44 protein-coding genes (2 of these 44 only partly in view) are annotated in these 57671 nt (G+C 68.5%); 20 read left to right on the forward strand and 24 right to left on the reverse strand.

Annotation, left to right across the window (positions count from 1 at the left end; translation table 11 throughout):
• The 3 genes in view from AC1MEQ_RS09070 to AC1MEQ_RS09080 are tightly spaced (at most 50 nt apart) and all read right to left on the reverse strand, a layout consistent with a single transcriptional unit that may run on beyond the window.
• Window positions 1-506 carry the 5' portion of an acyl-CoA thioesterase gene (locus tag AC1MEQ_RS09070; RefSeq protein WP_479795907.1) on the reverse strand. The gene continues 448 nt to the left of window position 1, outside the view, so 506 of the gene's 954 nt are visible here — the first part of the coding sequence; the start codon lies at window positions 504-506; the stop codon falls past the left edge of the window.
• Window positions 507-556: 50 nt separating this feature from the next.
• A complete protein-coding gene (locus AC1MEQ_RS09075) occupies window positions 557-2128 on the reverse strand; it encodes an AbgT family transporter (protein ID WP_479795910.1) in 1572 nt (523 codons plus the stop codon).
• Entirely contained in the window at window positions 2125-3387 is a 1263-nt protein-coding gene (locus AC1MEQ_RS09080) for a M20 metallopeptidase family protein (protein WP_479795911.1), read from the reverse strand. Before AC1MEQ_RS09080 ends, AC1MEQ_RS09075 begins: the two co-directional genes overlap by 4 nt.
• Before the next feature lie 132 nt (window positions 3388-3519).
• Between AC1MEQ_RS09080 and AC1MEQ_RS09085 the strand changes: the two genes are divergently transcribed.
• The gene (locus AC1MEQ_RS09085; protein WP_479795912.1) at window positions 3520-4506 is read left to right on the forward strand and encodes an Lrp/AsnC family transcriptional regulator; all 987 of its coding nucleotides are present in this window, start codon (window positions 3520-3522) and stop codon (window positions 4504-4506) included.
• Window positions 4507-4531: 25 nt separating this feature from the next.
• On the opposite strand, the gene AC1MEQ_RS09090 is transcribed toward AC1MEQ_RS09085, so the two are convergent.
• The gene (locus AC1MEQ_RS09090) at window positions 4532-5350 is read right to left on the reverse strand and encodes an SDR family oxidoreductase (protein ID WP_479795913.1); all 819 of its coding nucleotides are present in this window, start codon (window positions 5348-5350) and stop codon (window positions 4532-4534) included.
• 13 nt (window positions 5351-5363) lie between these two features.
• Entirely contained in the window at window positions 5364-6962 is a 1599-nt protein-coding gene (locus AC1MEQ_RS09095; protein WP_479795914.1) for a succinic semialdehyde dehydrogenase, read from the reverse strand.
• Window positions 6963-7032: 70 nt separating this feature from the next.
• On the opposite strand from AC1MEQ_RS09095, the gene AC1MEQ_RS09100 reads away from it, so the two are divergent.
• Window positions 7033-7617: a TetR/AcrR family transcriptional regulator gene (locus AC1MEQ_RS09100; protein WP_479795915.1), complete on the forward strand. Its 585-nt coding sequence runs from the start codon at window positions 7033-7035 to the stop codon at window positions 7615-7617.
• A gap of 23 nt (window positions 7618-7640) precedes the next feature.
• Here the strand turns inward: AC1MEQ_RS09100 and AC1MEQ_RS09105 are convergent, their stop codons facing one another.
• On the reverse strand, window positions 7641-8552 hold the full coding sequence (locus tag AC1MEQ_RS09105; RefSeq protein WP_479795916.1) for a LysR family transcriptional regulator: 912 nt from the start codon (window positions 8550-8552) through the stop codon (window positions 7641-7643).
• 274 nt (window positions 8553-8826) lie between these two features.
• On the opposite strand from AC1MEQ_RS09105, the gene AC1MEQ_RS09110 reads away from it, so the two are divergent.
• The 4 genes from AC1MEQ_RS09110 to AC1MEQ_RS09125 all read left to right on the forward strand — a co-directional run bounded on the left by AC1MEQ_RS09110 (window position 8827) and on the right by AC1MEQ_RS09125 (window position 14246).
• Window positions 8827-11154, forward strand: coding sequence for a PrpF domain-containing protein (locus AC1MEQ_RS09110; protein ID WP_479795917.1), 2328 nt, complete (start codon window positions 8827-8829; stop codon window positions 11152-11154).
• Between the two features lie 9 nt (window positions 11155-11163).
• A complete protein-coding gene (locus AC1MEQ_RS09115) occupies window positions 11164-13371 on the forward strand; it encodes a tripartite tricarboxylate transporter permease (RefSeq protein ID WP_479795918.1) in 2208 nt (735 codons plus the stop codon).
• Between the two features lie 29 nt (window positions 13372-13400).
• Window positions 13401-13781: a universal stress protein gene (locus AC1MEQ_RS09120; RefSeq protein ID WP_479795920.1), complete on the forward strand. Its 381-nt coding sequence runs from the start codon at window positions 13401-13403 to the stop codon at window positions 13779-13781.
• A 135-nt stretch (window positions 13782-13916) separates the two neighbouring features.
• On the forward strand, window positions 13917-14246 hold the full coding sequence (locus tag AC1MEQ_RS09125) for a tripartite tricarboxylate transporter permease (RefSeq protein ID WP_479795922.1): 330 nt from the start codon (window positions 13917-13919) through the stop codon (window positions 14244-14246).
• Window positions 14247-14306: 60 nt separating this feature from the next.
• On the opposite strand, the gene lhgO is transcribed toward AC1MEQ_RS09125, so the two are convergent.
• The 3 genes from lhgO to AC1MEQ_RS09140 form a co-directional block, all read right to left on the reverse strand.
• Window positions 14307-15512 (reverse strand): L-2-hydroxyglutarate oxidase, encoded by a 1206-nt coding sequence (gene lhgO, locus AC1MEQ_RS09130; protein ID WP_479795925.1) that lies wholly within the window; start codon window positions 15510-15512, stop codon window positions 14307-14309.
• A gap of 59 nt (window positions 15513-15571) precedes the next feature.
• The gene (locus AC1MEQ_RS09135; protein WP_479795927.1) at window positions 15572-16084 is read right to left on the reverse strand and encodes a DinB family protein; all 513 of its coding nucleotides are present in this window, start codon (window positions 16082-16084) and stop codon (window positions 15572-15574) included.
• A 72-nt stretch (window positions 16085-16156) separates the two neighbouring features.
• A complete protein-coding gene (locus AC1MEQ_RS09140) occupies window positions 16157-16639 on the reverse strand; it encodes an SRPBCC family protein (protein ID WP_479795929.1) in 483 nt (160 codons plus the stop codon).
• A gap of 171 nt (window positions 16640-16810) precedes the next feature.
• Between AC1MEQ_RS09140 and AC1MEQ_RS09145 the strand changes: the two genes are divergently transcribed.
• The 6 genes from AC1MEQ_RS09145 (at window position 16811) to AC1MEQ_RS09170 (ending at window position 30508) form a co-directional block, all read left to right on the forward strand.
• Window positions 16811-17080, forward strand: a complete 270-nt coding sequence (locus tag AC1MEQ_RS09145) for a hypothetical protein (RefSeq protein ID WP_479795932.1) — start codon at window positions 16811-16813, stop codon at window positions 17078-17080.
• A gap of 128 nt (window positions 17081-17208) precedes the next feature.
• A complete protein-coding gene (locus AC1MEQ_RS09150) occupies window positions 17209-27675 on the forward strand; it encodes an amino acid adenylation domain-containing protein (protein ID WP_479795934.1) in 10467 nt (3488 codons plus the stop codon).
• 34 nt (window positions 27676-27709) lie between these two features.
• Complete coding sequence (locus AC1MEQ_RS09155) at window positions 27710-27922, forward strand: MbtH family protein (protein WP_417217939.1); 213 nt, start codon at window positions 27710-27712, stop codon at window positions 27920-27922.
• Entirely contained in the window at window positions 27919-28974 is a 1056-nt protein-coding gene (locus tag AC1MEQ_RS09160) for an ATP-binding cassette domain-containing protein (RefSeq protein ID WP_479795936.1), read from the forward strand. The genes AC1MEQ_RS09155 and AC1MEQ_RS09160 overlap by 4 nt, the downstream gene beginning before the upstream one ends.
• Window positions 28974-29771, forward strand: coding sequence for an ABC transporter permease (locus AC1MEQ_RS09165; RefSeq protein ID WP_479795938.1), 798 nt, complete (start codon window positions 28974-28976; stop codon window positions 29769-29771). Before AC1MEQ_RS09160 ends, AC1MEQ_RS09165 begins: the two co-directional genes overlap by 1 nt.
• Before the next feature lie 5 nt (window positions 29772-29776).
• The gene (locus AC1MEQ_RS09170) at window positions 29777-30508 is read left to right on the forward strand and encodes a 4'-phosphopantetheinyl transferase family protein (protein ID WP_479795940.1); all 732 of its coding nucleotides are present in this window, start codon (window positions 29777-29779) and stop codon (window positions 30506-30508) included.
• Here AC1MEQ_RS09170 and AC1MEQ_RS09175 read toward each other — a convergent pair.
• From AC1MEQ_RS09175 to AC1MEQ_RS09190, 4 genes are all read right to left on the reverse strand, one after another.
• Window positions 30505-32211 (reverse strand): ABC transporter ATP-binding protein, encoded by a 1707-nt coding sequence (locus tag AC1MEQ_RS09175; protein WP_479795942.1) that lies wholly within the window; start codon window positions 32209-32211, stop codon window positions 30505-30507. The two genes, AC1MEQ_RS09170 and AC1MEQ_RS09175, sit on opposite strands and share 4 nt — an antisense overlap.
• Window positions 32208-33200, reverse strand: coding sequence for an ABC transporter permease (locus tag AC1MEQ_RS09180; protein ID WP_479795944.1), 993 nt, complete (start codon window positions 33198-33200; stop codon window positions 32208-32210). The genes AC1MEQ_RS09175 and AC1MEQ_RS09180 overlap by 4 nt, the downstream gene beginning before the upstream one ends.
• Window positions 33193-34119 carry an ABC transporter permease gene (locus tag AC1MEQ_RS09185; protein WP_479795946.1) on the reverse strand — a complete coding sequence of 309 codons (927 nt, stop codon included), beginning with the start codon at window positions 34117-34119 and terminating at the stop codon, window positions 33193-33195. The genes AC1MEQ_RS09180 and AC1MEQ_RS09185 overlap by 8 nt, the downstream gene beginning before the upstream one ends.
• A 147-nt stretch (window positions 34120-34266) precedes the next feature.
• Window positions 34267-35904 (reverse strand): peptide ABC transporter substrate-binding protein, encoded by a 1638-nt coding sequence (locus AC1MEQ_RS09190; protein WP_479795947.1) that lies wholly within the window; start codon window positions 35902-35904, stop codon window positions 34267-34269.
• A 270-nt stretch (window positions 35905-36174) separates the two neighbouring features.
• On the opposite strand from AC1MEQ_RS09190, the gene AC1MEQ_RS09195 reads away from it, so the two are divergent.
• Window positions 36175-36633, forward strand: a complete 459-nt coding sequence (locus AC1MEQ_RS09195; RefSeq protein ID WP_479795949.1) for a DoxX family protein — start codon at window positions 36175-36177, stop codon at window positions 36631-36633.
• A 94-nt stretch (window positions 36634-36727) separates the two neighbouring features.
• On the forward strand, window positions 36728-37171 hold the full coding sequence (locus tag AC1MEQ_RS09200) for a hypothetical protein (protein ID WP_479795951.1): 444 nt from the start codon (window positions 36728-36730) through the stop codon (window positions 37169-37171).
• Window positions 37172-37248: 77 nt separating this feature from the next.
• Here the strand turns inward: AC1MEQ_RS09200 and AC1MEQ_RS09205 are convergent, their stop codons facing one another.
• The 5 genes from AC1MEQ_RS09205 to AC1MEQ_RS09225 all read right to left on the reverse strand — a co-directional run bounded on the left by AC1MEQ_RS09205 (window position 37249) and on the right by AC1MEQ_RS09225 (window position 44713).
• Entirely contained in the window at window positions 37249-38532 is a 1284-nt protein-coding gene (locus AC1MEQ_RS09205; protein ID WP_479796097.1) for an IS1634 family transposase, read from the reverse strand.
• A gap of 1020 nt (window positions 38533-39552) precedes the next feature.
• Window positions 39553-40914 (reverse strand): MFS transporter, encoded by a 1362-nt coding sequence (locus AC1MEQ_RS09210; RefSeq protein ID WP_479795953.1) that lies wholly within the window; start codon window positions 40912-40914, stop codon window positions 39553-39555.
• Complete coding sequence (locus AC1MEQ_RS09215) at window positions 40911-42143, reverse strand: M20 metallopeptidase family protein (protein ID WP_479795955.1); 1233 nt, start codon at window positions 42141-42143, stop codon at window positions 40911-40913. The genes AC1MEQ_RS09210 and AC1MEQ_RS09215 overlap by 4 nt, the downstream gene beginning before the upstream one ends.
• A gap of 94 nt (window positions 42144-42237) precedes the next feature.
• Window positions 42238-42975, reverse strand: a complete 738-nt coding sequence (locus AC1MEQ_RS09220) for a FadR/GntR family transcriptional regulator (RefSeq protein ID WP_479795957.1) — start codon at window positions 42973-42975, stop codon at window positions 42238-42240.
• 43 nt (window positions 42976-43018) lie between these two features.
• The gene (locus AC1MEQ_RS09225) at window positions 43019-44713 is read right to left on the reverse strand and encodes an L-lactate permease (protein WP_479795959.1); all 1695 of its coding nucleotides are present in this window, start codon (window positions 44711-44713) and stop codon (window positions 43019-43021) included.
• A 246-nt stretch (window positions 44714-44959) separates the two neighbouring features.
• Here AC1MEQ_RS09225 and AC1MEQ_RS09230 point away from each other — a divergent pair, with 246 nt between their 5' ends.
• From AC1MEQ_RS09230 to AC1MEQ_RS09250, 5 genes are read left to right on the forward strand one after another with little or no spacing between them, the layout of a single operon-like run.
• On the forward strand, window positions 44960-45760 hold the full coding sequence (locus AC1MEQ_RS09230) for a (Fe-S)-binding protein (RefSeq protein WP_479795961.1): 801 nt from the start codon (window positions 44960-44962) through the stop codon (window positions 45758-45760).
• Window positions 45757-47286, forward strand: a complete 1530-nt coding sequence (locus AC1MEQ_RS09235; RefSeq protein WP_479795963.1) for a LutB/LldF family L-lactate oxidation iron-sulfur protein — start codon at window positions 45757-45759, stop codon at window positions 47284-47286. Before AC1MEQ_RS09230 ends, AC1MEQ_RS09235 begins: the two co-directional genes overlap by 4 nt.
• Window positions 47286-47921 carry a LutC/YkgG family protein gene (locus tag AC1MEQ_RS09240; protein ID WP_479795965.1) on the forward strand — a complete coding sequence of 212 codons (636 nt, stop codon included), beginning with the start codon at window positions 47286-47288 and terminating at the stop codon, window positions 47919-47921. The genes AC1MEQ_RS09235 and AC1MEQ_RS09240 overlap by 1 nt, the downstream gene beginning before the upstream one ends.
• Before the next feature lie 12 nt (window positions 47922-47933).
• Window positions 47934-48851, forward strand: a complete 918-nt coding sequence (locus tag AC1MEQ_RS09245; RefSeq protein ID WP_479795967.1) for a macrolide 2'-phosphotransferase — start codon at window positions 47934-47936, stop codon at window positions 48849-48851.
• A gap of 17 nt (window positions 48852-48868) precedes the next feature.
• Window positions 48869-49300 (forward strand): VOC family protein, encoded by a 432-nt coding sequence (locus tag AC1MEQ_RS09250; RefSeq protein WP_479795969.1) that lies wholly within the window; start codon window positions 48869-48871, stop codon window positions 49298-49300.
• A gap of 14 nt (window positions 49301-49314) precedes the next feature.
• Here the strand turns inward: AC1MEQ_RS09250 and AC1MEQ_RS09255 are convergent, their stop codons facing one another.
• Complete coding sequence (locus AC1MEQ_RS09255; protein WP_479795971.1) at window positions 49315-50976, reverse strand: sialidase family protein; 1662 nt, start codon at window positions 50974-50976, stop codon at window positions 49315-49317.
• Between the two features lie 221 nt (window positions 50977-51197).
• Window positions 51198-51896, reverse strand: a complete 699-nt coding sequence (locus AC1MEQ_RS09260; RefSeq protein ID WP_479795973.1) for a helix-turn-helix transcriptional regulator — start codon at window positions 51894-51896, stop codon at window positions 51198-51200.
• 92 nt (window positions 51897-51988) lie between these two features.
• Here AC1MEQ_RS09260 and AC1MEQ_RS09265 point away from each other — a divergent pair, with 92 nt between their 5' ends.
• On the forward strand, window positions 51989-52435 hold the full coding sequence (locus tag AC1MEQ_RS09265; RefSeq protein WP_479795975.1) for a hypothetical protein: 447 nt from the start codon (window positions 51989-51991) through the stop codon (window positions 52433-52435).
• Between the two features lie 291 nt (window positions 52436-52726).
• On the opposite strand, the gene AC1MEQ_RS09270 is transcribed toward AC1MEQ_RS09265, so the two are convergent.
• The 4 genes from AC1MEQ_RS09270 to AC1MEQ_RS09285 all read right to left on the reverse strand — a co-directional run.
• Window positions 52727-54541: a gamma-glutamyltransferase family protein gene (locus tag AC1MEQ_RS09270; RefSeq protein WP_479795977.1), complete on the reverse strand. Its 1815-nt coding sequence runs from the start codon at window positions 54539-54541 to the stop codon at window positions 52727-52729.
• Window positions 54542-54842: 301 nt separating this feature from the next.
• Window positions 54843-55538, reverse strand: a complete 696-nt coding sequence (locus AC1MEQ_RS09275; protein ID WP_479795979.1) for a response regulator — start codon at window positions 55536-55538, stop codon at window positions 54843-54845.
• Window positions 55535-56695: a sensor histidine kinase gene (locus AC1MEQ_RS09280; protein ID WP_479795981.1), complete on the reverse strand. Its 1161-nt coding sequence runs from the start codon at window positions 56693-56695 to the stop codon at window positions 55535-55537. Before AC1MEQ_RS09280 ends, AC1MEQ_RS09275 begins: the two co-directional genes overlap by 4 nt.
• Before the next feature lie 934 nt (window positions 56696-57629).
• A protein-coding gene (locus tag AC1MEQ_RS09285; RefSeq protein ID WP_479795983.1) for an MFS transporter crosses the window boundary here: on the reverse strand, window positions 57630-57671 show its final stretch. Its footprint extends 1371 nt past the window's final position; the window shows 42 of its 1413 coding nt (coding positions 1372-1413); the start codon falls outside the window, past its right edge — the gene reads right to left on this strand; its stop codon occupies window positions 57630-57632.

Here is a 57671-nt window from a genome sequence, read left to right on the forward strand (position 1 = left end):
AACCTGAACCGTTGCCTCGGCGTCGTCCCCGCGTCCGTGTACTCCTGGGCGCGCATGAGGTCGCGGATGCCCGACCGGGCCACGATGCGTTCGGCCGCACCCCGGGAGAGCTGCTCCGACTCGGGGTCGGAGGGCCGCCACGGGGGCACCGGCGTGGGACGGCGTTGCTCGTCCATTGCGACGAAGGCCAGGATGCAGTCCATCGCCGGGCGGAAGACCCGCTCCCGGATGTCGGCCGCATCGACGGTGACCACGACCTGCATGCTGCTGCGTCCGGTGTGGACGATGCGTGCGGTGACCTCTATCAGGTCGCCGTTGCGGATCGGCCGGGTGAAGTGCACGTTCCCGACGTAGGCGGTGACGCAATAGCCGCCGCTGTAGCCCACGGCGCAGGCGTACCCGGCCTTGTCGATCCACTCGAGCACCCGCCCGGCCTGGACGGTGACACCGTCTTCGGACACATCGGTCGGTGCGGCGAGGAAGCGCAGCGTCATCACGTCGTTCATGAGGACATGCTATCGATGCGTTCCCCCGCCAGGCTTACCCGGGCCCGGGGCTAACGCTCCAGGAAGATCCCGTTTCCCGGCCCCAACGGCAGGTCCAGGAAGAAGAACACGCTCAGGACGCCGACCCACGCGACCCAGAAGGGGATGACGAACGGCAGCATGCGCGCCATCAAGGTGCCCAGCCCCGCCTGGGGTTCATATTTGCGCAGCATCGTCAGCAGCACGATCATGTACGGGTTCAACGGCGTGATCACCTGGGTCGCCGAGTCCCCGACCCGGAAGGCCGCCTGGATGAAGGCCGGCTCGTATCCCAGCAGCACGAAGAGCGGGACGAAGACCGAGGCCATCAGCGTCCACATGGCCGACCCCGAAATGATGAAGAGGTTCAGCACCGAGGCCAGCATGATGAAGGCGATGATCGCCGGATACCCGGTGAGTCCGATCGATTCCAGCCCACCAGCCCCGGCGACCGCGATCCACTGGCCGATGCCCGACCAGTTGAATAGGGCGATGAACTGCCCCAGGATGAACGCCAGCACCAGGAATCCGGTCATGTCGCGGACCGCCTCGCCCATCACCCTCGGCACGTCCTTGCCGTGGCGGATGGTGCCGACCAACCGCCCGTAGACGAGGCCCGGGACCGTGAACATGCAGAACACGATGAAGACAATGGATTGCAGCAGTGGCGACTTGGGCAGGAAGCCACCGTCCTCGTTGCGCCACGGAGACCCCGGAACCAGGGCGGCGACCACCATCAGCACCGCCAGCACGACGCCGGAAAGCATGGCCATTTTCAGGGCCCGCGATTCGCTGCTGGTCAGATCGGGGTCCAGGGTCCCGAACTCCTCGACCTCGCCGGTTTCGGCGTCCCGCTGTTCCGTGGGCACCCCCTGGCGGGTCAGCCGCGGTTCCAGGATCCGGTCGATGATGAATCCGGCCAGGAGCATGAGGATGAAGGAGGAGACGATGTTGAAGAAGAGGTTCGAGACCGGTGTGACCACGGCGCCGGCGTTGGGCATCGACGCGGTGACCGCCGTCGTGATCCCCGAGAACAGTGCGTCCAGGCTGGTGACCAGGAAGTTGGTTGAGTAGCCCGCGCCGGCGGCGGCGAACCCACCCATCAGCCCGGCCACGGGATGGCGTCCGGCGGCCTTGAACACGAGGGCTGCCAGCGGTGGGATGACGACGAAGGCGGCATCGGCCATGATGGACCCGGTCACCCCGACGACCCCGACGGCGTAGGGCAGGGCCCATCGGGGTGCAGAGCCGAAGCCCTTGCGGATCAGGGCGGCCAGGAGACCCGACTTTTCCGCGACCCCCACGGCCAGCAGGATCGGCAATACGGTGGCCAGGGGCGGGAACCCCAGGTAGTTGGTGCCGATGTTGGTGGTCAGCCAGGTCAGGCCCTCGGCGGTGAACAGGCCCTTGATGGCGGTGACCTCGTCACTGCCGGGAAGCTGGACGCTGACGTGGGCCCACGACATGGCGGTCGAGGCCACCGCCGTGAGGGCGAAGAGGATCAGGAAGAGCATGAAGGGGTCCGGCAGCTTGTTGCCGATCCGTTCGATGCCGGAGAGGAACCGGTCCATTCCCCCGGGGCGCTTGGTGGTCAGCGTGCTCACTTCGTGCCCGCCCCTTCGACGATCTGCCCGCGGGATTCCGTGGCGAGCTGCTGCAAGCGGGACTCGGCCAGCTGCGCATAGAGTGCAGCACCGTCGGCCAGCACCCCGTCGTCGTACATCGCATAGGGGGAATGGTTGAACTCGACGGCGTCCAGATCGGCCCCGGGGGCCGCCGCTCCGAGGCCGACGAAGGCCCCCGGGACATGCTGGAGCACCCGGGAGAAGTCCTCGGAGGCGGCCAGCGGTTGTTTCATGCTGATCATCCGCCCCCGCCCAAACAGTTCACTGGCTGTCGCGTCCACGAAACGGGCCTCGGCGTCGTTGTTGATGGTCGCCGGATAGCGTGGACGGAATTCGACGTCGGCATCCAAGCCATGGGCGCGGGCGATTCCCCCCAGCAGTTGGGGCGCGAGTTCCTGGAGGCGCTCTCGGGACGCCGCGGAGAAAGTGCGGACGCTGGCCTCGAAGTAGGCCGAGTCGGGGATGACGTTTGACGCCGTCCCGGCGCGGAGCAGTCCGACCGTGATGACGACGGGGTCGAAGATGTCGAACTGCCGGGTCACCGCAACCTGGAGGGCCGAGATCATCTCGGTGACCACGGCGATGGGGTCCTTGGCCTTGTAGGGGGCCGACCCGTGGCCGCCGGTGCCCCGGACGGTGACGATGAGCGTGTCGGAGGCCGACATCATGATGCCGGGGCGCGTCACGAAGGTCCCGTGGTCGACGAGCCCGGAGAACACGTGCATGCCGAAGGCTGCGTCGGCCCGCCGGCCGGCCAGGTCGAGGATGCCCTCATCGATCATGTGCCCTGCACCGTTGAGGCCTTCCTCACCGGGCTGGAACATGAAGACGACGTCACCGGGGAGCCGGTCCCGGCGCGCGGCCAACAAATGGGCGGCGCCGGTGAGCATGGCGGTGTGCAGGTCATGCCCGCAGGCGTGCATGGCCCCCTCGACCCTGGAGGCATAGGGCACGTCGGCGCGTTCCTGCACGGGCAGGCCGTCCATGTCCCCGCGCAGCAGCACGACCGGGCGGTCGCGATCCTTCGGCTCCTGCTGGTTTCCGGTCCCCCGGAGCACGGCGCCGATCGACGTCAGTCCGCGACCCAGCGTGGTCTCGAGGGGGAGGTCGTCCAGTGCGGTCAGAACCCTGTCCTGGGTACGGGGCAGGTCGAGTCCGATTTCAGGTTCCTGGTGCAGCGCATGGCGCAGCCGGACCAGCTCCGGCTTCATCTGGGTGGCGGTCTCGAGGTACGTCATGCAGCAGTCCTTACGTGAGGTGGATCTCAGTCCGGACGAGCGTATGTGTTGGCTGTAGATTGGATCCGAAATCACTGGAAAACTGCACGCAGGCAGCGTTCTGGAAACGAATACTGCACGGGAGGCCATATCGTGGACGTCACCGAAGACGACCTGGAACTCATCCACGCCCTGCAGATCGCCCCGCGCGTGAGCTGGAGCGATGCAGCGAGGATCCTCGATTCCCACCCCACGACGCTGGCCTCGCGGTGGCAACGGCTGCGGTCCGCGGGCCTGTCCTGGGTGACCGCCAATACGATCAGCACCTCCATGGAATCGACGCTGTCGTTCTTCGATCTCGAGTGCACCCTGGCCGGGCGCGATGAGGTCATCCGCTCCCTCTGCGCGATGCGCGAAGTCGTCTCGGTGCTCGAATCGGCCCGCAATCGGGACCTGATGCTCATCGTCCAGACCGAGTCGCTCGCGGCGCTCGGCAGCCGGGTGGTGCCGCAGATCGCCGGCATTCCGGGGGTCACCAAGTACGAGGCTTCCATCTGCTCCCGCGTCCATTCCGAGGGCCACGTCTGGCGTCTGGACGCCTTGAACCGGAAGCAACGGGCGGCGTTCCAGGCACTCGTCCCATCCACATCCACCCAAACCCGCCCGTTGACACCCGCCGACGAACAGCTGGTGCAGTGCCTGATCCGGGACGGGCGGGCCAGCGCCACCGATATTGCCCGGGACCTGGGGGTCCACCCCACCACGGTCAGCCGGCGCCTGAACCGCTTGCTGGCCAGCAATGTGCTGTCCTTCAGGTGCGAACTGGCCCAACAGGATTCGGCCTTCCCGGTCAGCTGCCAGTGGTTCGCCCGCGTCCCACCCGGCCAGCACGAGCGGGCTGCTGAGGTGCTCCGATCGTTCCCGAACCTCCGGTTGTGCGCCTCCACCACCGGCACCACCAACTTCACCTTCGTCCTCTGGCTGCGGTCCGTGGCGGAGGTGATGGAGGTCGAGCTGGCCCTCACGCAGAAGATCCCCGACATCCGGTTCGCCGAAAGCACCGTGGCCCTGGCCTACCCCAAGCGGGTGGGCTGGCTGCTGGATGAGGCCGGCCGGGCGACCCGCGGCGTGGTGGCCTGAACCCGGCAGGCGACGGCGTCCCCCGTCAGTGTTTGGCGACGTTCCCGGCCCGGCCCACGAAGTGGTCCATGGTGTTGTTCACGCCGAGGAAGTTGGCCAGCTTGTCGAAGACCGGTACCGGCAGCACGCGGGCCGGCGACAGGGCGTGGACCGCCCGCGGCATGATCAGCTGCTTCTTCCCGGCCTCGATGGAGTCCAGCACCCGATTCGCCACGTAGTCCTGCTTGAGGATCGGCAGCAGCAGTGGGAACTTCGTGGCCACGCCCTCGAACATGCCGGTGTCGATGTAGTACGGGCAGACCGCCAGCGAGTTCACCCCCGTGGAGTCCTTGGCCATTTCAACGCGCAGTGATTCGGCGAACCCCAACGCCGCGAACTTGCTCGCCGAATAGTCGGTCTGCTTCGCCACCCCCACCAGGCCGGCGGCGCTGGACACGGTGACGACGGTGCCGTGGCGACGTTCGATCATGCCGCCCAGGAACGCCTTGGTCACCCAGTACAGGGCCAGCACGTTGATCCGGAAGGTCCGCTCGATGGCCTCGTCGGGGGCGTCCATGAGCCGCTTGCCGGTGACGACGCCGGCGTTGTTGACCACGACGTCGACGGGGCCGGTTTCCGCGGCGGCGGTCTGGACGGCTGCACGGTCGGAGACGTCGACGGCGTACGATTCGGCGCTCGCGCCGGTGGCCCGGATCTCGTCCCGGACGGAGTCGCCGGCCGCTGCGTTGAGGTCCCAGATGACGATCCGGGCCCCGCGCCGTGCGGCACCGAGCGCCATGAGGCGCCCGATGCCGCTGCCGGCGCCGGTGATCAGGACGGTTTCATTCTTCAGGGGGTGGCGCATGGTTTCTCCTGGTTCAGCTGAAGCGGTTGAGGATGCGGACGCCAGCGGACAGGACCTGCGACCACCGTTCGTGTCCCAGCCCGGGAGGGCCGCCCACCGGGACGAGTCGTTGGGCCGCGGTGGTCTGCGGCTCGGTGTATTTCCGGAAGCCCTCGGCCCCGTGGCGGCGCCCCATCCCCGAGGCCTTCATCCCGCCCATGGACGATGCGTGGGAGGCCCACGCCGCGGCGTAGCCCTCGTTGATGTTCACGGTCCCGGCCTGCAGGCGGCGGGCCACGGCCGGCCCCCGGCGCCGGGACCAGACGCTGGCATTGAGCCCGTATTCGGTGTCGTTGGCTGCGGTGATGGCCTCCTCGTCCGAGTCGACGCAATACACGCTGACCACCGGTCCGAACGTCTCCTCCCGTGCGACCGCCATCCCGGGCCGGACGTCTGTCAGGACGGTCGGCTCGTGGAAGTAGGGGCCGAGGTCGGGACGCGCCTTGCCGCCGGTGAGCACCGTGGCCCCTAGTTCGACGGCGTCGAGGACGTGGGCCGATACCTTCTGGAGCTGGTCGGGGCCGGCCAACGACCCCATGTCCGGGTCCCATCCGAGTCCGGGTGCCAGGCGCATGGCCCGTACGTGTTCCAGGAAGGCCGGGACGAACGCGTCCCAGGCGTCGCGGTGGACGTAGATCCGCTCGATGCTGATGCAGAGCTGGCCGGAGTTGGAGAAGCAGGCGTTGACGGCGCCGGCCGCAGCCCGTTGGGTGTCGGCATCCGCGAGGACCAGCATCGGGTTCTTGCCACCGAGTTCGGCGGAGAACCCGATCAGCTGCGCCGCGCACGCCTCGGCAACGGCCCGGCCCGTTTCGGTGGACCCGGTGAACATCATGAAGTCGGACCGCTCGATCATGGCCGGGCCGATCCTGGATCCGGCGCCCAGCACGATCTGCATCAGGTCGTCGGGGAGCCCCGCCCGGCGTAGCAGTTCCAACGCGTACAGGGCCGTGTGCGGCGTCTGGGAATCCGGCTTGAGGACGACGGCGTTGCCCGCCAACAAGGCGGGAATCGCATCCCCCGCCGGGAGGGTGAACGGGTAGTTCCACGGGGTGATGATGCCAACGACCCCGCGGGGAACGAAGCGCTCGTGGGTGCGGGTCAGGACCGGGAAGGCTCCGGGCCGACGTCGTTCGCGCAGATGCCCCGGCCCGCTATGGGCAGCATAGCTGGCCCACCGCGAGACGTCGGCGACCTCCTCGAAGGCGCTCAACCTGGCCTTTCCGGTTTCATGCTGGATGACGTCGAGCAAGGCCGAGCGCTCGTCGAGGACGAGTTCGGCGAACCGCCGGAAGACCCCCACCCGGTCGGACATCGGCCGTGCGGCCCAGTCCCGTTGCGCCGCACGGGCCGCACGGAACGCCGCGTCGACGTCCTCGTCGCTGGACAGCGGCAGGCTACCGACGACCGTGTCGTCGAAGGGGCTGCGAATGGTCGTCAAACCGAGCCCGCCGGACGAGGCGACCAGCGCGGCCAGCCGGCCCCCAAGGTGACCGGCTCCGTCTTGGTCCCGGAGATCCGCGGAATCAACTGCGGGATTCGTCCCGTTGGTCATGGGTGTGATGGAGGCCATAATCCTATATTGAACTAAGGTTCGATATGACGCAACCACCATGCACCATCCCAGCCGATACTGTGGGTCCATGGTGGGAATCAAGAAGCCAGAGGGCGAGCGTCGCAGCGACATCGTCAGGGCCGCCAAATCGGTGGCGCTGCACGGCGGCGTCGAGTCGGTGACGGTGAGGACAGTGGCGGCCGAGGCCGGCCTGTCGATCGGCCTGGTCTACTTCTACTACGACTCCAAGGAAGGTCTCCTCCATGCACTGCTGACACGTTTGCTGGAGACCACCTTGGACGGGCCTCCCCCGGGATTCGGCGACAACTTGCGACCATCCGACGCCCTCAACGCGATGATGGCGGAAGAACTTGAGGGACTGCAGACCCAGCGTGGCGAAGTCGACCTCATCTTCCAGTTCTATTTTGCGCGTCACGCCGACGAGTTCCGGGGCCCCATCAACACGGCACTCGATGCATACGCGGCCCGCATGGAACCGATTGCCGCGCGGGTCTCCGACGCCGCAGGTGTGGAGCCGGAAGCCCTGCGCTCGGTGCTTGCATCACTGATCTACGGCGCGGCCATGGACGTCGTTCGTCGACCAGAGGAGTTCAGCGCGGCCCGGCTACTCGGCGTGGTCGCCGGGCTCGCGGCGAGCGTTTCCCGCCACTGAGCCGGCCCTGACCAGCGGGGTTGTCAACGGCCCCAGGACCAATCCTTGCCCGTTTCGACGAGCAGCCGCTGGAATGCGACCTCGGCGGGCGCGCGGACCCGATCGTGACGCTGTGCCAACACGACCCGCCGTGCAGGCACGCTGTGCCCCAGGCGCAGGATGCGCACTCCGGGATGCTGGTTGACCACGGCACTTTGCGGTGCCAAGGCGATCCCCAGCCCCACACTGACCATCGCCTGGGCCTCTTGGTAGTCATTGGCCTGGAAGGAGATCCCGGGGGAGAAACCGGCGGCACGACAGGACCGCTCCAACACCTCGGCCACCGGATGCTCATTGGCCCGCACGATCCATTGCTCGTCGGCCAGCTCCCCCATCCTGACATCCTCGCGCCCAGCTAGGGCATGCTCGGTTCCCACAACCAGCACGGTGGGCTCCTCGAAGACCGGAGTCAGTTCGAACACCGAAGCATCCAACGGGTGCCAGTCGTACTCCCAGAGCAGGCAGAGACCCACCTCTCCCCTGGACAACAGGCCGATCAACCCATCAATGCGGCTACTGCGGACATCAAGTTCGATCGCAGGATATTCACGCCGGAAGCTGCTGATCACCAGCGGCAGAAACGACCCTCCCAGCGTTGGGAACGTGCCGATGCTCAAGCTGCCGCGCTTCAGGCCGGCAATCTGGTCCAGATCGGCGATGGCGGCGTCCATCCTGCTCAGAATGGATCTGGCATGTTCTGCCAGAACGTGGCCGGCATCGGTCGGAACCATGCCACGCGAGCGTCGCTGCAGTAGTGGTTGCCCCACTTCCTCCTCCAGCTTTCGCAATTGCTGGGACACCGCCGACGGCGTGTAGAACAACTCATCGGCGGCAGCGGTCACGGACCCCGCCTCCACGACTTTCAGCAGAACCTGAAGTCTTTTGATATCCAGCACGTCGCCTCCCTTTAGCAATGCTTCAACCTATTGAAGTTCGAAGTTTTTGGCTACATGGCCACAAAGACCCACGGCCGGGCAACCCTGACAGTGTCCGAGAATTCCGCACCGGTCCGCGAGTACATCACCGTCGATTCGGTGGTTGAAGCAAGGCTACAGCGTAGGCCAGTTTTTGTAACTGGTATTACATTCACTAGACGCCCATGATCGAAGTCGACCCGGAACGTGCGCTGCGTCATACCTAGCCATCGTTCCCACAACTTTGTAGATTTGGGTGAGTACGATTCCAACCATCAGAGCCGCGTGGATGCGTGGCGGCACCAGCAAATGCTGGGTATTCGAGCGCGAGGCGCTGTCCGTACCCGGCTACACCGTCGACGACGCGCTGCTGCGCCTCTTCGGCAGCCCCGACCCGCGGCAGGTCGACGGTGTTGGAGGCGCTACCTCCACTACGAGCAAGGCAGTTATTGTGTCCCCTTCCAGTCGACCCGGAATCGATGTCGACTACACCTTCGCGCAGGTCGGCATCGATGACGCAACGGTGGATTGGGGCAGCAATTGCGGCAATTGTTCGGCCGTCGTCGCCCCCTATGCAGTGGATGCCGGCTGGGTCTCGCCAACTGGAGACGAGACCCTGGTCAGGATCCATAACACGAACTCGGATCAGGTCATCGTCGAACGCATCGCCACACCGAATGGACGGTGGGTAGCGACCGAGGACACGATGATCCCCGGAGTCCCCTTCCCGGGAACCGCCGTAGGACTCGGTTTTGTGAATCCGGCGGGCCGCAGCACCGGGTCATTGTTCCCGACCGGGCGAACCACGGATCGGCTCGCCGTCGACGGCGAAGTCGTGACGGCAACGCTCATCGACGCGGGCGCACCGCTGGTAGTCATCACGTCCCACACCGCTCGACTCGGCGGCATGGGCTTCGCCGACTGGCCCGTCGAGGCGCTCCCCGAGCTGGAGCGCCTGGAAGGCATACGCCGGTCCGCTGCCGTGGCCATGGGGCTCGCGTCCACCACATCGGAAGCCGCCCGCGCCATCCCGAAGATGGCCATCGTCTCCCCGCTGCCGGCTTCGGACGACGCCGATCTCAACGTCATGATGCTGTCGATGGGCCGTCCCCACCCGGCGTTGGCCATCACGGGGAGCATCGGCTTGACCCTGGCAGCAGCCAACGCAGGAACCGTTGTCGCCGATGCCCTCGTCACTCCGATCGATTCCGGAGTCCGCTTCAACACGCCCGCCGGCGTCATCGAAACGTGGCGTCGGTCCCTCGACGGCGACGACGTGGTGGGTGCCACCCGTACCGCCCGCCTCCTCGCCACCGCCGAACTTCCCCTACCCCCACTCAGCGGCACCGTAGCCGCACCGTTTGACTCCAGGGAGGGCACCATGCCAGCCGATTCCACCATCGAACCGCAGAACGACAATCCAAGAGATGGCGGCCTGGCACCGCTGGACGAATGGGCCGAACCGCCGCAGCACTCCCGCCGAACAGTGCTCACGGCCGTCGGACTTTTCGCCATCCTGGGGCTCGGCACATCGGTGGCTGGCGGAAGCCTGCTCAATCCTCCGGCAACGACCGAAGACGGGGACTTCGCCGGCGAGACCCTCAAGGTCGTCATCCCCCTGGCCGAAGGCGGCGGAACCGACACATGGGCCCGTTTCATCGGCACCGAGCTGGTCCACTTCATCCCGGGCGTTCCGGGATTCGCGCCCACCAACGAATCGGGCGGCGAAGGCATCACCGGGAGCAACCACTTCAAGAGTTCGGCGGAGAAGGACGGTACCGAACTCCTGGTATCGACGGCCACGACCGTCGTCCCCTGGGTTCTCGGCCGCGAGGCCGTACGCTATTCGTTCGATTCCCTGACACCCATCCTGGTGAACGGGACCGGAGGTGTGATCTACGCCCGCAAGAGTGCCGGCGTGAACTCACTCAAGGATCTCATTGGCCGCAAGAAGCCACTGGTGTTCGGCGGGATCACCGCCACGGGACTCGATTTGACCACGCTGGTTGCCTTCGACCTGCTCGAAGCCGAAACCAGTGCAACCTTCGGGTTCGAGGGCCGGGGCCCGGTCAATCTAGCCCTCCAGCGGGGAGAAGTCGACATCGACTACACGACGACGTCGGCGTACGCATCTGCCGTCGAGGGCATCGCGGAAGAGGGAAAAGCTGTGGTCCTGATGTCCTTCGGCCAGCTGGATGCCTCCGGCGAGGTTGTCAGGGACCCGAACTTTCCCGACGTGCCGACGGTGGCGGAAGCCTACGAAAAACTCCACGGCAAGGCACCGGAAGGCCCCAAGTTCGAGGCCTACAAGACCCTGCTCGGGTTGACATACACCTACCAGAAGGGGCTGTGGGCTCCGGCCGACGCACCCGAGAAGGCCGTTGAGCTGCTCCGCTCATCGGCACACCGCCTCGCCGGTGACAAGGCCTTCAATAAGAAGGCCGACAAGATCCTCGGCGGCTACCCCATCACCGCCGACGCATCCATCGGCGAACGTGTCACCAAGGCGTACACCGTCACCGAAGCCACCAAGGCCTATGTTCTCGACCTGCTCAAGAACACCTACGACATCGAAGTCCACTAAGGAACCGCCATGCTTGATTCAGCAATGGCCGCACTGGCCTCACTCTCAGACCCATCCCTGTTGCTCATGCTCCTCGTCGGCGTCGTTGCCGGCCTGGTCATGGGCCTGATCCCCGGGCTCGGCGGCACCGGAGCCGTCGCCATCCTCCTGCCCATCACCTTCGGCATGGACCCCGCCCCTGCGCTGGCCCTGCTGATCGGCGCCCTCGCCGTCGTCCACACGTCGGATACGGTTTCCGCAGTCCTGCTCGGTGCCCCGGGCTCGGCTTCGGCGTCGGTCACCATGCTCGACGGATACTCCATGGCTCGCAAGGGACAGGCCAAACGGGCGTTGAGTCTCGCGTTCCTGTCCTCCATGGCTGGAGGAATCATCGGCGCCGTTGGCCTGACGTTGGCCATCCCGCTGGCCCGCCCGCTGGTGCTCTCCTTCGCCAGCCCGGAGTTGTTCATGCTGACGGTCCTCGGCGTTTCCCTGGCAGCGGTGTTGTCCCGCGGAAACGTCGTCAAGGGCCTCATCGCCGGACTGCTCGGACTCATGCTTGGCATGGTCGGCACCTCCCCCACCACGGCCGAAGAGCGCTTCACCTTCGGCAGTTTGTTCCTCGGCGACGGCTTGTCTCTCGTCGCCGTGGCCTTGGGAATCTTCGGCCTGGCCGAAATCGCCTCCCGCGCCAGCCAACGCCGAGGCGATAACCAGCAGGTCAAGGTCACGGGCGGCTGGGGCGCGGGCATCCGCGAATGGCTCACCCACTGGAGCCAGGTCCTGCGCGGTTCGCTGATCGGCATCTGGGCCGGCGTCCTGCCGGGCGTTGGGGCCACGGCTGGCACCTGGCTGGCCTACGGCCAGGCCGTCGCGACCGCCAAGGACAAGCGCGAGTTCGGCAAGGGCGACCCGCGGGGAATCGTCGGCCCGGAGAGCGCAAACAACTCCGTCGAGGCCGGAGACCTGATCCCCACCTTGCTCTTCGGCATTCCCGGAGGCGTCCCCTCTGCCATGCTGCTCGGCATGCTGCTGACGTACGGCATCCAGCCCGGTCCCAGCATCATCACCGATCACCTGGACCTGATGTATCTCATCGTATGGTCGTTCGCCATCGCCTCGGTCCTGGGCGCGCTGTTATGCTTCCTGACTGTCCGTCCGTTGTCGTCCTTGACGAAGGTGCCCTTCGCCGTCCTCGCGGCCGGCCTGGTTGCCATCATGCTGCTCGGTTCCTACCAGGACGGCGGACAGCTGGGCGACTTGTGGGTCATGGTCCTGCTGGGCGTCGTCGGCTGGGTCCTGAAGTCGACCGGCTTCCCCCGGGCACCGTTTCTCATCGGTTTCGTGCTGGCCATCCCGCTCGAGCGCTACTACTTCCTGACGGATAGCCTCTACGACGGTTTTGAGTGGATGCTCCGTCCGGGAACCATGGTCTTCCTCGCGATTCTGGTGGTGCCGATCCTCTGGAACATCTTCAAATGGGTCCGGGCCCGTCGCCGCCTCGACCGGGACGACGATCCAAAGGACGAAAACCCGATCGATGCCGAGTCGCCGCTCAAGAACTCGCGGTGGTCCTTGGGAACGGCCGTCGTGATCACCACGATCTTCGCCCTGTCTCTGCTGGCCTCGGCGACTTTCTCCCCGGAGGCACGGCTGGTTCCACAACTGGTCGGCTGGGCGGGCCTCCTGATCGGATTCGCCCTGACCACCCAGGAGCTCCTGAATCGTCGTCGCTCGCTTCACGCGCCCGCGATCGCCACTGCCTCCGTGGAGGTGGCCAGTCCGGCCCTGGTGACGACCAGTTCGTCCCACAGCCACGGCGCCGGCGCGATCGCGCCGTCGCATGCGGCGAGCGCAGGCCCGGCTTTCGGCAGTTCCGGTCATCATGCTCCGGGGGCCGGAGGTCACAGCGCGGGAACCGATGCCGATCGGACCGCCGGCTTCGGGGCCGCAGACGCGAAACCGCGCACACGGAGGCGCTACGGCCCGGGGTGGACCGAAGAGGCGGGCTTCGCCTTCAGGACCTTCCTGTGGATGTGCGGGTTCCTGGTCCTGACGGCCCTCGTGGGATACATGGCAGCGGTCATGATCTTCGTGCCCTCCTTCCTCCTGATCGTTGCCCGGGCCAAGACGAAGACGGTCATCATCTACACGGCTGTCCTGTGGATCGTCCTGCTGGCGCTTCCCTCGCTGTTGCCCATCGATCTTCCGCCTGGCCTGCTCGGCCGGTGGATCTGACCGCCATTCCAGTCCTGAAAGGACAACACATGACCATTCTGGCCTGCTATACAGATACCGACCACGGCCGAGCCGCAGTACTCCGCGGAGCGGCGGAAGCCGATCGTCTCGACTCCGACCTGCTCATCGCCAACATCGACACCGACAGGTCCCCCATGGACCTTGCCCTCTTGGGCATTGATGAGAACAGCTTTTCCGCCCGGGGACGATCCGTCGGACACCTTCCACCATCGGAAGCGGTGCACGACGCCGCCGATCTGGTTCTCCAGGCGGAACAGGACCGTGACATCGAGTTGATCGTCCTGGGGCTGCGGCGCCGTTCCCGCGTGGGAAAGCTCCTCTTGGGAAGCCATGCTCAGCGGATCCTCATCGACGCCGCAGGACCGGTCCTCACAGTCAAGGCGCGTTAGACAGGCGGCAGCGGCAGGCGGCAGAGCAACCCCGCCGCTGCCGCCGAGGTGGAAGTGCCCGTCCGGAACATCCGGACGGGCACTTCCGTTGTTCGCCAACGGTTCGGAAAATCGTCGCGTGGCCGACGAGGTCCCATGGGCGTCTATGCGATCAGTTCCTCGCTGGTCGATCTGTGGATCCTCTTGGCGATCGGACTTCTGGGTTTCCTGATGCGCCGCTATAAGCTCCCCCTGGCACCGGTGTTGATCGCGGTGATCCCCGGCCCGTTGGCGGAAACCGAGCTGCGACGCGCACTCACGGTTTCCGAAGGCGACCTGGGGATCCTGGTCGACAGCCCGGTCACGCTCACCCTCTATGGACTGCTGGCCATCGCGTTGGTCATCACGATGATCCAGCACTTGCGGCATCGGGCCAACGCCAAGAAGAACGCGCCAACCCTCGACAACGACATGGTCGGGGCCTAATAGGAGCCGCAACAGCAAAGACGGGTCGGTCCTCGCCAAATGCGAGGGCCGACCCGTCTTTCATGGTCTCGGCGGAACGCCCAGGTGGTGTTCGAGCACGTGTTCGGCGATCGCCATCGCCGAGGTGGCCGCCGGGGACGGCGCGTTGCGCAGCAGCGTGACGGCGCCGACCTGGTCGACCGCGAAGTCGTCGACCAGCGATCCGTCCTTGTCCCAGGCCTGGGCCCGCACGCCGGCGGCTGTCTTGGCGGCCAGGTCGGAGGGGCGCAGCTCGGGGACGAAGCGCCGCGCCTGCTGGAAGTAGAGCGGCTTGATGAGCGATGCGGAGATCTCGCGGACGCCCATCAGCCAGTGCTGGCGGGCCAGCGCCGGGGCCCCGGGCCAGCGCAGGGACTCGAGGGTGTCCCGCACCGAGATCCTCCCCCACCCGTAGCCCTCCCGGGCCAGGGCGGGCACCGCGTTGGGGCCGACATGGACGTCGTCGTAGACACCCCGGGTGAAGTGGACGCCGAGGAAGGGGAAGCGTGGATCGGGCACCGGGTAGATCATGCCCTTGACCAGGTCCTGCCGGCCGGGCGCCATCGACCAGTACTCGCCGCGGAAGGGCAGGATCTTCGGTGACGGCGACGCCCCGACCATGCGGGCGATGACGTCGGATTGGAGCCCGGCGCAGACGATGAGCCGGTCGAAGACGTGGGTTGCCGCGGTCGTCGAGACCGTCACCGACCCGGTCGCCGGCGCGACGGCGGTGACCTCCTGGCCGAGCAGGATCGTGCCTCCCGCCCGGCGGACCTCGTCGGCCATGGCCTCGGTGATGGCGGCGTAGTCCACGACGGCGGTGTGGGGCGAGTGGACGGCGGCGACGCCGGCGACATGGGGTTCGATCTCGCGCATCTGCGACGCCGTCAGCCGACGGAGCCCGGGGACGCGGTTTTCGCGGGAGCGCTTCTCAATGTCGTCGAGGCGCGGGAGTTCGTCCTCGGTGACGGCCACGACGAGCTTGCCGAGTTCGCGATAGGGCAGGTTCCGGTCCTGGCAGAAGTCCCGGGTCAGGTTCCGGCCGCGGGCACACAGCGTGGCCTTCAGGGAGCCGGGCTGGTAGTACAGGCCGGCGTGCACGACGCCGGAATTGTGGCCCGTCTGGTGGGCGGCGACCCGGTGTTCCTTCTCGATGACGGTCACGTCCGCGTCCCCGGTGGCCGCCAGGGCGCGGGCGATGGCGATGCCCACGATGCCGCCGCCGATGATGCCGATCCGTTCAACCATGCCGCTCCCCTTCGTCGCCCGCCGTGGGCCCTGCCCGATTCTTGCACGGCACACGCCATTCACACCCCGGTAACGCCGTCGATCTTCTCGCGCAGGATGTCCGCATGTCCGCAGTGCCGGGCGTACTCGGCGATCATGTGCTGGTAGATCCAGCGCAGGCTCACCTCCGCGCCCATGAACGGCGCGGTGTCCGCGAGCCGGCGGGTCGCGCAGTTCGTGCGCGCCGCGGAGACTTCGCGTTCCCACGCCTCGACGACCACCGCAAAGGAGGTACCGGGATCGACATCGAATCCGCCGTCGTGCCCCTCGGGTGTCCTGCCGCCCGGGTGGATGGACGGAAGATCCTCCCCGGCGAGGACGCGGCGGAACCAGTTCCGTTCGACTTCCGCCAGGTGCTGCACCAATCCCTGCAGGCTCAAGGCCGAGGGTCCTGCCGGGGTGCTGCGCAGCGACTCGTCGTCGACCCCCTGGCAGATGAGCAGCAGGGTCGAGCGGTAGTAGTCGAGCCACCCGTCGGCGGTGTCGCGTTCGGAGGCGTTCAGGGGCGGCATGGAGCGGTGGGGCATCGTCATGGACCCATGCTGCCATCCGCATCCGACTCTCTGGCCGCCGGGTTCGGTTCGACCCACGGCACGGCGCCGGCATCAGCCGCGACGGTTCCCCAGGAATGCGCGCAGCCCGCGTTCGCCGCGCCGCATCACCGCGGCGTGCGCGGCGGCGAACACGGGGCGGGCCACCGGGGACAGGAGGAGCATCCACCGGCGCGTGGGGCGGACCCGCCAGTGGATGTGCACCGCCGTCCGGCCGGCGTCCACCGCCACCAGGACGACCCGCCCGATCCCCGACAGGTCTCCCCCGGCGTCGAACTCGATGAAGTGCGGCGCCTGGACGCGGGTGGGCTGGATCGACAGGTGCAGGGTGTAGCCGGGCCCGGCGCGGAACGCGACGCGGGCGGTGCTGCCGACCAGCCCATCGCCGACCGCAGGCTCGGTGACCGCTGCATCGGCGGTGCACTGCGGCCACCAGTCGGGCCAGCTCATCCGCGGATCGGCCATGACCTCCCAGACCTGCTGGACGGGGGCGCACAGACTCCACCGGGTGTGCAGGTCGTACCGGGAAGAAGCCATGCCCCAGTGTTTCGGATGGGACCGGTCCGGGCAACCAGGGCCTCCCGGTGGAGGTGAGACCCGTCACCCTGGACCGTGGAATCCAATCCGCGGTCTTCCCCCGCTGCGAACCCCCGGCGTTGTGGTCCGGGGAGAAACCCCGGACAACCCACCCACGCAGGAGGAACCACCGTGAAGAAGCACACCGGGAACATCGCCCAGCGCATCGCCGGCCTCGGCACCATCGGGGCACTCGCCGTCGGCGTGGCCGTGGCCGCCGCACCCGCCGCCCAGGCCGCGGAGCCCGCACCGACCTCATCGGCCCTGATCCAGGGCCCCCTCATCGACGGACCGCTGATCGAGGGCGGCCTCCTGGGCGGCGACGTCGCCTCCGGGGACCTGCTCAACGGGTCGCTGAACCAGAACCTGCGCGACACCCTGCAGTTCGGCCAGTTCCAGTAACCACCGGACCGAGTCCAGCAGCCCACATCCCCGCGGCGCCACCCGCCGCGGGGTGGGTGGGCGCCCCGTGACGCCCGCGGCCGCGACCGGCCGGCGCGGCCAGCTCCCGACGCAAGGATCGTTTCCCCATGCCTGAATCCACCACGCCCGCCTCGCTGCCGCTGACTCCCGCCCAACGCGGCATCTGGTACGCCCAGGTCCTGGACCCGGAAAACCCGCGTTTCCAGATCGCCCAGTACGCACAGATCGACGGCGAACTGGATCCGGGGTTGTTGGGCACCGCCGTGGAACGGGTCGTGGCCGGCACCGACGCGCTGAACATGCGCTTCACCGAGGTCGCCGACGGACCCGTGCAGGTCCCCGCCGACCAGCAGGCCCGGCTGCGGGTGACCGATCTGCGCGATTCCGGGAACGACGCCGAGGCGCACGCCCACACGCTCATGGACGAGGACCTGGCCCGGCCCCGTGCCGTGGACGGCGACGCGCTGCTGCACCTCGAGCTGTTCCGGGTGGCCGATGACCGCCACCTGTTCTACCAGCGCGTGCACCACCTGATGCTCGACGGATACTCGGCGGTGCTGGTCCTGCAGCGGATCGCCGCCGGCTACTCCGCGCTCCTCGACGGGCCCATCCCGGCCGGCGGGCCGGACACCGCGGACGACACCGGGAACACCGCGTCGCTGGCGGACCTCATACAGCACGAGGCGGACTATGAGGGTTCGGACGCCCAGGCCGCGGACCGCGGCTACTGGCAGGACTTTTTGGCGCGCACCGACGGCGGCCACCCGCTGGCCGGCTACCCCGACGGCACGGCGGCATCGATCGTCCGCCACGCCGAGACCCTGCCCGGCAACCTCGCAACCCAACTCGGCCGCACGGGGACCGCACCGGCGATGCTGGTCGCCTCGCTGGCGCTGTACCTGCACAAGATGACCGGGGAACGCACGGTGTCGATCGGCCTGCCGGTCACCGCCCGCCGCGGCAGGATCGCCACCTCGGTGCCCTCCATGACCTCCAACGTGGTCCCCGTCGCCGTCGAGGTCCACCCGGGGGCGACGGTGCGTGAGGTCGTCGCCGACGCCGGACGGGCGCTGCGCTCGGCGCTGATCCACCAGCGCTACCGCCTCGGCGCGCACGACTCCGGCCCGCGCTACCTCGGCCCGTCCCTGAACATCCTCCCCGTCGTCGACGGTCTGGCCTTCGGTGCATCCGAGGCGTCGATGGGCATCCTCTCCACGGGCCCGATCGACGACCTCTCGATCGTCGTCCACGGCCTCCCCCGGGACGCCACCGCGTCCGGAAACGGCGACGCCGCCACCGCCACCTTGTCCCTGCAGGGCAACGCCGATTTGTACGACGGCGATGCCCTGCGCGCGCACGCGGCGCGGCTGCTGCGCGTGGTCACCGCCATGGCCACGGATCCGGACGCCCAGGTCTCGAGGATCGATGCCCTCGGCGACGCCGAACACCGCATCCTGCTCGATACCGGTACCGCCGAGAGCCGCACCCTGCCCCAGGGAACCGTCGTCGAGCAGTTCGCGGCCAGCGTGGCCGACCGCGGCGACGCCGTCGCGGTCGTGGCCCAGGACGGGGAGCTGACCTTCACCGAACTGGACCGCGCCTCCAACCGGCTGGCACACTACCTGCGGCGCTTCGGCGCCGGACCGGGCGCCCTGGTGGCCGTGCACCTGGAGCGCTCCACCGACCTGGCCGTGTCCCTGCTGGCCGTGCTGAAATCGGGGGCGGCCTACGTCCCCGTGGACCCCGACTACCCGGCGGCCCGTGTCGATGCCATGCTGCACGCCGCCGAACCGGCGGTCACGCTGACGTCAGCCGGACTCGCCGCCCGCCCGGGCGATCCCCTGCCCGGCCACACCATCGCCGTGGATTCACCCCTGGTCGCGTCGGTGCTGGCCACGAAACCGGAGACCGCGCCGGCGCCGTCGCCGGGCCCGGACGACCTGGCGTACGTGATCTTCACGTCCGGCTCGACGGGCACCCCCAAGGGGGTCGCGGTCGAGCACCGGTCGCTGACCAACCTGTTCCTGGCCCACCGCGAGTCGCTCTTCGAGCCCGCATCCCGCAGGCTGGGCCGGGCCCTGCGCGTGGCACACACCGCCGGCATCTCCTTCGACGCGTCCTGGGATCCGATGTTGTGGCTGCTCGCCGGACACGAGTTGCACATCGTGGACAACCTGACCCGCAGGGATCCGCAGGCGCTGTCCGCCTTCATCGACTCGACCGGCATCGACGCCATCGAGACGACCCCCTCGTTCGTCCACGCGTTGATCGAGCACGGCCTCCTCGAGGCCCCGGCACCGGACGTCATCGCCCTGGGCGGTGAGGCGGTCGACGCCGAGCTGTGGTCCACGCTGGCCGCGCACCCCGACGTGCACGCCTTCAACTTCTATGGCCCCACCGAAACCACGGTCGACAGCCTGACGGCCCCGATCCATTCCACCGACGATCCGCACCTGGGCGCCCCCGTCGCCAACACCCGACGGTACGTCCTGGACTCGGGCCTCACCCCGGTGCCGCCGGGCGCCGTCGGCGAGCTCTACCTCGCCGGCACCAACGTCGCCCGCGGCTACCTCGGCCGCCCCGAACTCAGCTCCGAGCGCTTCGTCGCCGACCCCTACGGCCTGCCCGGCGAGCGCATGTACCGCACCGGCGACGTTGTGCGCCGCTCGGCGGACCGCGGGATCGAATTCCTGGGCCGCTCCGACGACCAGATCAAGATCCGCGGCTTCCGCGTCGAGCTGCCCGAAATCGAGGCCTCCCTGCGCGCCCAGCCCGGCGTCAGCGGCGCCGCCGTCATCGCCACCAGGAACAAGGCGGGATTCGACCGGCTGTCCGCCTACGCCACGGGCCACGGCATCGCCGGCCCCGAACTGCGAGACGCCCTGCGCACCAGCCTGCCCGACTACATGGTGCCCGCGTCCATCGACGTGCTCGATTCGATCCCGTTGACCGTGAACGGCAAGCTCGACAAGCGCGCCCTGCCCGCGCCCACCGACCACCGCGTGGCCACCCGGCCGCGCACCGACGCCGAATGCGCCGTCGCGACAGCCTTCGCCGAGGTCCTGGACCTCGAGGAGGTCGGGGCGGAGGACGACTTCTTCGAACTCGGCGGGCACTCGCTGCTGGCCACCCGCCTGCTCGCCGAGCTCACCGACCGGCTCGGCACCGCGCCGTCGTTGCGCGAGGTCTTCCAGCATCCGACGGTCGCCGGCCTGGCCGCACGCTGTGAGACCACCACGACCGGTGCCCCGGCCCTGGCCCCGCACCCGCGGCCGGACCGGCTGCCCCTCTCCGCCGGACAGGCCCGGCTCTGGTTCATCAACCAGCTGGACCCCGCCGACGGCAGCTACAACATCCCCGTGGTGCTGCGCCTGCGCGGGCCGCTCGACGCCACGGCCCTGGGCCGGGCGGTCAACGACGTGGTGGCCCGCCACGAGGTCCTGCGCACCATCTACCCACACCACGAGTACGACGCCGATGCCCCCTTCGCCGGCACCACCACCGGCCCGGCCCAGCGGGTGCTTCCCATCGACCACGCCCGGGTGGACGTGCCCCGGGTCCTGGCGACGGAGGCCACCGCAACGGCGGCCATCGCCGCCGCAGCGGCCCGCGGCTTCGACCTCACCACCGACCTCCCGCTGCGTGCCGCGCTTTTCGGCCTCGACGCCGACTCCCACATCCTGCTGCTGAGCATCCACCACATCGCCGCCGACGGCTGGTCCATGGCCCCGCTCGCCGCGGACCTCTCACGGGCCTACAACGCCCGGCTGGCCGGAAACGAACCCGACGACGCCCCGCTGGACATCCAGTACGCCGACTACACGCTGTGGCAGCAGGAGCTGCTGGGCGAGGCCGCGGATCCCGCGAGCGCGCTGGCCGAGCAGCTCGCCTTCTGGACCAGTGAACTCGACGACGCGCCGGCGCAACTGCGCCTGCCCGGTGCGGTGGCCACCGACGTGGCCACCACGGCGGCAACCGCCACCGTCGGGCAGGAACCCGTGCACATCGATGCCGCGACGGCCGCGCTCCTCCGGGGGCTGGGCCGGGACCACCGCGCCAGCCTGTTCATGGTGCTGCAGGCCGGCTTCGCCGCGCTGCTGTCCCGGATGGGAGCCGGCGACGACCTGCCGATCGGCACGCCGGTCGCCGGGCGGACCGGCCCGGCCCTGGAACGGCTCGTGGGCTTCTTCGTCAACACCGTGGTCCTGCGCACCCGGACCGGCGGCAACCCGACGGCGGCAGACCTCATCGAACGCGTCCGGGACACCAACCTGCGCGCCTACGCACACCAGGACGCGCCCTTCGACGCCGTCGTCGAGGCCATCCGGCCGGACCGCATCGAGGGCGTCAACCCGCTCTTCCAGGTCATGCTGACCCTCCAGACCGGGTCCGGTCCCGCGATCACGATGGACGGGTTGAACGTGGCCGCCGAGCCGAACCCCGAATCCGGCGGCTCGAAATTCGACCTGCTGCTGGATCTGGCCGAGGGCTCCGGGGCCGACGAGGCCACCGGCGGGGCACTGGCCGGCGGGCTCTCCTTCGACCCGCGGCGGATCGACGCATCCATCGCCCGGGCGCTGGCGCGGCGCTTCGAGCAACTCATCGCCGCCATGGCCCAGGCGCCGGATACCGCGCTGCACGATCTGCCCCTCTTCCTCCCCGGCGAGCTGGAGGACCTCGAGTTGCAGTCATCCGGTGCCGCCATCACCAACGGGCCCCCCACCCTCCCCGGGGCCTTCGCCGCGACGGCCACCGCCCATCCCACGGCGACGGCCGCCAGCGACCCGGAGCGCACCCTGGACTTCGCGGGACTCACCGCACACGTGGACGCCCTGGCACGCGGACTCGCCGCCGCCGGCGTGCGCCCCGGCGACCGGGTCGCCTCCATCCTCCCGCGCACCGTCGACGTCCCCGCCCTGGCCCTGGCCGTGCTGGGCACCGGGGCCGTCCTGGTCCCCCTCGACGCGACCTACCCGGCGGGGCGCATCGCCAGCATCCTGAAGGACAGCGCCCCGGCAGTCATCGTGGGCACCACCGATGCCACCCGAGAAGACGGCGCCACCGGTGCACCGTCGTCGTGCAGGTGCCTGACGATCCGGGAGCTGCTGGACGCCGGCCGGGGCACCGACTTCCCGATCCACGCCGTGGGGCCGGAGGACCCGGCCTACATCGTCTACACCTCGGGATCGACCGGGACGCCGAAGGGCGTGATGGTCCAGCATGGGCCCCTCGCCAACCTCTTCGCCCACCATTCGGCGACCCTCTTCGCGGATACCGCACCGCTGGGCGCGACGGTCGGGCACATCGCCGGGCTGGGCTTCGACGCCGCCTGGGACCCGATGCTGTGGATGGCCGCCGGCGCCCACCTGGTCATGGTGCCCGACGACGTGCGCGCCAATGCCGAGGAACTCGTGCAACTGGTCGCCGACCGGGGCATCACCGTCCTGGAAACCACCCCGTCCTACGCCCGCCAGCTGCTCTCGATGGGGCTGGCCGCCCACACCGGCGGCCCCCCGCTGGGCCTGGCACTCGGTGGCGAACAGGTCCCGCAGGAGCTGTGGGACGACCTCGCCGAACGCCCCGGCCTGGTGGCGCACAACCTGTATGGGCCCACCGAGTTCGCCGTGGATTCGATCACCACCCGGATCCGGGGCGGGGCCGTGTCCATCGGCCGCCCCGCGGCCAACATCCGCGCCCGCGTCCTGGACCCGATGCTGCGCCCGGTCCCGGCCGGCGTCGTCGGCGAGCTCTACCTGTCCGGGGCCGGATCGGCCGCAGGATACGTGAACCGCCCCCGCGAGACCTCGGCCTCCTTCGTGGCCGACCCCTGGCTCGACGGTGCCCGCATGTACCGCACCGGCGACCTGGTGCGCGGCAACGCCGACGGCACCCTGGCCTTCGTCGAACGCGCCGACAGCCAGGTCAAGATCCGGGGTTTCCGGATCGAACCCGGGGAGATCGAACGGGTCCTCGCGAGCTGCCCGGGCGTCACCCAGGCCGCCGTCGTGGCCGACGCCGACCGGGGCCGGATCACCGCATACGTGGTGGGTTCCGGCGACCGGGACACGTGGCGCCACCATGCCGCCCGCCACCTTCCCTCCTACATGGTCCCGGGCTTCTGGGTCGGGCTGGAGGACATCCCGCTGACCTCCCACGGCAAGCTGGACCGGGCGGCCCTGCCCGAACCGGCGGCCGCACCACACGCCGGGCGTGCCCCGGCGACGGAGACCGAACGGCAGGTCTGCGCCGCCTTCGCCGAGGTCCTCGGTGTCGACGAGGTGCCCCTGGACGGCAACTTCTTCGAACTCGGCGGACACTCCCTGCTGGCGGTGTCCCTCGCCGCGGCGCTACGCACCGCCTGCGGCATCGAGATGCCCCTGCGCACGCTCTTCGAGGCCCCCACCCCCGCGGGCATCCTCGAACGGATGGCGCCCGTCGGCGCGGCCTCCAACGCGAGGGCAGATGCGCGTCCCGAGGGCCACCAGCCCGTCCAGCGTCCCCTCGAATGGCTGGCCACCGCCGGGGAACGCCCCGAGCGGCTGCCGCTCTCCTGGGCGCAACGGCGCATGTTCTTCCTGAACCAGCTCGATCCCGGCAACGCCGAATACAACATCTCCCTGGCCGTCCGGCTGACCGGTGCCCTGGACCTCGACGCGCTCGAGGCGGCCTTGGCCGATGTGGTGCAGCGCCACGAGATCCTGCGCACCGTCTACTCCGATGACGGAGCCGACCCCAGCCAGCGGGTGCTCGCTGCCGTCGCAACCTGCGACATCCTGCGCCGTGAACGCGCGGAATCCGCCGGCAAGCTGCGCGGTGCCCTGGCCCGTGGGGCGCGCACCGGATTCGACCTGCGCACCGACCTGCCGCTGCGCGCGAACCTGATCGAGACCGGGAGCGCGGAGCACGTGCTGCATCTGGTCATCCACCACATCGCCTCCGACGGGGCGTCGCTGCAGCCGCTGGCCCGCGACATCTCCACCGCCTATGCCGCGCGGCTCGGTGGCTCCGGCCCCGAGTGGGCCGACCTCGACCTGCAGTACGCCGACTATGCCCTCTGGCAGCGCGATGCCGGCCAGGACGGCGAGGACCTCGCAGAACGGCTCCAGGGCTGGGCCGATGACCTCGCGGGAGCCCCCGACGAGCTCGAACTGCCCACCGACGGGCACCGGGCCGCCGAAGCCCGCCAGCCCGCGGCACAGGCACGCTTCACCCTCGATGCCGCGACCACCACCGAGCTGTCCCGGCTGGCCGCCCGGCACAACGCCAGCCTGTTCATGGCGCTGCACGCGGTCCTGGGCGGCTACCTGACGCGGCTCGGAGCCGGCGAACGGATCGTCATCGGCTCACCCACCGCCGGCCGGCCGGATCCCGAACTCGAGCAGATCGTCGGATTCTTCGTGAACACCCTGCCGATTGCCGTCGACCACTCCTCGCGCCCCGGCCTCGATACGGCGATCTCCCTGGCCCGCGCCGCCGTACTCGACGCGTTCGACCGGGACACCGTGCCCTTCGAACGGCTGGTGGAGGCCGTGAACCCGCCGCGCGAACTCGGGCGCCACCCGTTGTTCCAGACGATGCTCACCTACGAGGCGGAACCGCCGGCGTCGCTCGTGCTGCCCGGGCTCGACGTGTCCATCGAGGACGAGGACGGATCCGGATCGGCCAAGTTCGACCTCTCCTTCACCTTCAGCCGGCGTGACGACGGTTCCCTGGCCGGGACGCTCGAATACAACTCCTCGTTGTTCAGCCGCCACGCCATCGACCGGCTGACGGGCCAACTACGCCGCTTCGCGGACGCGGCCGCCCGCCGGCCGGGAACAGCGCTGGACGAGCTGGCACTACTCGACGCCGCGGAGGAGTCTGCACTGCAGGCCGCCACCGCGACGCCTGCGCCGCCGGAAGCCGGCGCCACCTGGCGCGGCATCCTCGACGATCTCGACGAGACGATCGCCCGGCACGGCGGACACACCGCCGTCGTCTCCTCCGGGAGCCGCCTGTCGTTCGCGGACCTCGACGCCGCTGCCGGCCGGATCGCCGCCGCGCTCGCCGCCGCGGGTGCCGGGGCCGGCGACGTGGTCTCGCTGCTGCTGCCCCGTGATGAACGGCAGCCGCTCGCCGTCGTGGGCACGCTGCGCACCGGGGCCGCCGCCAACCCCATCGACGCCGACTACCCCGACGGACGGATCGCCGACATCCTCGCCGATGCCGTCCCCGCCGTCGTGCTCACGTCCAGGACCCTGGGGGAACGGGCCCGGGCGGCACTGGCCGACGCCGGATCCGCCGCCGCCCTGCTGTTCGTCGAGGACCTGGCGGCCCAGACCTCCGGCCGGGAGGAAACCGTGGCGCCCGGGACCCGCGGCGCCGGGGCCTTCCCGCAACCCACCCCGGAGGACCTTGCCTACGTGCTCTTCACCTCGGGCTCGACCGGGCGTCCCAAGGGCGTCGAGGTCAGCCATGGCGCCTTGGCGAACCTGCTGCGCAGCCACCGCACGACGCTCTTCCCCACCTCCGCGCCGACCGAGGCGGAGCCGCGCCTCCGGGTCGCCCATACCACCGGGCTCGGCTTCGACGCAGCCTGGGATCCGTTCCTGTGGCTGGTCGCCGGACACGAACTCCACCTCATCGGAGCCGACACCCGGCGCGATCCGCAGGCGCTGGCCGACTACCTCGACCGGGAAGGCATCGGCGCCTGGGAGACCACCCCCTCCCATGTGCGCCTGCTGCTGACCCAGCCGGGGTTCCAACGCCTGCTCGAACGCTCGGGGACCGACGCCAGCCCGCGCCTGCACCTGGCGCTGGGCGGGGAGGCGTTCGACGCCGACCTCTGGGAGCGTCTCGCCGCCCACGACGGCGTGGTCGCCCACAACCTCTACGGCCCCACCGAGGCCACCGTGGACGCCCTGGTGGCCCGCGTGCACCCCGACGCCGCACCCCACCTCGGCCGGCCCGTCGCGGGGACCGGGGCCCAGGTCCTGGATGCACGGTTGCGCCACGTCCCGCCGGGTGCCACCGGCGAGCTGTACCTCACCGGCGCCGGTCTGGCCCGTGGCTACCGCGGTCGCACGGCGCTGACCGCCGAACGCTTCGTCGCCGATCCCCACGGGGACGCGGGCACGCGGATGTACCGCACGGGCGACCTGGTCACCCGCCAGGCCGACGGCACGATCGTCTTCCGCGGCCGCAACGACGACCAGGTCAAGATCCGCGGCCAACGTGTCGAACCCGGCGAGATCGCCAGGACCCTGCGTGCCGTCGATGGTGTCGCCCAGGCGCTTGTGGTCGCCGACGGTGCCCCGCCCACCCAGCGCCTCGTGGCCTACGTCGTCGCCGATGACGAGCGGCCGGAGGATGCCGGGTTCGTCGACGCCCTGCGCCGCGGGGCCGCCTCGACGCTGCCCGCCTACATGGTCCCCGCGGTGTTCGTGCAGGTCCCGGGGATCCCGTTGACCCCCCACGGGAAACCTGACCTGCGCCGGCTGCCCGAGGCCCCGGCCTCCGCCTCCGCCGGCGGACGTCCCCCGCGCACGCCGCTCGAGGCCGCCGTTGCCTCGATCTTCGCCGACGTCCTGGGCACCGAACGGGTCGGGGTCGACGAATCGTTCTTCGACCTCGGCGGGCACTCGTTCGTGGCGCAGGAGCTCATCACCCGGGTCAACGACGCGCTCGGCTCCGATCTCGCCGTCCAGACCCTCTTCCGTGCCCCCACCGTCGAGGCCCTGGTCCACGAGGCCGGCCGCGGCGCCGGGGAATCGGTGGCCGATAGCCTGCGTCCGCTGCTGCCCCTGCGCACCAGCGGCAACCTCGACCCCCTGTTCGCGGTCCATCCCGCCAGCGGCGTCGCCTGGGGCTATTCGGCCATGCTGCGGCACCTGGATCCCGAGCGCCCGCTCTACGGACTGCAGCTGCCCGGCATGGCCCCCGATGCCGACGGCCCCCTGGCCGCCGAAACGCTGACCGGGCTGGTGGACGACTACATCGCCGAGATCCGCACCGTCCAGGCGCACGGGCCCTACCACCTGCTGGGCTGGTCCTTCGGTGGCAACGTGGTCCAGCGGCTGGCGGCCCGCCTGCAGGAACTGGGCGAGGAGGTCTCCCTGTTGGCGATCCTGGACGCCTACCCCAGCCGCCAGGGCGGGAATGCCGGCGTTGCCAAAGGCGGCCCGGGGGCGCTGCTGGCCAACTTCCTGGACGCGGTGGGCCACCCGGTGCCCGACGACGGCACCGAACTCACCGGCGAGCGCGCACTGGAGGTGCTGCGGGAGAACGGCAATCCGCTCGGGGCGGTGCCGATGGCATCCCTTCAGGCCATGATGGCCAACTTCGAGCGGCTCGCGCAGTTGATCCGCGAGGCCCCCGTCCTGCCCTTCGACGGGGACCTGAACTTCTTCACCGCCACGCATGACGTCCCGGAGGACCGGCCGCACGCCGACGACTGGGAACCGTATGTCACCGGGAACATCGTTGATACGGAAGTTCCCGAACGGCACTCCCAGCTGCTGAGTGATCGTGCCCTTAGTCACATCATGCCGGTTTTGACAAACCTTCTGGCCACCCGTCCCGAAGACCACCGGTAAGGAAGAAACGCCCTGCAGTTCCAAGGAGAGTGACATGGTCAACCCATTCGACGACGAGTCAGCACAGTTCCGCGTCCTGGTGAACGAACGCCAGCAACATTCGCTGTGGCCCTCGTTTGCCGACGTGCCCGAGGGCTGGGTGGTCATGCACGGACCGGACGCCCGCGAGACCTGCCTGGACTACGTCGAGCGCAACTGGGCCGATATCACCCCGCGTCATGCCGGTGACCTGGCCGCCTCGCAGTGATACGCCTCGAGGCAGTCAGCCAGACCTACGGCTCCTTCCGCGCCCTCGACGATCTCAGCCTCTCGGCGGGGCCGGGCGAGGTGCTGGGGCTGCTGGGGCCCAACGGCTCGGGCAAGACGACCGCCGTCAAGGTCATCTCCACACTGCTCAGCCCGGACTCCGGTGTGGTGACGGTCAACGGCCACAATGCCGCCACCGCCCCCGATGCCGTCCGCCGCTCCATCGGCCTGTCCGGCCAGTACGCCGCCGTTGACGAAAAGCTCACCGGCTACGAGAACCTCCACATGGTGGGCCGGCTCTACGGGCTGTCCCGCCGCGACGCCGCCACCCGGGCCCGCGAACTGCTGGAACACTTCCGGCTGGAGGCGGTCGCCGGCAAACGGGCAGGGCAATACTCCGGCGGGATGCGCCGGCGCCTGGATCTGGCCGGCGCCCTCGTGGCCCGGCCACCCGTCGTCGTGCTCGACGAGCCCACCACTGGTCTGGACCCGCGCGGCCGCATGGACACCTGGAGCGCCGTCCGCTCGCTGTCCGCCGACGGCACGTGCGTCCTGTTGACCACCCAATACCTGGAGGAGGCCGACCAGTTGGCCGACAACATCGCCGTCCTGGACGCCGGACGCGTCATCGCCGAGGGCACCGCCCAGGAACTGAAGGACCGCGCCGGCTCGGCGCGCATCGACCTCGTTCCCGCCGACAGCACCGATGGCGAGCGCGCCGCGCGGGTGCTCGAACACGCCAGCGGGAACACCGAGGCCGCCGTGCTCGAGGCCGGCGGCAACCGCTGGGGAGTCCCCGCACCACGCGGCGAGGCGACCCTGGCTGCGGCCCTGGATGAGCTCGCCGCGGCGGGAATCGCCGTCGCCGAGATCTCGCTGCGCCGCCCCACCCTCGACGACGTCTTCCTCCGCCTCACCGGCACGAACACCTCCAGCGAGGCGCCCACGGACACCGTGGACGGGAACGACGACGAGGCCGGCGCGGGCGACGCGGTTTCGGAGCCCGTGGAAGCCGCGGTCGGCGGCCCGGGCCGACAGGCGGTGGGCAACTGATGTCGGTCCTCGTCTCCGCAGGCGTCGACAGCGCGGTCATCGCCCGTCGCAACCTGCTCAATTCCTGGCGTACGCCCGGCGCCCTCATCACCGGGATCGTCCAACCGATCATCTTCGTGCTGCTGCTGGCCTTCGTGTTCGGCGGACGGCTCGGCGGCGACGCCTACCGCGAGTTCCTCATCGGCGGAATTCTCGCGCAGACGCTGACCTTCAACTCCTCCTTCACCGCCGTCTACCTGGCCAAGGACCTGCAGCTGGGGCTGATCGACAGGTTCCGTTCGCTGCCCATGTCGCGGGTGGCGGTGATCCTGGGACGCACGACGGCGGACCTGGCCACCAGCGTCATGTCGATGGCCGTCATCCTGGTCTGCGGGCTGGCCATCGGGTGGCGCGTGGAGTCCGGGCCCTGGCCGGCGCTCGGCGCTGCCGCCCTGCTGCTGGCCTTCACGTTCGCCGTGTCGTGGATCGGGGCCGTGATCGCCCTGACCGCCCGCAGCGTCGAGGTCGCCCAGAGCCTGGGGCTGATCTGGCTGTTCCCGGTCACGTTCATCTCCGGGGCCTTCGTGCCGTTGTCTTCCCTGCCTGGAGTGCTGCGTACCATCGCCGAATGGAACCCGGTCACCGCGGTCGCCACCGCAGTGCGCGAGCTCTTCGGCAACGGCCTGCCCCCGGGATTCGACATGGGCGACAGCTGGCCGTTGCTGCACCCGGTCGCCTACGCGCTGTTCAGCTGCGTCGCCATCATCCTCGTCTTCGCGCCCCTGGCGGTGTGGCAGTACCGCCGGATCGGGCGCTGATACCGATGCCCTCCGGCTCCGCACCACCGGCGATCCTCCACACGGTCGCCGACGTCGGGGCGTTCACTGCGGCTGCCGCCGAACGCGGGGGCCTGCACCGGTTCGTCTCCGACACCGATCTGGCCTCCGCGCGACGACATGCCGCCCCCGAGGACGGTGCGCGGGCGCTGGCCGCCCGCGCCCTGGCGCGCCTGCTCAGCGCGCGGGTACTCGGCCTGCCGCCGATCAAGGCCGCCGGTCTCGGCTCGCACGCTGCGGCGTGCCGCTCCTGCGGTGGAACACATGGGAAACCCGGTTTGGAGGGGGTGGGCGTCAACTGGTCACGCTCGGGGGCTGCGGTCATGGCCGCCGCCGCGGTGCCCGCTGCCGGGCAGCTCGGCGTGGACATCGAGCGCGTTCCCGGGCTTCTCTTCGACGGCTTCGATGCGCACTGCCTGTCGCCGGTTGAACGCTCGTCGCTTCCCCCGCGCGACATCGAAGGCCGCATGCGGCTGTGGGTCGCGAAGGAGGCATTGCTCAAGGCCTGCGGATACGGACTGTCCATTCCCCCGGCAGCCGTCCGCACCTCCGGGGTACCGAGCATCGACCCGGAAACGGCGAACGGGGCCGGCACCGGTGCGCTGGACGGTTTGTCCGTGCACGAGGTGCCGGCCCCGGGGGGCTACGTTGCGGCCGTTTCCTGCCGCAGCGGTTTTCAGGTGCGGGCAGTGGAACCGCACCTCCTGTTTTCCCTTTAGGCGACCGCCGGCGGAAGCATCAGCCCGGCACCGGGGATCGCGTCCAGCAGCGAACGCGTGTACTCGGTCTGCGGGGCATCGAACACGTCGTCGGTGGTGCCGGTCTCCACCAGCTTCCCCTTCTCCATGACGCACACGTGGTCCGCGATCTGGCGCACTACTGCCAGATCGTGCGTGATGAACAGGTAGCTGAGCCCCAGCTCCGACTGGAGATCCGCGAGCAGGTTGAGCACCTGGGCCTGCACGAGCACGTCCAGTGCCGACACCGCCTCGTCGCAGATCACCACCTCGGGATCCAACGCGAGCGCCCGGGCGATGGCCACGCGCTGGCGCTGGCCGCCGGAGAGCTCGTTCGGGAACCGCTGCATCATCGATGCCGGCAAGGCGACCTGGTCCAGCAGGGCCCTGACCTTCTTCTCGCGCTCCTTCGCATTGCCGATGCGGTGGACGCGCAGCGGCTCCTCGATCGTGCGGAAGATGTTGTACATCGGGTCCAGCGAGCCAAAGGGGTCCTGGAAGATCGGCTGCACCCGGCGACGGAACGCGAACATCTCCTTGCGGGACAGCGAAGTGAGGTCGACGCCGTCGAACAGGATGCTTCCCTCGGAAGCGTCCTCCAGTCCCAAAACGATCTTCGCCACGGTGGACTTGCCCGAACCGGATTCGCCCACCACCGCCGTCGTGGTGCCGCGCTTGATGCTGAAGGACACATCGTCCACGGCCCGGAACTCGGTCGACTTGCCCAGTGCGCCGCGGATCTTGTAGTTCTTCACCAGGTTGCGGACCTCGATGACATCGTCGCGCGCCGCCGGTTGCTCGGTGGCCAGCACCTCCTCCGACTCCAGCCCGCGGTCCTTGGCCGACTCGATCCGGCGCGAAGCCAGCGAGGGGGCCGAAGACACCAGCCGCTGCGTGTACGGATGGCGCGGGTTGGTCAGCAGTTCCACGGCGGGGCCCGCCTCGACGACCTGGCCCTTGTACATCACCACCACCTTGTGCGCGCGTTCCGCTGCCAGACCGAGGTCGTGCGTGATCAGCAGCACCGCGGTGCCCAGATCAGTGGTCATGGTGTCCAGGTGGTCCAGGATCTGGCGTTGGACGGTGACGTCCAGGGCCGACGTCGGCTCATCGGCGATGAGCAGCCGCGGACGGCAGGACAGCCCGATCGCGATCAGGGCACGTTGGCGCATGCCACCGGAGAACTCGTGCGGATACTGGTTGGCCCGTTCCTCCGCCCGTGGCAGTCCGGCCTCGGTCAGGACCTTGGCCACATCCTTTTTCTGGTACGGCAAGCCGTTGGCGCGCAGCGTCTCCTTCACCTGGAAGCCGATGTTCCATACCGGGTTCAGGTTGGACATCGGGTCCTGCGGCACCATGCCGATGGACGAACCCCGCAGTTCGATCATCCGCTTCTCCGAGGCGTGGGTGATGTCCTCGCCGTCGAAGAGCATGGTTCCGCCGGCGACCCGGCCGTTGCGCGGCAAGAGGCCGATGGCCGCCAGTGCGGTCGTGGACTTGCCCGACCCGGACTCGCCGACGATCGCCACGGTTTCCCCGGGCAGGATGGTCAGGTTGGCCTTGCGGACCGCCTCGACCTCGCCGTTGCCGGTCTTGAAGCTGATCGCGAGGTCGCGCAGCTCCAGCAGCGGGCGGGGCATGGAGGCTTCGTCAGTGGTTTCCTTGATCATGGTTTCACCGTTCATCGTTTGCGCGCCTTCGGGTCCAGGGCGTCCTGCAACGCGTCACCGAGCATGATGAAGCTCAGCACCGTCAGCGACAGCGCCAGTGCCGGCCAGAACAGGGCCATCGGGTTCGAACGCAGCGAGCTCTTGGCCGAGAAGATGTCGTTACCCCAGGACATGACGTCCGGTGGCAGCCCGATGCCCAGGTAGGACAGCGTTGACTCGGCCACAATGAAGACGCCCAGCGAGATCGTCGCGATCACGATGACCGGTGCCAACGAGTTCGGGATGACGTGGCGGATCAGCGCACCGGCCCGGCTGACGCCCAGCGAACGCGCCGCGATGACGAAGTCGGCTTCGCGCACCTCGATGACCGCCGCGCGGGTGATGCGTGCGATCTGCGGCCAGCCGAAGGCAGCCAGGATCAGCACGATGGTCCACACGTTGCGGTTCTCGCGGAAGAACGGGATCTGCACGACGACGATCGCGCCGAGGATGAGCGGCAGCGCGAAGAAGATGTCGCCCAGGCGTGCCAGCACTGCGTCGACCCAGCCGCCGAAGAATCCGGAAACCGCGCCGATGGTGCCGCCGAACACCACGATGGACAGCGTGGCAAACAGGCCGATGGTGAGCGAGGACTGGGTCCCGTACATCACCCGTGCCAGGATGTCGCAGCCCTGCTGGGTGAAGCCCAACGGGTGGCCCGGGGCCGGCCCGCCATCGGAGTTGGCCAACATGCATTGCGCGTTGGGTTCCTCGTTGGTGAACAAACCCGGGAACAGCGCCACGAAGATCACCGCGATGATCAGGAACGCGCTGATGAGGAACAGCGGCTGCGTGCGCAGGTTGCGCCACGCTTCCAGCCACAGCGAAACCGGAGCCGCCGTGGAGACGGCACTGTCCGTGGCCTGGACCGGGGTGTCCGCGGGGTCGGCCACAAAATGCTCGATGGGGTACTTGGAGATCTTGGCGCCACGAATGGTGGGCGAGTTTTTGGTGTTCTCAGGCATATCGGATCCTCGGGTCGAGCCACGCGTACAACAGGTCAACCAGCAGGTTCGCCAGGACGAAGACCACGATCAGTACGGTGACGATCGAAACGACAACGGGGGCCTCCCCGTTCAGGACGGCGCGGTAGAGCGTGTTGCCGACGCCGTTGACGTTGAAGATTCCCTCGGTGACGATGGCTCCACCCATCAGGGCGCCGAGGTCGGCACCCAGGAACGTCACCACGGGAATCATGGAGTTGCGCAGCACGTGCACCACGACGACGCGGCGGCTGCTCAGTCCCTTGGCGGTGGCCGTGCGGACATAGTCGGCGCCGGAGTTCTCGATGACGGCCGTGCGGGTCAGCCGCAGCACATAGGCGAAGGAGACCAACCCGAGCACGAGGGCCGGGAGGATCAATTCGGTGAACGTGGCGTCGCCGCTGACGGTTGGGTTGGCCCACTCGAGCTTGACGCCCACCACGAACTGCATGAGGAAACCAAGCACGAAGATCGGCACGGCGATGACGACGAGGGAGAAGACCAAAACGGTCGAGTCGAAGATCTTGCCCTTCTTGAGTCCGGCAATGAGGCCGATGACGATGCCGAAGACGGCCTCGAAGACGAGAGCCATGATGGCCAACCGGGCCGTTGTGGGGAAGACCCGGGCCAGGATTTCGGTGATCGGCTGGCCGGCGAAGTTGGTTCCCAAGTCAAGGGTGAAAATGCCCTTGAGGTAGAGGAAATACTGGACCCAGAAGGGCTGGTCCAGGTTGTACTGTTCGCGCAGGGCGGCCTCGACGGCGGGGGTGCAGCCCTTTTCGCCGCAGATGGCTGCCGTGGCGTCTCCGGGAAGGGAGAACACCAGGAAGTAGATCAGCAGTGTGGCACCCAGGAAAACCGGGATCAACTGCAGGAAACGACGGAGCAGGAACCTGGCCATCAGGCCCCACCCACTCGGGGGGATCGCGCCCGTTCGGGGCACACGGAAAATAGCATCAACTTAACCTTTGGGATGTGGCAGGACCGCGGGGCCCGCTCCCGGGATGGGGAGCGGGCCCCGCAGAGGGCTTGGAATGACCAGGGGCCCTTACTTGCCGGTGATCGCGTAGTACAGCGGCACGCCGTTCCAACCGAATTCCACGTTGGTGACGTTGGTGCTCCAGCCGCCCTGGGCGACCTGGTACCACAGCGGGATGGCCGGAAGGTCGGCCAGGAGCATCTCCTGGGCCTTGTTCATGGCCTTGTTGCCTTCTTCCACCGTCGCGGCGGAGAGGCCCTTGTTCACGGCTGCATCGAACTTCTTGTTCGCGTAGACCGCGTCATTGGAACCTGCCCCGGTCGTGTAGATCGGGCCCAGGAAGTTGGCCAGCGACGGGTAGTCGGCCTGCCAGCCGGCACGCACGGCCCCGGTCAGCTTGTGATCGGTGGCGTCCGTGCGGACCTCCTTGAAGGTGGCGTACGGCTTGCCCGAGACCTCGATGCCGAGGTTGTTCTTGATGTTGTTGACCACGGCCTGGACCCACGTCTTGTGGTCGCCCTTGTCGGCGTTGTAGGCGATGGTCAGCTTTTCACTCTTGTCGTAGGCCTCGATCTCATCGGCCTTCTTCCAGAGTTCCTTCGCCTTCTCCGGGTTGTAGGCGAGGTTCTCGCTGCCCGGAATGGAGTCCGAGTAGCCGTCCAGGACCGGGGCGGTGAATTCCTTGGCCGGGGTGCGGCCGCCGTTGAAGATGACCTGGGTGATCTCTTCGCGGTTGATGGCCATGGAAAGTGCCTGGCGGCGCAGCTTGCCGGCTTCGCCCTGGAAGTTGTCCAGGTAGTACGGGATCGCGATCGTCTGGTTGCCGGCATACGGGGACTCGATCGACCGGTCGCCCAGGTCGTTCTTGAAGTTCTTGATGTCGGACGTCGGGATGGTCTTGAGGACATCCAGGTTGTCGGAGATCAGGTCCTGGTAGGCGGTGGTGTCGTTCTGGTAGATCTTGAACGTCACACCGGCATTCTGGGCCTTGCGCGGACCCTCGTAGCCCTCGTTCGGGACCAGCTTGATCTGCTGCTGGTGCTGCCAGGCGTCTTCGCCATCGAACTTGTAGGGCCCGTTGCCGACCGGGTGCTCGCCATACTTCTTGGGATCCTTCAGGGCCTCTGCCGGCATCGGGTAGAAGGCGCTGTAGCCCAGACGCAGCTTGAAGTCGGACTCGGGCTGCTTGAGCTTCACGGTGAAGGTCTTGTCGTCCACGACCTTCAGGCCGGACATCTTCTCCACCGTGGAACCCTCGGCGGCGGCCTCATCGTAGCCTTCGATGCTCTCGAAGAAGTAGCTGCTCAACTGTGCATTCTTCGCGGCGGCACCGTAGTTCCAGGCATCGACGAAGGAGCTGGCCGTGACCGGGTCACCGTTGGTGAACTTCTGGCCGTCCTTGAGCGTGATGGTGTAGTTCTGCGAGTCCTTGGTCTCGATCGACTCGGCCACCTCGTTCTGGGGCTTGCCCTCGGCGTCATAGCTGATCAGCCCGGTGAAGATGAGGTCCAGGATGGCGCCGCCGCCGACCTCGTTGGTGTTGGTGGGAATCAGCGGGTTCTGGGGCTCGGAACCATCGACGACGATGACCCGGCTGGTGTCTCCGGCACCGTCGGCGGCCTTGTCGCCACCGCCGCCGCAGGCGCTCAGGCTCAACGCAACAACGGCTGCGATGCCCAGGATCTTGGAAGCGCGCGAATAACGCATACTTTCTCCTTGTGATGCCGGCGGCGGGAGGTCTTCCGGACACCGCAACGGCTGTTTGTTGTTAGATTCAAGTGTTGTGAAGCACTTGCTAGCCAATATCGTAGGGCATCCAGCGCACCCGATGTGACGCGGGACATCATGCAGGGTGGCCCAATGCACATGCCGAAACCGGTTGGATCCGCGTCATGACGCCGATCCGGCGTTGACAAGAAATACACAGAACTTTTTGCCTCCAAGTGCGCGTGCAGGTCGATCTGCTAAGTTTCGGCCATGACCGGCAAACGGCGCCACCAACCACAGACCCCCCTCCCGCCGGCCCGCCGGATCGCCAGCAGGCTACTGGGGGCATTCCTGGTCTTCGCCGGGGCCAGTCATCTCAGCTTCGCGCGGACGGAATTCGCCCAGCTCGTTCCCGATTGGGTCCCCTGGGACAAGGACGACGTCGTCGTGCAGTCCGGCATCGTCGAAGCGGCCCTGGGCACCGGCCTGCTCACCCTTCCGGCTTGTCGGGCCCGGCTGGGAATGGCCATCGCCGCACTATTCATTGCGGTCTTCCCCGGGAACCTCGACCAGTTCATGCACCGTAAGGCCTCTTTTGGCCTCGATAGCGACTCCGGCCGCCTGGTCCGCCTGGCCCTCCAGCCACTGCTTGTCCTGTGGGCCCTTTGGTCCACGGGCGCCTGGCGCGAACTACGGTCATCACGTTCGCGACACCGGAACGCCCGCTGAAGCCCACCCCGACGCGACGTGCTGACAGTCCGACGCGCGCGCCGTAGGCTCGGCCATAAACGCATCAGCGACACACCACGGAGGGAAACCCGCCATGTCCGGATCAGATGACCACGACGGCCCAGACGCGGCACACCAGATCCCCGCGGGCGTCACGCCGGCAACCGTGGAGGCACTTGGCAAGCTCTCGGAGGCGCTGGAGCTGACCGAGGACGCCCGGGGCAGCCTCTACAACTTCCACCGCAAAACCGGAGCCGCAGACCTGGCCCTCGGCGAGGCCGTGGAGATGCTCCGTGCCGCCGGGCACGCGGGCATCGCCAACCGACTCGAATCCGATCTCGTGGGACGCAACGTGATCGAGCATCGGTGGACGTTCCAGATCGTTGAGGATTACGACGACGGCTACTACTCCGAATTCCGGTCACTGGAAAACAAGGCCCGGCAGGAACTTGCCGAGGGCAAACGGCACCTGTTCGAGGCGCAGATGAAGGAAGATCGCCGCACCCACGGTCGACGCCACCACGAGCCGAGACCCTAGCCTGAAGTTACGTTTGTCAGAACGCCAGGATCCCCGGATTGTCGGGGATCCTGGCGTTTTTGGTTCTGGGTGTCTGGCTACTTTCTGTGGTGTTGGGCGTGGTGGTCGATGAGGTCCATGGCCTTTTGCTGGCGGGGTGTGGGTAGGGAGAGTAGTTCGAAGGTCGTCTTGGTGCCGGGCACGTTGGTGGTGTTCCGGGTCCGTGTTGCCATGTGGGCCAGGAGGTCCTGGTAGCTGGTGGCGGTGGTTCCGTCGTCGAGTTTGCCGGTGCTGGCCTTGCGTGCCGCGGCTGCGGAGCGCTGGACCTTCGCGACGGGTTCCTCGGGTACGGGCCGGTTCTCGTCGGTGAATGTCAGTGGTGCCCAGGCGGTGCGCAGGTGCCAGGTGAGGTGGGCTGCGAGCATGCAGAGGAAGACGTGGGCGCGGGTGCGGTTCTCGGTGTGGTGGCGGATGGGGCGGATGCCCAGGTCCCGGGTTTTGAGGGTCTTGAAGACCTTTTCCACGTTGGCCAGGGACTTGTAGGTCCGCACCGTTTCGGGGGCGTCCATGTCCGTGGCGGGGACGTTGGTTCGGATGACGTAGATCCCGTCCAGGTCCGCTTCGCGCTTGATGGATTCGGTGTTGCGTACGTAGGTGAACTTCTCGTCGGTGATGCCCAGGTCGAAGTGCTTGGCCATGTTGTATTTGCCGACGGTCTTGCCGACCTTGACGCCGATCTTCCCTGCCGTGGTGAGCCGGCCTGCCGCCACGGCTTTCTTGATGGTTTCGAGTTGTTCCTCGGTGGCTTCGAGCAGGCTGGTGCGTTTGTGGGCGCGTTTTGCTGCCAGGGCGGGGTTGCGGCAGGCGATGAGGCGTTCGCCGGGGTACTTCGGGTGGCTGATCTCGGCGAGGTTCTGTTCATCGAACAGGCTCATCTGCAGGGGCCCGTCGTCCTCGGCGAGCTTCTGGATGTCGGTGTTGCGCAGGGCGGTGACCCAGCTGAACCGGGTGTCCTTTTTCAGGTCCTGGACCCGGGCGTTGGTGATCATTCCGCGGTCCCCGACCATGACCAGGTCCTGGACTCCGGAGAGGTCGTGGATCTCCTCGGCGATCTGGATGAACGCGGCCGGGTCCGCGGTGTTGCCGAGGAAGACCCGCACCGCGATGGGCAGTCCTGCCCGGGTGGCGAGCATGCCGTATTCGATTTGTTCGCAGCCGCGTTTCCTGTCCCTGGAGTAGCCGAATTTGGCCAGGGGGTTGTGGGTTCCGGTGACCCAGGAGGAGGAGAGGTCGAACAGCGCCAGGCCCCGGGGTTGTCTTCGGGTCCGAGGTGGGTGCGGGCGAGTTGTTTTTCGATGCGTGGTTGCTGTTCGAGCAGCCAGTCCATCGCGGAGTAGAGATCATCGGCGCTGACCGGTCCGAGGTCGGTGCCCAGGGTCGTGTCGGCGAACCAGTTCAGGGTGGCGAGCTTGGAGGTCGGGTTGCAGATCCGTGCCGCGAGCAGGCCCATGACGAGGTCCCGGTGCCGGCAGGCGGGGCCGAGCAGGGCTTCGAAGCGCAGCGACCGGGCCATGGTGTAGACGGCGTCGAGGTGGCCGTGGGGCAGGGTGCGCAGGATCTGCATCCGGGCGGTCGCCTCCACCATGGTCTTGCCCTTCAGGGAGGCCTGCAGGTCCTTGATGGCGTGCTGGGGAAGGTAGGAGACGTTGCCCAGGGTCTCGTGCTTGACCTTCCCGCCGTCACGGTAGGAGCGGCGTATCAGTGCCGATTGGTACTCGACCTCGACGCCGGCCTTGTTGATCCGGTGAGAGGTGTTGATGGCTACGTGCATGGCCGGAGCGCCTTGTTTCATGACAACAAACTACTCCACCGAAATGGAAATTGGAAGAAGAATTCTCAACATTTTAGTGGCTACACATTTTGGTCTTAAAGGAAGAATTGCCCCGGAACCATGCGGTTCCGGAGCAATTCACTAACGTAACTTCAGCCTAGCGCCAACGCCACACCGACCCAGCTGCCGCAGGAGCCCCGCCGACCTAGCCTGCAGGTCGGGAGGCACCACCGGGTAGGGCCCTGGCATGTCCGTCCCGATGAGACGCCGAACACTCGTTTCTCGATGCAGGTCATCGCCGCCGCCGAGCGGCCACCCAGCCTCAAAGACCTCGCGCCGCGAACTCGACGAACGCAGCACCGAGGGCAACCCCTACCACCCGCACGCCCGGTCGGTGCCGGTGGAACCGGGTTCGACCGAGGAATACGTGGTGCGCCTCTACCCGTTCGCGAACACCTTCACGCCGGGCCACCGGATGGTGGTGGAACTATCCAACGGCGAACCGCTGGCCGATGAGCACAACGCACTGCTGCCCCCGGACGCCTTCCACCTGCCGGTGGGCCGGCCCGGCTCAACGCGCCGTCGTCGTGCTCTTCTCCCGCGGTGGGGCCGGCTGGCGCAGGTCGATGCCCTTGGTCTCGCGCAGGGTGAAGACGGTCGCGATCCCGATGCACAGCAGCACGATCGTGTAGACACCGAAGATGGTGGGCCCGGCGTCGCCGAACCAGGCGTTCATCCCGGCCTGCAGGTAGGCAGCCGTGCCCCCGAACGCGGCCACGCAGATGGCGTACGGGATGGCCACGCCCATCGTGCGGATGGTCGTGGGGAACAGTTCCGCGTAGGTGGTGGGGACGATCGCCGCCGAGGCGGAGATGAAGACCAGCATGAGGGCCATGCCCAACGCCAACTGCACCGCGGAGTCACGCACGATGAGCGTCGCCGGGAAGAAGAGCACCGCGCTGCCGACGCCGCTGATGATCAGGACCGGCTTGCGGCCGATGCGGTCCGAGAGCCGGCCCCACAAGGGCAGCGCGATCAGGAACACCACGTTGGCCGCCACGCCGGCCCACAGTGCGCCCGTGGGGTCGATGCCCAGCTCGTGGATGGCGTAGGCGGGCGTCGAGACGCCCCAGACGTAGTAGACGACGGTCAGGCCCACGGTCAGGCCGATGACCTTGGCGGCCTGGCGCCAGTTGGTGGCCAGCTGGCGGAAGACATTCTCGCTGGCCGGGCGGACGGCGTGGCCGGGGTGCTGGTGGCCGGGGTCCGCGGCTTCCTCGAAGGCCTCGGTCTCCTCGAGCTTGGTACGCATGTACAGCGCGAACAGCCCGATGACGGCGCCGATGAGGAACGGGATCCGCCAGCCGATGCTCGACATCTGCTCCTCGGACATGACCGTGGAAAGGATCGCCCCGATGAAGGTTCCCGCCATGATGCCCAGGGTTCCGGAGAAGTAGATGAGCGAGGACCACAGGCCCCGGCGTTCGCGCGGTGCCATCTCGGAGAGGTACGTCTGGGCGCTGGGCAGCTCGCCCCCGTGGGCCAGGCCCTGGATGATGCGCGCCACAAGCAGGATGACGGAGGACCAGGTGCCCACGGCATCGTAGGTAGGGCAGAACGCGATGATCAGCGAACCGAATGAGGCCAGCAACACGCACAGGACCAGGGAGGTCTTGCGTCCGAGCTTGTCTCCGATCCAGCCGAAGAAGAACCCGCCCAGGGGCCGGGCGGCGAAGCCGACGGCGAAGACGGCCAGCGTGGCCAGGAAGGCGGAGGCGGGGTCGGCGTGGCTGAACAACTGGGAGGCGATGAATGAGGCGAACGTCGCGTAGATGGCCCAGTCGAACCATTCGGCGGCGTTGCCGGCGCCGGTGGCGACCAGGGTGCGCATCACGGTGGACCGGTCGGAGGCCGGGGCGGTGGGGGTGGTCATGGTCTTTCTCCTGCCAGCTGGTTGACCGCCAGTGCCGCGTAGAGCGCGGCCCCGTCGGCGAGGACATGGTCGCCGAAGACGGCCCGGGCGGAATGGTTGAAGGGTGCGGTCGCGGGGTCGACGCCCTCGGGGACCGCGGAGAGGAAGGCGAAGGCACCCGGGACCTCCTCCAGGACCCGGGAGAAGTCCTCGGAACCGCCCAGCGGGTTGGGCATCTCCAGGTAGCGTTCGGCCCCCAGCAGCTCGCCGGCGACGGAGCGCAGGGACCGCGTCTGCTCGGCGTGGTTGGTGGTGACCGGGTACTCGGCCGCATAGTCGACGTCGGCCTCGAGTCCGTGGGCGGCGGCGATGCCGTGCAGCAGCCGCGGGATGGCCTCGCGCAGCCGGGCGTTGGAGGCGGGTGAATACGATCTGATCGTCGCCTCGAAACGGGCCGTGTCGGCGATGACGTTGCGGGCGGTCCCGGCGTGCAGGACCCCGACGGTGATGACCACCGGGTCGAAGATGTCGAACTGCCGGGTGACCATGGCCTGCAGTGCGGTGACCATCTCCGCCGCCGCGGTGACCGGGTCCTTGGCCAGATGCGGGGCAGAACCGTGGCCGCCGGCCCCGCGCACGGTGACGAACAGTCCGTCGGAGGCACTCATGATCGGCCCCTCGCGGGACATCAGCATCCCGCTCGGGGCCAGGGCGGAGGCCACATGCAGGCCATAGGCCGCTTCGACGCGGCGCCCGGAGGCGTCCAGGACGCCCTCGTCGATCATGATCGACGCGCCGTCGCACCCCTCCTCCCCCGGCTGGAACATCAGCACGACGTCGCCGGCCAGGGACTCCCGGCGGTCGGCCAGCAACGTGGCGGCACCGGCGAGCATGGAGGTATGCAGGTCGTGCCCGCACGCGTGCATGGCACCGTCGACCTCGGAGGCGTAGTCCAAGCCGGTCTCCTCCTGCACGGGCAGGGCGTCCATGTCCGCGCGCAGCAGCACCGAGCGGCGTTCGGATCCGGCCGCGCCACCGCGCAGCACCGCGGTCACCGAGGTGCAGTCCGTGCCGGTGCCGACTTCGTAGCCCAGCGGTTCGAGCCAGTCCAGGACCTTCTCCTGGGTGCGCGGCAAATCCAGCCCGATCTCCGGGTGGCGGTGCAGCCGGTGGCGCAGGTTGGCGATGTCGCCGTGCAGGGACCGGGCGTCCGCCAGCAGAGCGGCGGAAGTTGAGGTGGGATCGGGCATGCGAGACCTTTCGCCGTCGTTCTCAGCACCACTTGTATGGAGTGATGCCGCTCACGTTACGCCCCTTGCGGGCTGCGCGGCAGGTCCCGGCTTTTCAGCTTCCGGTGGACCAACCGTGGAACCATTCGATGTGCTCGCGCAGCAGGTCAGCGGCCTGTTCGCCGTGGCCTGCCGCAACGGCGTCGAGGATCCCGTGGTGCTGCGCGCGCAGGACCGTGGCGACCGGTTCCCAGGCCTCGTCGCTGCGCACGGCGTCGCGCACGTAGTCGCTGATGGCCAGGCGCAAGGACTCCATCATGGCCTCGATGACCGCGTTGCCGGCCAGGCCGGAGAGCAGCACATGGAAGCGGGCGTCGAGTTCATGGAAGGCCCCGCGCTCCAACCCCGGATCGTCCATGGCAGCCAGCAATCCGTAGGCATCGGCCAGCACGGCGGCGCTCCGCCCCGGATCCGCGTCCAGGTCCGCGCTGCGGGCGGCCCACGTCTCCAGCAGGACGCGCGTCTGCACGATCTCCTGCACGCTCAACCGGGCCGAGGCCACGTGCATGCGCAGCGCCGTGGCGATGCCGGCGGCCGGCTCGGAGATCACCACGGCCCCGGCGCCCGGCCCGGAACCGGTGGCGGTGCGCACCACTCCCATGACATCGAGGATGCGGATGGCATCGCGCACCGAGGCGCGTGAGATGCCGTGCGCCTCGGCCAGGGCCCGCTCCCCGGGCAGCTGGTCGCCGACCTTCAGCTGCCCGGTCCGCAGCGCGTCCTCGATGTCGTCCAGGACGAGCTGGTAGGCCTTGGGCCGTTGGACGGGCTGGGTGTTGGATGGTTGTGCCACCCCGGTATTCTCCCATGGGGTCGTCATGGCCGGGGTCCTTGCGTCAGGGGGTCGGGAGCATCCAGCTCAGGATCGGCGTGGACTGCAGGTAGACCAGGCAGCACAGGATCAGCAGCATGGCGACGGACCAGCCGGCGACCTTGCGCAGGATGACCGATTCCTGGCCCTGCATGCCCACCGCCGTGGCGGCGATGGCCAGGTTCTGCGGGCTGATGAGCTTGCCGACGACGCCGCCTGCGGTGTTGCCGGCGACGAGCAGGTACGGGTCGATCCCGGCGTTGATGCCGGCGGTCTGCTGCAGCTTGGCGAACAGGGCGTTCGCGGAGGTGTCGGACCCGGTGACCGCGGTGCCGATCCAGCCCAGCACCGGCGAGAGGAACGCGAATGCCGCGCCGGTGCCGGCCAGCCAGGTGCCGATGCTGATGGTCTGGCCCGACAGGTTCATCACGTAGGCCAGTGCCAGCACGCAGATGATGGTCACCGCGGCCCAGCGCATGTTGTGGATGGTGCGCCCGATTTCGGCGATGCCCTGGCCGACGGTGATCTTGTACCGGCCGCCGTCGTCCCAGATCGAGTAGACCACGGCGACGATCAGCCCGGTGATCAGCAGCAGCGTGCCGGGGCTGGAGAGCCACTGGAAGTTGTAGGTGGTCGAGGAGAGTGCCTCGCCGCTGGAGTTGACGATGCGTTCGTGCAGCAGCGGCCATCCGAATTTGACGTCGGTGGCCTCGAGCAGCTTCGGAATGCTGATGCCTGCGGTCCACAGCTTGGCGACGCCGAAGATCACGATGACCAGCAGGTAGGGGAACAAGGCCATGAAGACGCGGGATCCACCCAGCCGCGACGCGGCGTCGTCCGTGCCGTTCGTGGCGCCGGACCCGCCGACGAGGACGCGTTCGCGGGCGGCCTCGGCGCCCACCGGGGACCAGAAGCGCAGGAAGACGACGGCGACGGCCAGGCCGGCCAACGAGGCAACGATGTCGGTGAGTTCGTAGGCGAAGTAGGTGGCGGTGAGGAACTGGGCGATGGCGAAGGTGAAGCCGACGACGACGGTCGCGGGCCAGCATTCCCTGACACCGCGCCATCCGTCGAGGATGAACAGCAGCAGGGTAGGCACGAACAGGGCCAGCAGCGGGGCCTGGTGTCCCACGATCGCGCCGATGTGGGCGGGGTCCAGTCCGGTCAGCGCGCCGGCGGTGGTGATCGGGATCGCCACGGCGCCGAAGGCCACCGGCGCGGTGTTGGCGACCAGCACGGCGGCCGCTGCACGCAGCGGAGCCATGCCCAGCGCGATGAGCATGGTGGCGGTGATGGCGACGGGGGCGCCGAATCCGGCCAGTGCCTCGAGCAGCCCGCCGAAGCAGAAGGCGATGAGCACCGACTGGATGCGCACATCGCCGCCGCCGATCACGTCGAAGACCCGGCGCAGGTCGTCGAAGCGCCCGCTGACCACGGTGACCTGGTACAGCCAGATGGCCATGATCACGATCCAGACGACCGGGAAGGCGCCGAACACCCCGCCCATCACGCCGGACATCAGGGCCAGGCCCACCGGCATCTTGAACGCAAAGATCGCCACGAGCAAGGCCACCAGCAGCGACCAGGCCCCGGCGACGTGCGCCTTGGTCTTGACGAGCGCGAGGAGCGCGAAGAACGTCACCAAGGGCAGCAGGGCAATGAGCGCCGAGATGGCGACGCTTCCTGCGACCGGATCGGTCGGTGGTGTGAATGTGTCCATGGTTCGGTCCTTACAGGCGGCTGACGTGCTTCCGTGGTCTGACCACTATGGTCTGACCACGGAAGCATAACCTGTAGAGTGGACTCTTGTGAAGCCCGTCACAGAAATCTGCTTCGCTGAAACCCCTCCGGGCGCCACCCCAGCGCAGGGATCCCATCACCACTAGACGCGCCACCCCCACCGCCCTATAGTGGTCAGACCACACCGGCTACGGTGTCGTCCCGACGACGCTATGGAAGGCATCACATGAAAATCGCCCTCTTCGCCACCTGCATCGTCGATGGCATGTACCCCAGCACGGCACGCGCCACGGTCGCGATCCTGGAGCGGCTCGGCCACGAGGTCGTCTTCCCTCCCGGCCAGGCCTGCTGCGGCCAGATGCACATCAACTCCGGCTACTTCAAGGAGGCCCTGCCGGTCGTCGCGAACCACGTCAAGGCCTTCGACACCGGCGACTACGACGTCGCCGTTGCCCCCTCGGCCTCCTGCGTCGCCTCGGTGAAGCACCAGCAGCCGATGATCGCCGAACGCGCCGGGGACGCTTCCCTGCAGCGCCGTGCCGAAGAGGTCGGCGGCCGGACCTACGAGCTCTCCCAACTGCTCGTCGACGTCCTGGGCATCACCGACGCCGCCGCGCAGCTGGGCAGCTGGTTCCCCACCTCGGTCACCTACCACCCCTCCTGCCACGGCATGCGGCTGCTCCACCTCGGTGACCGCCAGCTGGATCTGCTGCGCACCGTGGAGGGCATCCAACTTGCCGACCTGCCCGCCGCCGACCAGTGCTGCGGCTTCGGCGGGACGTTCTCGATGAAGAACGCCGAGGTCTCCTCGGCCATGCTCGAGGACAAGGCGGCCAACGTCGTCTCCACCGGTGCCTCGATGTGCACCGGCGGCGACGCCTCCTGCCTGCTGCACATCGGCGGCGGCCTCTCCCGCACCGGGGCCCCTGCCGGCACCCTGCACCTGGCCGAGATCCTCGCCAGCACCCGGGAGCACCCGTACGACGCCGGCACCACCTTCGGCGCGAACGTGGAGGTGGCGCGATGAGCCAGGTCTTCGTCGGCATGCCCGCACTACCCGCCTACGGCCAGGGAAACCTCTTCGCCACCGAGTCCTTCCCGGAGGCGGCGCACCACGAACTGCGCGACGACCAGCTGCGCACTAACCTGCGCCACGCCACCACCACGATCCGCGAAAAACGCGCCCACGTGGTGGGCGAACTCCCCGACTGGGAGGAGCTGCGCAGCGCCGGCTCGGCGATCAAGGAGGCCGTCATGGCCGACCTGCCGGCCATGCTCGAGCAGTTCGAGGCAAACTTCACCGCGCGCGGCGGGACCATCCACTGGGCGCGTGACGCCGAGGAGGCCAACCGGATCGTCGAGGGCCTCATCCGCGAGCAGGACACCGACGAGGTCGTCAAGGTCAAGTCCATGGCCACCCAGGAGATCGGGCTCAACGAGTATCTGGAGGAGCGCGGCATCAAGGCGTTCGAGACGGATCTGGCGGAACTGATCGTCCAGCTCGGCCACGACAAGCCCAGCCACATCCTGGTCCCGGCCATCCACAAGAACCGCTCCCAGATCCGCGACATCTTCCTGCAGGAAATGCAGGACGTCGACCCGAATCTGTCGAACGACCCCCGCGAACTGGCCATGGCCGCCCGGGCCCACCTGCGGCGCAAGTTCCTCTCCGCCAAGGTCGCCATCTCCGGGGCCAACTTCGCCCTGGCCGACACCGGCACGCTGGGCGTCGTGGAATCGGAGGGCAACGGGCGGATGTGCCTGACGCTGCCCGAAACGCTGATCACCGTCATGGGGATCGAGAAGCTGCTGCCCCATGCCGAGGACCTCGAGGTCTTCATGCAGCTGCTGCCGCGTTCCTCCACCGGCGAGCGGATGAACCCGTACACGTCGTTCTGGACCGGCGAATCCCACGACGACGGTCCGCAGAACGTCCATCTGGTCATGCTGGACAACGGCCGCACCGCGGCCCTGGCGGACACCTATGGGCGCTCGGCGCTGCACTGCATCCGCTGCTCGGCCTGCATGAATGTCTGCCCGGTCTACGAGCGCACCGGCGGCCACGCCTACGGCTCGACCTACCCGGGGCCGATCGGGGCGATCCTCTCGCCGCTGATGACCGGCATCCAGGCCGAGGAGAACAACTCGCTGCCCTACGCCTCGAGTCTGTGTGGGGCCTGCTACGACGCCTGCCCGGTGAAGATCAACATCCCCGAGATCCTGGTCCACCTGCGCGGCGAGGACGTCGACTCCCGGCGCGGCCAGCGCCGGATCCCTTCGGAGATGGACCTGATGATGAAGGGCGTCCAGTGGGCGTTCTCCTCCGGCCAGCGCCTCGGGCTGCTCGAGAAGGCCCTTCCCCTGGGCAAGCTCGCCGCCGGGCGCGACAAGAAGATCAAGCGCCTGCCCGGCCACCTCGCCGGCGGCTGGACCAGCTCGCGCGACATCCCTGCCCCGCCGTCGCAGTCCTTCCGCGACTGGTGGGTCAAGGAGCACCAGGCACCGGCCCCCGGAACACCGGGACCGTCCACCACCACCGGCCAGGAGAAGTGATGGAAGCGCGCGAAGAGATCATGGACCGCATCCGTGCGGCGCTCAAGGATGCCCCGGCGGTGCCCGACGTGCCGCGGAATTACCGCAGGGCCGCCGATCTGGGTCCCGAGCAGGTGCTGGAGATGCTGGTGGACCGGCTCGAGGACTACAAGGCGAAGGTGAGCCGGGTGGAGGCCGCCGATCTGCCGCGGACCATCACCGGGCTGCTCGCCGGGGCCACCAGTTACGTGGTCCCGCATGGGCTGCCGGCCGCATGGCTCGACAACGACACCTTGCGCGAAGACGACCGCCGGCTCACCGACGCACCGGGCCACCGGCTCACCGTGGAGGACCTCGACGGGATCGCGGTGGTGACCTCCTCGGCGGTCTCCATTGCCGAATCCGGGACCATCATCCTGGACGGCTCCCCCACCCAGGGCCGGCGCGCGATCAGCCTGGTCCCGGACCACCACGTGTGCGTCGTGCCCGCGTCGACCGTCGTGCAGCTGCTGCCCGAGGCGTTGCCGCGCGTGGATCCAACCCACCCGCTGACCTGGATCTCCGGGCCCAGTGCGACCAGCGACATCGAGCTCGAACGCGTCGAGGGGGTCCACGGGCCGCGGGACCTGGACGTCGTCATCGTCACCGACCTCTGACACGATGGGAGCATGAGCACCGACTCCCCCGAACCCACAGCCGTCCTCGAACTGGCAGCCAGCCACGGTCTGTCGCTGGCGGCCGACGGCATTACCTTCAACGAGGCCGGGCTGGACTACCGCGTTGCCTTCGCCCACGAGGAAGCCGACGTCGGGAAGCAGTGGGTCCTGCGCATGCCCCGCCGCGATGACGTCTCCGCCAAGCTCGGCGAGGAACGGGCCATCCTGGACTTCGTGCGGCCGCAGTTGCCCGTGGCCGTCCCCGAGTGGCGGATCCAGGCGCCGGAACTCATCGCATACCCGCTCCTGCCCGGGTTTCCCGGGCTCACGTTGGACGACGGCGGCGAGCCGGTGTGGCATTTCGACACCGCCTCCGAGGCCTACGCCGACTCGCTGGCCCGGCTGATCGCCGCCCTGCACACCCTCGACCCGGCGCGGGCGGAGGCGGCGGGCATCCCCCGCGAACATCCCCAGGACGTGCGCGGCCGTTGGCGCACCGATCTGGAACGGGTCTGCGCCGAGTTCGAGGTCTCCGAGAACCTGCTCGGAGGCTGGCGCGCCTGGCTGGCCGATGACGGGCTCTGGCCCACCGAAACCGTTTTCACGCACGGGGAGCTCTACCCCGCCCACCTGCTGCTGGACGAACGCGAGGAGATCGTCTCGGTCCTGGACTGGACCACGGCCAAGGTCAGCGACCCGGCAATCGACTTCGCGTTCCACTGCATGATCTCCTCGGCCGACACGTTCGAGCGCACCGTAGCGCTCTACACCCAACTCACCGGCCGCACCGAGCCCCGGCTGGCCGAACGCTGCGCCGCCCTGCTCTCCGCCGGCCCGCTGAACTACGGCAGCTACGCGCTGGTCACCGGAAATCCGGAGCACCGGGCGGCCGCGGCGGAAATGCTCAACCCCACCGACGCGGCGGAATAGCCGCGGAACGCCCACCCATGGACCAGAACCTGCACTTCCTCACCATCGCCACCGCCGACCTGGATGCGGCGCGCGCCTTCTACACGACGGCGATGGGGTGGACTCCCCAGCTGGACGTCCCCGGGGAGATCATCTTCTACCCGGTCGCCCCCGGGTTGCTGCTGGGGTTGTTCGACGCCGCCAAGTTCGCTGAGGACCTCGGGCTCGGCGAGGACCGTTCGCGCGTCTCCGGACTCACCCTCGCCCATAATGTGGCTTCCCCGGACGAGGTCCGTGAGCTCGCGGTGGCCATGGAGGCGGCCGGCGCCACGGTGCTGAAGTCACCGCGGCCCGGTGCCTTCGGCGGGGTCTTCCACGCACTGGTCGAGGACCCCAACCACGTCATCTGGGAAATCGCACACAATCCCGGCTGGCATGTGGACGAGGACGGGACCATCCACCTTTCCTGATCCCGGCCTGCCGGTCATCCCCCGGTCGACGCCGCGGGAACGTCCGTGATCTCCACCCGCCCGGTCCCGGTATCCACCCGGGCCCGCTGCGCCCACAGGGTCCCTCCGGCGGCGACAGACCAGTGCACGACGGCGGTGCCTACGTCGAGGTCTTCCCGGGTCACCGTGTACACCGGGGTGAAGTAGAGGGCCTGTTCCCCCGGCTCCAGGATGGCCGGCGGGAAGAGTGCGGCCAAGGAGCCGCCGTCGTTGCCGTCGAAGGTGCCGGACAGCGCCGCGGTCACACGGTGGGGACCGGTGTTGGTGAACCTGCCAGTGAAGGCCAGGATGTCGCCGGCCGTCAGCCCGGGGGCGGGTTCACCGTAGTTGGCGACCTGGGCCTCGCGGGTGCCCAGCACCTGGGCGTCGCCGGTATAACCCTGGCCAATCTCCTTCCAGGTGTGCACGCCCCACTCCCCCGCGTCGGCGCCGATGGTGTGGGATTCCCCGATGCTGGTCCAGTGTTCGGGCCGGCCCGGGGTGATCGAGCGCAGCACCATGGCCAGCGCCCCTCCGTCGTCCTCGGTGAAGGCTTCCGCCGCAGTGGCGAGAGCCTCGTTGGCCAGGGCCGCGGCATCGATCCGGGTGAAGACGAGTTCGGAGTAGCCGCCGCGTTCGAAGAAGACGCCGAGCGATCCGTCGGCGAGCACGGCGGCGGTGGAGTAGGCGGAGCTGCCGCTGCAGAGGGTGAGGACCGGCGCCCACGTGGCGCCGTCGTCGTACGAGGTGCTCAGGACGGTGTTGCGGCGCAGCACGGTGTCGCGGTTGTTGGTGGCGAGCAGGACTGCTCCGCCGCCGGGCGTGGTGCGCAGGCGCAGGATGGAGCCGTTGTCGCCCGGATCGGGCAGGGTGGGGATCGGTTGCAGGGCGGTGTACCTGTGGCCACCGTCGGTGGAGCGCGCCGACAGGCGGGAGCCGGGGGCGCGGGAGTTCAGCAGGACGGTGCCGTCGGGCAGGCAGACGGTCTTGTTCTCGTTGCCCTCCCCCGGAGCGGGATCGCCGAGCGTCCAGGTTTCGCCGTGGTCGTCGGAGTAGGCGCTGGCGGCGCGGATGGTGCCGTGCAGCAGGGTGACCATCTGCTGGAGAAGGCGCCCGGCGTGCGGGCCGACGTCGAGCTGGATGCCGGTGCCGGCGGCGGCGAAGATCCCGGTGATGCCCTCGCGTTTGAGCATGCCGGTGATGCGGCGGTGGGTCCAGGTGGCCCCGTCGTCGTCGGAGATGGAGAGGTCCACGTGTTGGATCTCGTCTTCGGGTTCGGTGCCTTCGACGGCTTCGAAGAACCCGGCGTGGGTGCCGGCCGCGTGGAAGCAGAAGATACGGCCGGTGTCCCGGTCCACCAGCAGGCTGGGGTCGCCATATCCGGACAGGCCAGTGCCCGTGCGGATGACCTGTTGCGGTTCCCAGGTGCGGCCGTGATCGAAGCTGCGACGCAGCAGCAGGTCAATGGTGTTGGGCAGGTCATCGAGGTTGGGGCGGCCGTCGTAGGCGGCCAGGACCGTGCCGGCGGTGGAGTCCGCGAGGGCGGGGATCCTGTATTGGCGGTATCCGCCGTGGCCGCGGGCGGCAAGGACCAGTTCGGTCGGGGCGTCGAGCCCGGTGGGGATCGGGGAGGTTTCGATGGATTCGGTGGGGCGCACCCTCCAGATCTACACGCACTGCGCGGCGAGGACCAATAATGACGACGCCCGACCTCCGGCGTGGGTTTGGGGCCCGGGTGCGGGTCGGTACGGAAGCCCGAGCGGACCTTAACATCCGGGTTATGGCCCCTTACGGGCGCCCCAACCGGGCATAACCCGGACATCGCCGTGCCATAGGCCGGACGAGTCACGGCCGGGGCCCGCCCCGCCTCGGGCGCAGCTCAGCCGACGGCGTCGCCTCCGGGAAGCGGCCCGGTTCGGGGGCCCAGCCGCACGCAGCAACCGCAGGGTTGGCCCGGGGATACCCGTACGGCCCGCCGGCCCGGCTGAAGGGCGTCGAGCGCCCCGCCGATGAACTCCTGGTTCATGTCGCAGACGGTTGTCGTGTGGCGCGAAGACAGGGCGTGGAAGGGGCAGTTCGTCAGGTCCGCCGACCCGTCCGGCCGTGTTTCGGGGCGATAGCCATAGGTGCCCAGAAACTGGTCCAGGTCCGTCTGGTCGGTGGCCAGTCGCCTGCCAGCTGACCGGGCCGCCTCGGCCAAGTGGCCGTCCACCGACCCGCCGTCGGCTCGCGAGGCGTCGATGGCCTCGGCCATGATGTCGGCGGCCAGCGGATACTCACGCTGGGGGACGCTGGCGGTCAGTTCGGCGTGGACGGCGCCGTAGACCTTCGAAGGCCGTCCCGCCCCGGGCCCGGTGGCCCCGTTCAGGCGCCGGAACGAGACCTCGAGGAGACCCTGGTCGGCCAGCTTGTCCAGTTGGAAGGCGGCGGCGTGGCGGGAGATCCCCACGGCCTCGGCCACCCGTTCACGGCCCACTGGTTCGCTGCTGCGGGCGACTTCCTCGAAGATGGCGGCGCGCAGCGGGTCGGCCACTGCGGCGACGGCCTCGACCCGTTCCTGGTGGTGCATCGGTTCCATGAATCCAGCATAACTCTAAAACGAATAAGTGTTGACTTAGAAAATCTTCGGGTTCTAAAATGAGACATCATCACCTTAGAAAGGAACCCGTCATGGCCGCCCCCACTCTCCCCGCCGCCGCCCGGCGTCAGGGAACCAGCACGCATCAGGCCTTCCTCCTCCTGCGCACCATCTTCACCGTCGCGCCGATCCTCTTCGGGATCGACAAGTTCACCAATGTCCTCACCGACTGGACGCATTACCTTGCACCCCTCGCCACCGACATCATCCCGGTCAGCCCCCAGGTCTTCATGTACGGCGTCGGAGTCGTCGAGATCATCGCCGGCATCGTGGTCGCCCTGCGCCCGCGTCTGGGGTCGCTGATCGTCTGCGTTTGGCTCCTGGGCATCATCGTCAACCTGCTCCTGCTGCCCGGCTTCTTCGACGTGGGACTCCGCGACTTCGGACTGCTCATTGCCGCACTCGCCCTGAACCGCCTCGCCGCGACGGAAGCCCCGGCCTGGCTGGCACGAACGCACGGCAACGCCGCCGCGCACTGAACACCGCACCGCACGACCGCGCCCCGGTGGACGTTCACGTCCTGTCACCGGGGCACGGCCACGTCCGGATCGCTGCCCACCATTCCACCGGGGCACAAGCTGCGGTACCTTGGGCGCAACACCCAGGGGGATCGTCATGGAACACACCGCCGGCATCGTGCCCTGCCTCCTCGCCGCCGGCTTGTTGCTGGCGGGATGCGGACAGGCATCCCCACCGGAGGCGGTGCCGGTAGCCGAGGAGGTTGATGCAGCCACCGGTTCGCCATCCGCACCCGTGTCAGGCGCCCCCGGTCAGCGCCCGGCGGCGTAGCCCTGGGCCCCGCGCGGGTTGGCTGCGGCGGCGAGCTGACCGGTCGCCGGATCCCGCACGACGGCGGACAGCCTCCCCAGTGCCCAGTCGCCCGCACGGGTGACGACATGTCCGCGGGCCTCGAGGCCCGCAATGACGTCCTCACCGAGCCGGTCCTCCACCACGGCCCCGCCCGGAGTCCAGGTGCGCGGCCAGAAGGAGCCGGGAATCGACGTCGTATGCAGGGCCGGGGCATCAACGGCCTGTTGGGGCGTGTAGCCACCGACGATCGTGCGCAGCAGGTAGAGCAACTGCCATTGGTCCTGCTGGTCGCCGCCCGGCGAGCCGATGGCCGAGATGGCCTTCCCGTCCTTCAATACCAGGGTCGGCGTCAGCGTGGTGCGTGGTCGCTTCCCGGGGGTCAGCGTGGACGGGCCCCCCTCTTCGAGCCAAGTCATCTGCAGGCGGGTCCCCAGGCAGAATCCCAGTGACGGGATCGTCGGTGAGGACTGCAGCCATCCGCCGGAGGGGGTGGCGGAGACCATGTTGCCCCAGCGGTCCACGACATCCAGGTGGCAGGTGTCGCCGCGGGTTTCCCCGGTCGGCTGGACCGTCGGCTCCCCCACGCCGGCGAACCCCGTCTTGGCCCCATCGGCGGTGGCCGGCGGGGTGTACTCGATGCGCAGTGGCGGGACAAAGGGGGTATGCCCGGTAACAGTTCCAGGCCGGAAATCGTGGCTGGCGTTTTCGGTGATCAGCGCGCGGCGTTCGGCTGCATAGCCCGAGTCGAGTAGATGCCCCAACGGGACATCGATGTCCCCGAAGTATGCCTCGCGGTCGGCAATCGCCAGCTTCTGGGCCTCCAGGATGGTGTGGGCACCGAGTTCGGTGGAGGGGTCCAGATGCTCGTCGTCGAACCCCTCGAGGATCGCCAGCGTCAGCAGCAGGGCGGGGCCCTGGCCCCACGGCCCGGTCTTGGCGATGGCGTACCCACGGAAGGTGGTGGTGGCGGCCGGCTCGTAGCTGGCCCGGAACCCCTCGAGGTCCGCGGGGGCCAGGACGCCGGCATGGTCGGTTCCAGAGGAGTGGCGGTGTGGAGTCGCCAGGAACGCCGCGGCTTCCCTACCGACGGTGCGGGCCCAGAGGTTGCGGGCGGAGTCGATCCCCGCGGTGCGACCTCCTGCCGTGGCCTCAGACGCCCGGACCAGCCGGTCCAACAGCGCCGCGTACGGTTCATTGCGCAGCAGCGTCCCTGCGCCCGGAAGTTGCCCCCCGGGCATCCAGTGCGCTGCGGAACTGGGCCAGTGGTCGGTGAAAAGTTCCGCGACGGTGGCGATGGTGTCGCGGACCCGGGGGAGGATTTCGTGGCCGTCACGGGCGTAGCCGATGGCGTAGGCGAGCACGTCGCCCAGCGTCCACGTCCCGTGGTCGCGCAGCAACAACAGCCAGGCATCGACGGCGCCGGGCACGGCTGCTGCCAGTGCCCCGGCCCCCGGCACAAGGTCGAGCCCCTCGGACCGGTAGTGCGCCACGGTGGCGGCGGCCGGCGCCGGCCCCTGGCCCATGAGGACCACGGGTTCGCCCGGGTGTTCGGCGGTGGCGAAGACGCCGGTCATGTCGCCGCCGGGGCCATTCAGGTGGGGTTCGACGATGTGCAGTACGAAGGCGCCCGCGACGGCGGCGTCGAAGGCGTTGCCTCCACGTTCAAGAACCGATTGGCTGGATGCGGTCGCCAGCCAGTGCGTCGAGGCGCTCATGCCGAAGTTGCCGCGCAATGTTGGACGGGTGGTAAAGGATTCGGGTGCGGTGTAGGTCACACTCTTACCCTAAGCCGCGATCATGGACACTCGTGTTTCCGACGTGCCGCGGCAGGGTTTTGAGCAGTCCACAACGGAGTTGGCGGGCGAATCCGAAGTGACACCGGTGCGGTATGCCGACGGGGTACGTGACGAAAATGCCCGGAACTGGCCGGCATCGATGCGCTCCCCAGCCAGAGCCCGTCCGCCTGCCCAGCAAGAAGCGATCGGCAAGAGAAGGACACTGATGGCGAGGCCAGTTAACTGGTTTGCCCTAGCCGCGGGAGCACGGTAGTTGTGCGAAGAGCAACCGGAACGTCGATCAATCAACGCGCCCCTCGCCGGCCTGCACCAGGCCCGACTCGTACGCGAGCACCGCAAGCTGCACCCGGTCGCGCAGTTCTAGCTTTGCCAGTAGCCGGGAGACATATGTTTTCACCGTCGCTTCGCTCAGGAACAGTTCCCGCCCGATGTCCAAGTTACCCAGGCCCCGCGCCACCAGTGACATCACTTCGAGCTCGCGCTTCCCCAGCGCCGCGACCTCAGCCGGCAATTCACCTTCGAGTGGTCGACGGGCAAACTGTTCGAGCAGGCGCCGCGTGACCGCCGATGCCAAGAGGGTCTCGCCGCGGAAGATCGCCTTCACTGCGTGCACCAGGTCGTCAGGTGACACGTCCTTCAGCAGAAACCCACTGGCTCCTGCCTTGACCGCCCGGTACACATAGTCGTCCAGGTCAAACGTCGTCAGCGCCAGCACCTTTGGACGTGGCACCCGACCCGACATGACCCTCGCAGTAGCCTCGACGCCGTCCATCAACGGCATCCGGATGTCCATCAGCACGACGTCGGGGCGGAGCTCCCGAACCAACCGGACGGCTTCGAGCCCGTCACCGGCCTCCCCGACGACGTCCATCCCAGCCCGCTCGAGGATCAACCTGAAGCCTCCGCGCACCAGTTCCTGGTCGTCGACCACCAGCACCTTGATGACTGGATCGCCGGTCGCGGTGCCGCCGCTCATGGCGCCAACACCGGCAGGACCGCGCGGATCGTAAACCCGTGTCCGTCGGTGGCAATCGTTTCCAGGCTGCCGCCGTAGAGTGCGGCGCGCTCGCGCATACCGATCAGCCCGTGTCCATGCGTGACGTCACCGTGCCCTCCAGTCCCGTCGTCGCGGACCTCGAGTGCCACCGAATCCGTGGCATATCGCACGAGCACGTCAACGCGTGAAGCCAATGCGTGCCGGCGCACGTTTGACAGCGCTTCCTGGACGATCCGGTAGGCGGCAAGATCGAGACCGGCAGGCAGGTCCCGCGCAGCACCCTCCAAGCTGAACCGCACTTCCAGACCGCCCTTCCTGGCATCGTCGACCAGCGCTTTCAACCCTCCCATGCCAGGCTGGGGCCGCAGATCGGGGGCTGCGTCGGAGTCCTCGGCATCGCGCACCATGGCGACTAGCCGCCGCATCTCGGTCAGGGCATCCGCCCCGGTGGTGCGGATGGTGGCGAGCGCCCGGCGCGCGTAGCGGGGATCGTCGTCGACGACCTGCTCCGCGGCGCCCGCCTGGACCACCATCATGCTGACCGCGTGGGCGACAACGTCGTGCAGCTCTCGAGCGATGCGAGCACGTTCGTCGGCAATCGCCGACAACACGCGGGTGCGACTTTCGGCCTCGGTCTCGATCGCCAGGCGCCGCGACTCGGCAGCCCGTCGTTCGGAGGCCTGCACGACCCTGCCGATCACCCAGGCGAGCACCACCACGAGCCAATGGAAGAAGATCTCGCCGGGCTCCTGCAGCTCCTGGACCCTGAAGTCGAAGAACAACAAGCAGGCGGCCGCGGCGAGCCCACCAAGATATGAACGCGCGGGACGGGCGTACCGTGCCAACGAATAGGATGCCACCACGATGGGAACCAGCTGACCCCAGAACAGGATCAGGATCGGCTGGATGGCGAAGGCGAAGGGCCAGGTCAAGAAGACGACCAGCGCAACGGCCAACGGCCAAACACGGCGGAAGGCCAAACCCAGGCAAAGGATCACCGCGACGACCGTGCTCGTGACCGGGGACCCGTCCCCTTCAACGGATTCGAGCGGTAGCCAGATCTCGACGACGGCGATCGCCGCAAGCAGGATGGCAAAGACCCCATCGAGCAGGTGGCGGAGCCGCAGTCGGTTCATGGCCTCAGCCTATCCAGCTGCGCGGGAATGCGGACTCCCCCGAAGTTGATGGTTCTGTCAACTCTCGGCCGATGACCGACGATGACCGTCGACCCTAGAGTCGCAAACAGGCCACCGCGGCCGGTACTGCATGTGGGAGGACAACCATGGTTCACATCGCGAAGTTCCATCGCACGGGGGTGGCATGCTGCCTTGCCCTGGCGGCAGCCCTCAGCGTTCTGTGGGTCGTGCTCGAGCCGGCAATGGCCGATTCGCCGGCCGTCCAGTTGGCCGTGATAGCGGATGCCGGCGCCCGCGCCACGATCTCGGCATCCGCCTTCGTGGTGTCGCAATTGGCGTTCATGATCGCCGTTCTCGGCATAGCCAACCTGATCGGCGGCCGATCGCCGATGCTTGCCACGCTGGGCGGCTCGATCGCCGTGATCGGTGGATTTGGGCACGCGGTCTTCGGCGGGGCGCAGCTCGTCCAACTGGCCATGGCCGCTGATGTGCCCAACCACGACGTGTATGCCAGGCTGCTTGGCGACGGTTTGCCCGGGCCGCTGATGATCATGATGATGGCCCGCACGCTCGGCACCGTGCTCGGACTGCTGCTACTGGGCATCGGGCTGCTGCGCGCGAACGCCGGACCGAGCTGGGTGCCCTACACCCTGTGGGCCTTCCTGCTCGTCGAATTCGTCGGGACGAACTTCACCGCGTGGGCCACCCTGGTCTCGGGGCTGCTGTATTTCGCGTCGTTCGCGGGACTGGCTGCCGCGGTGTGGCGCAGCCCGCTGGGGCTCTGGACGAGCGAAGTGGCCGCCGCAGAGGGGAACAGGGCTCCAACGCATCTCTCCGTTCAGACACCCGTGGAGGAATACGTCCCCGTTGCCCTGAACGCTCAACAGATCCCCGGCAAATTTGCCAGGGATCTGTTGGCATGTGGCTGGCCCGGTCAGCCTTGGATCGTGGTGGTGGGCGTCGCGGAACCGACCGG

Source organism: Arthrobacter sp. ASL1 (genome assembly GCF_056680475.1).

Excerpts from the sequence above, each read along its gene's own strand:
- AC1MEQ_RS09080 (WP_479795911.1), bottom strand. The coding sequence starts at position 3,387 with ATGACGTACCTCGAGACCGCCACCCAGATGAAGCCGGAGCTGGTCCGG.
- AC1MEQ_RS09090 (WP_479795913.1), bottom strand. The coding sequence starts at position 5,350 with ATGCGCCACCCCCTGAAGAATGAAACCGTCCTGATCACCGGCGCCGGC.
- AC1MEQ_RS09095 (WP_479795914.1), bottom strand. The coding sequence starts at position 6,962 with ATGGCCTCCATCACACCCATGACCAACGGGACGAATCCCGCAGTTGAT.
- AC1MEQ_RS09100 (WP_479795915.1), top strand. The coding sequence starts at position 7,033 with ATGGTGGGAATCAAGAAGCCAGAGGGCGAGCGTCGCAGCGACATCGTC.
- AC1MEQ_RS09115 (WP_479795918.1), top strand. The coding sequence starts at position 11,164 with ATGCTTGATTCAGCAATGGCCGCACTGGCCTCACTCTCAGACCCATCC.
- AC1MEQ_RS09120 (WP_479795920.1), top strand. The coding sequence starts at position 13,401 with ATGACCATTCTGGCCTGCTATACAGATACCGACCACGGCCGAGCCGCA.
- AC1MEQ_RS09125 (WP_479795922.1), top strand. The coding sequence starts at position 13,917 with ATGGGCGTCTATGCGATCAGTTCCTCGCTGGTCGATCTGTGGATCCTC.
- lhgO (WP_479795925.1), bottom strand. The coding sequence starts at position 15,512 with ATGGTTGAACGGATCGGCATCATCGGCGGCGGCATCGTGGGCATCGCC.
- AC1MEQ_RS09135 (WP_479795927.1), bottom strand. The coding sequence starts at position 16,084 with ATGACGATGCCCCACCGCTCCATGCCGCCCCTGAACGCCTCCGAACGC.
- AC1MEQ_RS09140 (WP_479795929.1), bottom strand. The coding sequence starts at position 16,639 with ATGGCTTCTTCCCGGTACGACCTGCACACCCGGTGGAGTCTGTGCGCC.
- AC1MEQ_RS09150 (WP_479795934.1), top strand. The coding sequence starts at position 17,209 with ATGCCTGAATCCACCACGCCCGCCTCGCTGCCGCTGACTCCCGCCCAA.
- AC1MEQ_RS09155 (WP_417217939.1), top strand. The coding sequence starts at position 27,710 with ATGGTCAACCCATTCGACGACGAGTCAGCACAGTTCCGCGTCCTGGTG.
- AC1MEQ_RS09165 (WP_479795938.1), top strand. The coding sequence starts at position 28,974 with ATGTCGGTCCTCGTCTCCGCAGGCGTCGACAGCGCGGTCATCGCCCGT.
- AC1MEQ_RS09170 (WP_479795940.1), top strand. The coding sequence starts at position 29,777 with ATGCCCTCCGGCTCCGCACCACCGGCGATCCTCCACACGGTCGCCGAC.
- AC1MEQ_RS09175 (WP_479795942.1), bottom strand. The coding sequence starts at position 32,211 with ATGAACGGTGAAACCATGATCAAGGAAACCACTGACGAAGCCTCCATG.
- AC1MEQ_RS09180 (WP_479795944.1), bottom strand. The coding sequence starts at position 33,200 with ATGCCTGAGAACACCAAAAACTCGCCCACCATTCGTGGCGCCAAGATC.
- AC1MEQ_RS09185 (WP_479795946.1), bottom strand. The coding sequence starts at position 34,119 with ATGGCCAGGTTCCTGCTCCGTCGTTTCCTGCAGTTGATCCCGGTTTTC.
- AC1MEQ_RS09190 (WP_479795947.1), bottom strand. The coding sequence starts at position 35,904 with ATGCGTTATTCGCGCGCTTCCAAGATCCTGGGCATCGCAGCCGTTGTT.
- AC1MEQ_RS09195 (WP_479795949.1), top strand. The coding sequence starts at position 36,175 with ATGACCGGCAAACGGCGCCACCAACCACAGACCCCCCTCCCGCCGGCC.
- AC1MEQ_RS09200 (WP_479795951.1), top strand. The coding sequence starts at position 36,728 with ATGTCCGGATCAGATGACCACGACGGCCCAGACGCGGCACACCAGATC.
- AC1MEQ_RS09210 (WP_479795953.1), bottom strand. The coding sequence starts at position 40,914 with ATGACCACCCCCACCGCCCCGGCCTCCGACCGGTCCACCGTGATGCGC.
- AC1MEQ_RS09215 (WP_479795955.1), bottom strand. The coding sequence starts at position 42,143 with ATGCCCGATCCCACCTCAACTTCCGCCGCTCTGCTGGCGGACGCCCGG.
- AC1MEQ_RS09225 (WP_479795959.1), bottom strand. The coding sequence starts at position 44,713 with ATGGACACATTCACACCACCGACCGATCCGGTCGCAGGAAGCGTCGCC.
- AC1MEQ_RS09230 (WP_479795961.1), top strand. The coding sequence starts at position 44,960 with ATGAAAATCGCCCTCTTCGCCACCTGCATCGTCGATGGCATGTACCCC.
- AC1MEQ_RS09235 (WP_479795963.1), top strand. The coding sequence starts at position 45,757 with ATGAGCCAGGTCTTCGTCGGCATGCCCGCACTACCCGCCTACGGCCAG.
- AC1MEQ_RS09240 (WP_479795965.1), top strand. The coding sequence starts at position 47,286 with ATGGAAGCGCGCGAAGAGATCATGGACCGCATCCGTGCGGCGCTCAAG.
- AC1MEQ_RS09245 (WP_479795967.1), top strand. The coding sequence starts at position 47,934 with ATGAGCACCGACTCCCCCGAACCCACAGCCGTCCTCGAACTGGCAGCC.
- AC1MEQ_RS09250 (WP_479795969.1), top strand. The coding sequence starts at position 48,869 with ATGGACCAGAACCTGCACTTCCTCACCATCGCCACCGCCGACCTGGAT.
- AC1MEQ_RS09260 (WP_479795973.1), bottom strand. The coding sequence starts at position 51,896 with ATGGAACCGATGCACCACCAGGAACGGGTCGAGGCCGTCGCCGCAGTG.
- AC1MEQ_RS09265 (WP_479795975.1), top strand. The coding sequence starts at position 51,989 with ATGGCCGCCCCCACTCTCCCCGCCGCCGCCCGGCGTCAGGGAACCAGC.
- AC1MEQ_RS09275 (WP_479795979.1), bottom strand. The coding sequence starts at position 55,538 with ATGAGCGGCGGCACCGCGACCGGCGATCCAGTCATCAAGGTGCTGGTG.
- AC1MEQ_RS09280 (WP_479795981.1), bottom strand. The coding sequence starts at position 56,695 with ATGAACCGACTGCGGCTCCGCCACCTGCTCGATGGGGTCTTTGCCATC.